Source organism: Micromonospora sp. LOL_023 (assembly GCF_048060115.1).
Classification (GTDB): Bacteria; Actinomycetota; Actinomycetes; order Mycobacteriales; family Micromonosporaceae; genus Micromonospora_E.
The window spans coordinates 1-57,326 of sequence record NZ_JBHMIM010000045.1 but is presented as its reverse complement, the minus strand read 5'-3'; the positions used below and the strand labels follow the sequence as shown (position 1 = coordinate 57,326).

General features: G+C 70.9%; 50 protein-coding genes. 29 read left to right on the top strand and 21 right to left on the bottom strand.

Annotated features, from left to right (window positions below):
* Window positions 1-228 precede the first annotated feature (228 nt).
* Window positions 229-1,179, bottom strand: coding sequence for a diacylglycerol/lipid kinase family protein (locus ACFHVL_RS22430; RefSeq protein WP_416630396.1), 951 nt, complete (start codon window positions 1,177-1,179; stop codon window positions 229-231).
* Between the two features lie 42 nt (window positions 1,180-1,221).
* On the opposite strand from ACFHVL_RS22430, the gene ACFHVL_RS22425 reads away from it, so the two are divergent.
* The gene (locus ACFHVL_RS22425) at window positions 1,222-1,620 is read left to right on the top strand and encodes a hypothetical protein (RefSeq protein ID WP_416630395.1); all 399 of its coding nucleotides are present in this window, start codon (window positions 1,222-1,224) and stop codon (window positions 1,618-1,620) included.
* 49 nt (window positions 1,621-1,669) lie between these two features.
* Here ACFHVL_RS22425 and ACFHVL_RS22420 read toward each other — a convergent pair whose 3' ends face one another.
* Both ACFHVL_RS22420 and sodN read right to left on the bottom strand, forming a co-directional pair.
* Complete coding sequence (locus tag ACFHVL_RS22420) at window positions 1,670-2,083, bottom strand: ATP-binding protein (RefSeq protein ID WP_416630394.1); 414 nt, start codon at window positions 2,081-2,083, stop codon at window positions 1,670-1,672.
* A 174-nt stretch (window positions 2,084-2,257) separates the two neighbouring features.
* Entirely contained in the window at window positions 2,258-2,665 is a 408-nt protein-coding gene (sodN, locus tag ACFHVL_RS22415) for a superoxide dismutase, Ni (protein ID WP_416630393.1), read from the bottom strand.
* Window positions 2,666-2,781: 116 nt separating this feature from the next.
* On the opposite strand from sodN, the gene ACFHVL_RS22410 reads away from it, so the two are divergent.
* Window positions 2,782-3,111 (top strand): S26 family signal peptidase, encoded by a 330-nt coding sequence (locus tag ACFHVL_RS22410; protein WP_416630392.1) that lies wholly within the window; start codon window positions 2,782-2,784, stop codon window positions 3,109-3,111.
* Between the two features lie 127 nt (window positions 3,112-3,238).
* The gene (locus ACFHVL_RS22405) at window positions 3,239-4,405 is read left to right on the top strand and encodes an NAD(P)-dependent malic enzyme (protein WP_416630391.1); all 1,167 of its coding nucleotides are present in this window, start codon (window positions 3,239-3,241) and stop codon (window positions 4,403-4,405) included.
* An 85-nt stretch (window positions 4,406-4,490) separates the two neighbouring features.
* Here the strand turns inward: ACFHVL_RS22405 and ACFHVL_RS22400 are convergent, their stop codons facing one another.
* On the bottom strand, window positions 4,491-5,411 hold the full coding sequence (locus ACFHVL_RS22400) for a hypothetical protein (protein WP_416630390.1): 921 nt from the start codon (window positions 5,409-5,411) through the stop codon (window positions 4,491-4,493).
* Window positions 5,412-5,493: 82 nt separating this feature from the next.
* On the opposite strand from ACFHVL_RS22400, the gene ACFHVL_RS22395 reads away from it, so the two are divergent.
* Together ACFHVL_RS22395 and ACFHVL_RS22390 are read left to right on the top strand one after the other, a co-directional pair.
* On the top strand, window positions 5,494-5,778 hold the full coding sequence (locus ACFHVL_RS22395; RefSeq protein ID WP_416630389.1) for a DUF1707 SHOCT-like domain-containing protein: 285 nt from the start codon (window positions 5,494-5,496) through the stop codon (window positions 5,776-5,778).
* A 97-nt stretch (window positions 5,779-5,875) separates the two neighbouring features.
* Entirely contained in the window at window positions 5,876-6,829 is a 954-nt protein-coding gene (locus ACFHVL_RS22390) for a zinc-binding dehydrogenase (RefSeq protein WP_416630388.1), read from the top strand.
* 26 nt (window positions 6,830-6,855) lie between these two features.
* Here the strand turns inward: ACFHVL_RS22390 and ACFHVL_RS22385 are convergent, their stop codons facing one another.
* A complete protein-coding gene (locus tag ACFHVL_RS22385) occupies window positions 6,856-7,773 on the bottom strand; it encodes an alpha/beta hydrolase family protein (protein ID WP_416630387.1) in 918 nt (305 codons plus the stop codon).
* A 93-nt stretch (window positions 7,774-7,866) separates the two neighbouring features.
* Here ACFHVL_RS22385 and ACFHVL_RS22380 point away from each other — a divergent pair, with 93 nt between their 5' ends.
* A complete protein-coding gene (locus ACFHVL_RS22380) occupies window positions 7,867-8,031 on the top strand; it encodes a hypothetical protein (RefSeq protein ID WP_416630386.1) in 165 nt (54 codons plus the stop codon).
* Window positions 8,032-8,079: 48 nt separating this feature from the next.
* Here ACFHVL_RS22380 and ACFHVL_RS22375 read toward each other — a convergent pair whose 3' ends face one another.
* The 7 genes from ACFHVL_RS22375 to ACFHVL_RS22345 form a co-directional block, all read right to left on the bottom strand.
* A complete protein-coding gene (locus tag ACFHVL_RS22375; RefSeq protein WP_416630385.1) occupies window positions 8,080-9,204 on the bottom strand; it encodes an acetate/propionate family kinase in 1,125 nt (374 codons plus the stop codon).
* On the bottom strand, window positions 9,201-11,264 hold the full coding sequence (gene pta / locus ACFHVL_RS22370) for a phosphate acetyltransferase (RefSeq protein ID WP_416630384.1): 2,064 nt from the start codon (window positions 11,262-11,264) through the stop codon (window positions 9,201-9,203). Before pta ends, ACFHVL_RS22375 begins: the two co-directional genes overlap by 4 nt.
* 111 nt (window positions 11,265-11,375) lie before the next feature.
* On the bottom strand, window positions 11,376-11,555 hold the full coding sequence (locus ACFHVL_RS22365; RefSeq protein WP_416630383.1) for a DUF6104 family protein: 180 nt from the start codon (window positions 11,553-11,555) through the stop codon (window positions 11,376-11,378).
* A gap of 12 nt (window positions 11,556-11,567) precedes the next feature.
* A complete protein-coding gene (locus tag ACFHVL_RS22360) occupies window positions 11,568-15,437 on the bottom strand; it encodes a multifunctional oxoglutarate decarboxylase/oxoglutarate dehydrogenase thiamine pyrophosphate-binding subunit/dihydrolipoyllysine-residue succinyltransferase subunit (protein WP_416630382.1) in 3,870 nt (1,289 codons plus the stop codon).
* Between the two features lie 263 nt (window positions 15,438-15,700).
* The gene (locus tag ACFHVL_RS22355) at window positions 15,701-16,528 is read right to left on the bottom strand and encodes an ABC transporter permease (RefSeq protein WP_416630381.1); all 828 of its coding nucleotides are present in this window, start codon (window positions 16,526-16,528) and stop codon (window positions 15,701-15,703) included.
* Window positions 16,525-17,436 (bottom strand): ABC transporter ATP-binding protein, encoded by a 912-nt coding sequence (locus ACFHVL_RS22350; RefSeq protein ID WP_416630380.1) that lies wholly within the window; start codon window positions 17,434-17,436, stop codon window positions 16,525-16,527. Before ACFHVL_RS22350 ends, ACFHVL_RS22355 begins: the two co-directional genes overlap by 4 nt.
* An 87-nt stretch (window positions 17,437-17,523) precedes the next feature.
* Complete coding sequence (locus ACFHVL_RS22345; RefSeq protein ID WP_416630379.1) at window positions 17,524-18,285, bottom strand: hypothetical protein; 762 nt, start codon at window positions 18,283-18,285, stop codon at window positions 17,524-17,526.
* A gap of 103 nt (window positions 18,286-18,388) precedes the next feature.
* On the opposite strand from ACFHVL_RS22345, the gene ACFHVL_RS22340 reads away from it, so the two are divergent.
* The 10 genes from ACFHVL_RS22340 to ACFHVL_RS22295 all read left to right on the top strand — a co-directional run bounded on the left by ACFHVL_RS22340 (window position 18,389) and on the right by ACFHVL_RS22295 (window position 31,066).
* Window positions 18,389-19,240 carry a GNAT family N-acetyltransferase gene (locus ACFHVL_RS22340; RefSeq protein ID WP_416630378.1) on the top strand — a complete coding sequence of 284 codons (852 nt, stop codon included), beginning with the start codon at window positions 18,389-18,391 and terminating at the stop codon, window positions 19,238-19,240.
* On the top strand, window positions 19,237-20,160 hold the full coding sequence (locus ACFHVL_RS22335) for a lysophospholipid acyltransferase family protein (protein WP_416630377.1): 924 nt from the start codon (window positions 19,237-19,239) through the stop codon (window positions 20,158-20,160). Before ACFHVL_RS22340 ends, ACFHVL_RS22335 begins: the two co-directional genes overlap by 4 nt.
* 116 nt (window positions 20,161-20,276) lie before the next feature.
* On the top strand, window positions 20,277-20,978 hold the full coding sequence (locus ACFHVL_RS22330) for a response regulator transcription factor (protein ID WP_416630376.1): 702 nt from the start codon (window positions 20,277-20,279) through the stop codon (window positions 20,976-20,978).
* A gap of 14 nt (window positions 20,979-20,992) precedes the next feature.
* Window positions 20,993-22,561 (top strand): sensor histidine kinase, encoded by a 1,569-nt coding sequence (locus ACFHVL_RS22325; RefSeq protein WP_416630404.1) that lies wholly within the window; start codon window positions 20,993-20,995, stop codon window positions 22,559-22,561.
* Window positions 22,562-22,626: 65 nt separating this feature from the next.
* Window positions 22,627-24,270 carry a trypsin-like peptidase domain-containing protein gene (locus tag ACFHVL_RS22320; RefSeq protein ID WP_416630375.1) on the top strand — a complete coding sequence of 548 codons (1,644 nt, stop codon included), beginning with the start codon at window positions 22,627-22,629 and terminating at the stop codon, window positions 24,268-24,270.
* Window positions 24,271-24,398: 128 nt separating this feature from the next.
* Window positions 24,399-24,875, top strand: a complete 477-nt coding sequence (locus ACFHVL_RS22315) for an SRPBCC family protein (RefSeq protein WP_416630374.1) — start codon at window positions 24,399-24,401, stop codon at window positions 24,873-24,875.
* A gap of 125 nt (window positions 24,876-25,000) precedes the next feature.
* On the top strand, window positions 25,001-28,474 hold the full coding sequence (locus ACFHVL_RS22310; protein ID WP_416630373.1) for a cyclic nucleotide-binding protein: 3,474 nt from the start codon (window positions 25,001-25,003) through the stop codon (window positions 28,472-28,474).
* A gap of 73 nt (window positions 28,475-28,547) precedes the next feature.
* Window positions 28,548-28,703, top strand: coding sequence for a hypothetical protein (locus ACFHVL_RS22305; protein WP_416630372.1), 156 nt, complete (start codon window positions 28,548-28,550; stop codon window positions 28,701-28,703).
* Window positions 28,704-28,791: 88 nt separating this feature from the next.
* Entirely contained in the window at window positions 28,792-29,616 is an 825-nt protein-coding gene (locus ACFHVL_RS22300; RefSeq protein WP_416630371.1) for an Os1348 family NHLP clan protein, read from the top strand.
* A 112-nt stretch (window positions 29,617-29,728) separates the two neighbouring features.
* Window positions 29,729-31,066: an ABC transporter ATP-binding protein gene (locus tag ACFHVL_RS22295; protein ID WP_416630370.1), complete on the top strand. Its 1,338-nt coding sequence runs from the start codon at window positions 29,729-29,731 to the stop codon at window positions 31,064-31,066.
* Between the two features lie 14 nt (window positions 31,067-31,080).
* On the opposite strand, the gene ACFHVL_RS22290 is transcribed toward ACFHVL_RS22295, so the two are convergent.
* Complete coding sequence (locus ACFHVL_RS22290; RefSeq protein WP_416630369.1) at window positions 31,081-32,550, bottom strand: serine/threonine-protein kinase; 1,470 nt, start codon at window positions 32,548-32,550, stop codon at window positions 31,081-31,083.
* Window positions 32,551-32,730: 180 nt separating this feature from the next.
* Here ACFHVL_RS22290 and ACFHVL_RS22285 point away from each other — a divergent pair, with 180 nt between their 5' ends.
* The 5 genes from ACFHVL_RS22285 (at window position 32,731) to ACFHVL_RS22265 (ending at window position 39,818) form a co-directional block, all read left to right on the top strand.
* Window positions 32,731-33,567, top strand: a complete 837-nt coding sequence (locus ACFHVL_RS22285; protein WP_416630368.1) for a patatin-like phospholipase family protein — start codon at window positions 32,731-32,733, stop codon at window positions 33,565-33,567.
* Entirely contained in the window at window positions 33,567-34,589 is a 1,023-nt protein-coding gene (locus ACFHVL_RS22280) for a 1-acyl-sn-glycerol-3-phosphate acyltransferase (RefSeq protein WP_416630367.1), read from the top strand. The genes ACFHVL_RS22285 and ACFHVL_RS22280 overlap by 1 nt, the downstream gene beginning before the upstream one ends.
* A gap of 9 nt (window positions 34,590-34,598) precedes the next feature.
* Window positions 34,599-34,919, top strand: coding sequence for a divalent-cation tolerance protein CutA (cutA, locus tag ACFHVL_RS22275; protein ID WP_416630366.1), 321 nt, complete (start codon window positions 34,599-34,601; stop codon window positions 34,917-34,919).
* Window positions 34,920-34,988: 69 nt separating this feature from the next.
* Window positions 34,989-38,564, top strand: a complete 3,576-nt coding sequence (locus tag ACFHVL_RS22270; RefSeq protein ID WP_416630365.1) for an SCO7613 C-terminal domain-containing membrane protein — start codon at window positions 34,989-34,991, stop codon at window positions 38,562-38,564.
* 228 nt (window positions 38,565-38,792) lie between these two features.
* Window positions 38,793-39,818, top strand: coding sequence for a fatty acid desaturase family protein (locus ACFHVL_RS22265; RefSeq protein WP_416630364.1), 1,026 nt, complete (start codon window positions 38,793-38,795; stop codon window positions 39,816-39,818).
* Window positions 39,819-39,885: 67 nt separating this feature from the next.
* Here the strand turns inward: ACFHVL_RS22265 and ACFHVL_RS22260 are convergent, their stop codons facing one another.
* Window positions 39,886-40,662, bottom strand: coding sequence for a hypothetical protein (locus ACFHVL_RS22260; protein ID WP_416630363.1), 777 nt, complete (start codon window positions 40,660-40,662; stop codon window positions 39,886-39,888).
* A gap of 210 nt (window positions 40,663-40,872) precedes the next feature.
* Entirely contained in the window at window positions 40,873-41,061 is a 189-nt protein-coding gene (locus ACFHVL_RS22255; protein WP_416630362.1) for a hypothetical protein, read from the bottom strand.
* A 177-nt stretch (window positions 41,062-41,238) separates the two neighbouring features.
* Here ACFHVL_RS22255 and ACFHVL_RS22250 point away from each other — a divergent pair, with 177 nt between their 5' ends.
* The 3 genes from ACFHVL_RS22250 to ACFHVL_RS22240 all read left to right on the top strand — a co-directional run bounded on the left by ACFHVL_RS22250 (window position 41,239) and on the right by ACFHVL_RS22240 (window position 43,748).
* Window positions 41,239-41,532, top strand: a complete 294-nt coding sequence (locus tag ACFHVL_RS22250) for a 4a-hydroxytetrahydrobiopterin dehydratase (RefSeq protein ID WP_416630361.1) — start codon at window positions 41,239-41,241, stop codon at window positions 41,530-41,532.
* A gap of 16 nt (window positions 41,533-41,548) precedes the next feature.
* Entirely contained in the window at window positions 41,549-42,664 is a 1,116-nt protein-coding gene (locus ACFHVL_RS22245) for an FHA domain-containing protein (protein ID WP_416630360.1), read from the top strand.
* Window positions 42,665-42,824: 160 nt separating this feature from the next.
* A complete protein-coding gene (locus ACFHVL_RS22240) occupies window positions 42,825-43,748 on the top strand; it encodes a nucleoside hydrolase (protein WP_416630359.1) in 924 nt (307 codons plus the stop codon).
* On the opposite strand, the gene ACFHVL_RS22235 is transcribed toward ACFHVL_RS22240, so the two are convergent.
* Window positions 43,733-46,402 (bottom strand): family 78 glycoside hydrolase catalytic domain, encoded by a 2,670-nt coding sequence (locus tag ACFHVL_RS22235; RefSeq protein ID WP_416630358.1) that lies wholly within the window; start codon window positions 46,400-46,402, stop codon window positions 43,733-43,735. The genes ACFHVL_RS22240 and ACFHVL_RS22235 overlap by 16 nt on opposite strands.
* A 247-nt stretch (window positions 46,403-46,649) precedes the next feature.
* Between ACFHVL_RS22235 and ACFHVL_RS22230 the strand changes: the two genes are divergently transcribed.
* The 4 genes from ACFHVL_RS22230 to ACFHVL_RS22215 are packed head-to-tail and all read left to right on the top strand — an operon-like array spanning window position 46,650 to window position 49,923.
* On the top strand, window positions 46,650-47,981 hold the full coding sequence (locus ACFHVL_RS22230) for an ABC transporter substrate-binding protein (RefSeq protein WP_416630357.1): 1,332 nt from the start codon (window positions 46,650-46,652) through the stop codon (window positions 47,979-47,981).
* Window positions 47,978-48,871 (top strand): carbohydrate ABC transporter permease, encoded by an 894-nt coding sequence (locus ACFHVL_RS22225; protein ID WP_416630356.1) that lies wholly within the window; start codon window positions 47,978-47,980, stop codon window positions 48,869-48,871. Before ACFHVL_RS22230 ends, ACFHVL_RS22225 begins: the two co-directional genes overlap by 4 nt.
* A 14-nt stretch (window positions 48,872-48,885) precedes the next feature.
* Window positions 48,886-49,785: a carbohydrate ABC transporter permease gene (locus ACFHVL_RS22220; RefSeq protein ID WP_416630355.1), complete on the top strand. Its 900-nt coding sequence runs from the start codon at window positions 48,886-48,888 to the stop codon at window positions 49,783-49,785.
* Between the two features lie 36 nt (window positions 49,786-49,821).
* On the top strand, window positions 49,822-49,923 hold the full coding sequence (locus ACFHVL_RS22215; RefSeq protein WP_416630354.1) for a DUF397 domain-containing protein: 102 nt from the start codon (window positions 49,822-49,824) through the stop codon (window positions 49,921-49,923).
* Between the two features lie 140 nt (window positions 49,924-50,063).
* On the opposite strand, the gene ACFHVL_RS22210 is transcribed toward ACFHVL_RS22215, so the two are convergent.
* The 4 genes from ACFHVL_RS22210 to ACFHVL_RS22195 all read right to left on the bottom strand — a co-directional run bounded on the left by ACFHVL_RS22210 (window position 50,064) and on the right by ACFHVL_RS22195 (window position 53,747).
* A complete protein-coding gene (locus ACFHVL_RS22210) occupies window positions 50,064-51,134 on the bottom strand; it encodes a hypothetical protein (protein WP_416630353.1) in 1,071 nt (356 codons plus the stop codon).
* Window positions 51,135-51,317: 183 nt separating this feature from the next.
* Window positions 51,318-51,779 (bottom strand): SRPBCC family protein, encoded by a 462-nt coding sequence (locus tag ACFHVL_RS22205; RefSeq protein ID WP_416630352.1) that lies wholly within the window; start codon window positions 51,777-51,779, stop codon window positions 51,318-51,320.
* Between the two features lie 142 nt (window positions 51,780-51,921).
* Entirely contained in the window at window positions 51,922-52,536 is a 615-nt protein-coding gene (locus ACFHVL_RS22200) for a lytic polysaccharide monooxygenase auxiliary activity family 9 protein (RefSeq protein WP_416630351.1), read from the bottom strand.
* 296 nt (window positions 52,537-52,832) lie between these two features.
* Complete coding sequence (locus tag ACFHVL_RS22195) at window positions 52,833-53,747, bottom strand: oxidoreductase (protein WP_416630350.1); 915 nt, start codon at window positions 53,745-53,747, stop codon at window positions 52,833-52,835.
* A 103-nt stretch (window positions 53,748-53,850) separates the two neighbouring features.
* Between ACFHVL_RS22195 and ACFHVL_RS22190 the strand changes: the two genes are divergently transcribed.
* Window positions 53,851-54,675, top strand: coding sequence for a helix-turn-helix domain-containing protein (locus ACFHVL_RS22190; protein WP_416630349.1), 825 nt, complete (start codon window positions 53,851-53,853; stop codon window positions 54,673-54,675).
* Between the two features lie 17 nt (window positions 54,676-54,692).
* Here ACFHVL_RS22190 and ACFHVL_RS22185 read toward each other — a convergent pair whose 3' ends face one another.
* Complete coding sequence (locus ACFHVL_RS22185) at window positions 54,693-57,167, bottom strand: ATP-binding protein (RefSeq protein ID WP_416630403.1); 2,475 nt, start codon at window positions 57,165-57,167, stop codon at window positions 54,693-54,695.
* Between the last annotated feature and the right edge of the window lie 159 nt (window positions 57,168-57,326).

Below are 57,326 nucleotides of genomic sequence, written 5' to 3'. Positions count from 1 at the left end.
TGAATACTTTCACGAACCCCTGCGATGTCAAGAGTAGCGCTCAGAAAAAGTCCAACTGGGTGAGGAACGTCACGACCCTTTTGTCCGTTTTCTGACGCTCACCGACACCCGGAGTGCGACAGTCAAGAGTCAATGTAGTACGGTCCGCCCTGCGCTGCAGGCATTTCAGCCACGTGTGTTCCGTGGCTACCGTCACGCTCCGCAGCCGTAACTCAGTTACGGAGAGTGTCAGAAGACGACCCTGAGGGCGCTTTGGATCGCTGTGAACCGGACTTTCAGTCGCTCGCCGAGATAGTCGCCGTCGAGTTGGAAGGCCAGCGGGCGAGTTGCGGATATCGTGAATTCGGACAAATCGTGGAGTCGGCGGATCTGGCGTCCACGGGGATCCGGCCGTCGTGCCGAAACCTGGGCCAACGTGCGGGTGGTGCTCGGCACGCGCAGCCGGCGGACCGCCATCACGTCTAGGCCCAGATCGAACGAGGCCTCGGGATTCGGGTTGATCGCCCGGTCACCGAGGTAGGTCCACGGCGCGGTGTTCTGAATCACCACCGTGGCCAGATTCTCCTCGGTCGGCTCACCGGGCCGATCCAGCCGCAGAGCGGGATGCCGCCGGTCCATCCCGATGAAGAACTCGCTCACCGTGGAACGCAGGTACAGGCCCACCGTCGACTTGCTGCCCCGCAACCTTGCCCGTTCGACCTGCCGGATCACCGCCGCGTCCAGCCCCAACCCGGCGCAGAAGGTGAAGTACCGATCGTCGGCCCGGCCCAGGCCGATCCGGCGGAACCGGCCCGTCCGCATGCCCTCCAACAGCACACTGGTCGCCTCCGGCCATTGCGGCGGCAACCCGACGGCCCGCGCGAAGACGTTGGTCGAACCGCCCGGCACCACGGCGAGCGCCGGTAGCCGGTCAGCGGCTGAGTCCGGCAGTTGGTCCAGTGCGGGTGCGGACGTCATCAGCCCGTTGACGGCCTCGTTGACCGTGCCGTCGCCGCCGAGGGTGACCACGACGTCGAACCCGTCCCGGGCGGCCTGCCGGGCCAGCGCGACGGCGTGCCCCCTTCGGCGGGTGTACTCCACCGACAGGTCGACCTGGCTGCGCAGTGCCCGGACGATCACGTCCCGGGTGCGTTCGCTGGTGGTGGTGGCCTTGGGATTGACCACCAGAAGGGCCCGCATGGGCGGCACTGTATCGCGCCGACGCGCGGGTATCGTGGCGCCGTGACCATCGACGCACCGTCCACCCCGGCGAGTTTGCGCTGGGCGGTCTGGGTGCTCGCCGGTGAAGCCGCAGCGCTGGGGGTGATCGCCGGCTACCTCGCATACCAGGACCTCACCGGCACGGTCACCGACCTGACCTCGGCATTGATCGTCACCGGCTTCGCCGCCGGGGCGGCAGTGCTGCTGGCGGTGCTGGCTCGGGCGGTGCACCGATGCCGGGCGGCGGCCCGCGCGCCGGCCATCGTCCTTGAGCTGATGCTGTTGCCGATCGGCTACTACATGACCATCGGCGGTCTGGCCTGGTTCGGCGTACCGCTGATCGGACTCGGACTGGCGACGGTGTCGCTACTGGTGATGCCGGCGTCGACCCGCGCGTTCGAGCTGGATCGGACCGGCTGAGTGGTGCGGGCGGGTGCGCGCCCGAGCGCCCGGCCGGGCCGCCGGTGGGTCAGCGACCGCCGGACCGGCGGGTCAGCAACCGGATGCTGGCCTGACCGCCGTCGGCGGTGGCCGCGGCGGACGTCGTGAGCGCGCGGAGCACCTTCCAGGCGAACGATGACTCCGGCGGCAGCTTGGCTCCGCGTACCGTCGCGACGGTGACCTCGACGGTGAGCGCGTCGTCGGTGACCGAGAACCGGCACTGCAGGTCCGCGTCGGTGGTGGCGACCGCGAGCAGCATCGCGCAGGCCTCGTCGACCGCGATCCGCAGGTCCTCGATCTCGTCCAGCGCGAAGTGCAACCGGGCGGCCAAGCCGGCCGTGGCGGTCCGAAGAACGCTCAGATAACCGCCATCGGCGGGCACAGTGAGCAGCACGACGTCGTCGTCGACCGTCGGCTCGGATTGTGTGACCAGCGAACTCATCCGGCATACCCCCGCGTGGACTCTACCGGTTGACATCGATTCCAGGTGCCATCAGTAGCGAATTGTTCCGGGTCCACGGTGACCTGTCCCGCGCCACCCGCCGACCGCAGGTGATCGGGGGTCAGCCAAGGCCGGCCCGGCCGGACCCGTGTCGGGCCGGCCGGACCGATCGCCTCAGGCCTGCTTGGTCTCCCAGAAGATCTTCGCGATCTCGTCGATCTTCTGCAGCAGCTCGTCGGCCTTGGCCGGATCGACCGACGCCTTCGTGCCGCCGCCGCCCCCGGCCAGCTTGGTGGCCTCGTTGAACAGCTGGTTGAGGTGCGGGTACTTCTCGAAGTGCGGTGCCTTGAAGTAGTCGGTCCAGAGCACCCAGAGATGGTGCTTGACCAGCTCGGAGCGCTGCTCCTTGATGATCAGTGCCCGGGTGCGGAACTCGGGATCGGTGTTCGCCTGGTACTTCTCCGCGATGGCCTTGATCGATTCGGCCTCGATCCGGGCCTGCGCCGGGTCGTAGACGCCACACGGCAGATCGCAGTGGGCGCTGACAACCGTGCGCGGAGTAAAAATGCGTGGAAGTCGCATCAGGACCCTCCGTAGGTTGGCCGACGGCACGATCGCCGGCACGCGTAAGGTGGAGGATGATCCCTCCCTGCCGACCCTATCGCGCATTCGCCTGGCTGACCGGGCGGGAGGTGTAAGTGCCATCGCCACTGTTCGCCGTGTTGGTGCGGGGTCCCTCGATGGTCCCGACGCTGCGCCCCGGCGACGCCCTGCTGGTCCGCCGGGGCGGCCGGGCGGTCCGCCCTGGCGACATGGTGGTCGCGACCTTCCGCACCCGACCCGATCTGCTGGTGGTCAAGCGGGTGGTTCGGGCGTGTGGCAGCGGATGGTGGTTGCAGGGTGACAACGAGTTCGTCGCCGACGACTCGCGCGCCTATGGGGTGGCCGACGTGCACGGACGGGTGCTGCTGCGGTACTGGCCACGGCCACGGCCGTTCGGTTACCAACGAGTTCGACCCGCCTCGTAGGAAGCCACCCTGTGTGACACTATGCTCGACACGAAATCTGGGTGACCCCCACAGCGCCTCGCCGGTCAACGCTGACCTCGCGCCGAGCCGGCGGCTTTTTCTTCGCACGACGGCTGAAGGAGTCACCATGTCTACTGTGGCAATTTCTGACCCGGTCTTCGACCTGCACCGTGGCGGCAAGATGGCGATCACGCCGACCGTCGCGCTGGCCGACCGGGACGACCTCTCCCTCGCGTACACCCCGGGCGTCGCCCGGGTCTGCGAGGCGATCGCCGCCGACCCGAGCCTGGTCGACGAGTACACCTGGGTGTCACACACCGTCGCCGTCGTCACCGACGGCACCGCGGTTCTCGGACTCGGCGACATCGGGCCGCGCGCCGCCATGCCCGTGATGGAGGGCAAGGCGGTGTTGTTCAAGCAGTTCGGCGACGTCGACGCGGTGCCGATCTGCCTCGACACCCGCGACGTCGACGCGATCGTCGCCACCGTGACCGCGCTGGCACCGTCGTTCGGCGGGATCAACCTGGAGGACATCAGCGCGCCGCGCTGCTTCGAGATCGAACGTCGGCTCGACGAGGCGTTGTCGATCCCGGTCTTCCACGACGACCAGCACGGCACCGCGATCGTGGTGCTCGCCGCCCTGCGCAACGCCGCCGCCCTGCTCGACCGCAGGCTCGGTGACCTGCGGGTGGTGGTCAGTGGCGCCGGTGCGGCCGGGGTCGCGGTGACGAAGATGCTCATCGCCGGTGGTGTCGACCCGGCGAAGACGGTGGTCTGCGACTCACGCGGGATCATCCACGGAGACCGGGCCGGGCTCACCCCGGCCAAGGCCGAACTGGCCGCGATGACGGCGGCCTGTGCCGGTGGGATCGCCGACGCGCTGGTCGGCGCCGACGTGCTGATCGGCCTGTCCGGCGGCCAGATCGAGGAGGCCGCGGTCGCCGGGATGGCGCCGGGCGGGATCATCTTCGCCCTGGCCAATCCGACACCTGAGGTGCATCCCGAGATCGCCCACCGGTACGCCGCGTTGGTAGCCACCGGCCGCAGCGACTTTCCCAATCAGATCAACAACGTGCTCGCCTTCCCGGGAGTGTTCCGGGGTGCGCTCGAGGTGGGGGCCACCCGGATCACCGAGGGGATGAAGGTGGCCGCCGCCGAGGCCATCGCCGCGGTCGTGGCCGATCTGCTGCAACCGGAGGCGTTCGTGCCGTCGGCACTCGACCCACGGGTGGCGCCGGCGGTCGCCGCCGCGGTCGCCGCCGCCGCCCGCCGCGACGGCGTCGCCCGTCGCTGACCCCGTACCACGATCGGCCCGTGCCGGCCGGCCCTGCACAGGGCCGGCCGGCCGGCGAGCGAGGTGCCGAAAGGGTGGACAGCGGTCAGCCGGCGATCAGTTGGCCGATGGAACGCAGCAGGTCGGCGTAGAAGGTGCCCTCGATCTCGCGGAAGACCCCGAACTGCGCGTCGGGGTCGCCGAAGAAGGGCCGCAGCGTCCAGGCGAGTTGGGTGCCGACGAACCCGAAGAGCAAGATCCAGATGTAGAGCAGACTCATGCTGGCCGGCCGCTGCGCCGGCGGGCCGAGCGGCTGACCGAACTGCGCCGGCGGGCGGGCGGGCAGTTGCGGCCGGTCTGCCATCGCATCCACCATCGCACCCGTCCCCACCGGTGCGGGCGCGGCCGCTGGTACGGGTGCGGGCGCGGGTGCGGCAGGTCCTGGAGCGGCAGGTCCTGGCGCGGGGGTGGGCGTGGCAGCTGGCGCGGGCACCCTGGTCGCTCGTTGCTGATGGTCGTTGAGCGCCTGCATACCGGCAACCAGGAACCGGAGGCCGACGATCGCCGAAAGCAGCAGGATCGCCACGTTGAGAAGCTTGTAGAACTGGTAGCTCTGCGCGGTGACCAGGAAGAAGAGGCTGACCGGCGCGAACGCCAGGGTCAGCGCGGCGGTCACGGTGATCGACACCAGGATCAGCGCGACCGCCTGGATCATCGACAGCCTCGCGCCGAAGACCAGGTTGAACAGGTACAGGGTGGGCAGACAGATGGCCAGCGTCGCCAGGAACAGCAACGGCAGCTTGATCAGCGAGGAGATGATCTGTTGCCAACCGTACGAGGCACCGAGCACCGCCCCGTAGATCGCCAGGCTCAGCGTGGAGCTGGTGACCAGCTGGCCGACCAGGGGGCGCAGGCCCCGCTCGTCGACGATCTGCTGCCAGATGCCGTCTCGGTCGCGCAGGATCCGTTCGATGATGAGCTGTTTCGTCGTGGGGGCGGCAGTACCACCGGCAGGAAGGGTCGACACGGCTGCACCGTACCGGCTCGCGCGGCACCGCACTGTCCCGTGCGGGTCACCACATCGATGCGGCCCCGCCTAGGCTGACAATGTGAACAGCCCCGACCTGCGTGCCTCGGACGCCGACCGAGAGCAGGTAGTGCACTGCCTGGAGCGGCACACGTCGGCAGGGCGGTTGAGCCTCGACGAGTACGCCGACCGGGTGGAGCAGGCCCTGCGCGCCCGGACCCAGGGCGAACTGGCCATGGTCCTGGCGGACCTGCCGGCCGAGCCGCGCTCGGCCGGCTCGGCCGCGCCGCACCAACTGGCGGCAGCGTTCCTGATCGCCGGGGTCGCGCTCACCGTGCTCGCCGTGCTCATAATGCTGCTGCGCTGAGGTTCACCGTGCTGCTGCGCTGAGCAGCCCGCCGGTCGCACACACCCAGCCCGCCGGTTGGACCAGCGGGGACGTCGAAGCTGCTAGCGTGCGGACCATGCGAGCAGCCTTCGCCTCGACCGCCGACGCCGCCGATCCCCTCGCCGCGCTCACCGTGGGCGAGCGACCCGAACCGGCACCACCGGCTGCCGACTGGGCGGTGGTGGAGGTCCGGGCAAGCTCGCTGAACCACCACGACATCTGGTCGCTGCGCGGGGTCGGACTGCCGGCCGACCGACTGCCGATGATCCTCGGCTGCGACGCGGCCGGCGTCGACGACGCCGGCAACGACGTCGTCGTCTACCCGGTGGTCGCCGACCCGGCGGACCCGCGCGGCATGTCGATCCTGTCCGAGCGCCACCAGGGCACCTTCGCCGACCGGGTCACCGTGCCCCGGTCGAACCTGATCCGCAAGCCCGCCGGCCTGACCTTCGCCGACGCGGCCTGCCTGCCGACCGCGTGGCTGACCGCGTACCGGATGTTGACTACCCGGGGCCGGTTGGACCAAGGCGAATCGGTACTGGTCCAGGGTGCCGGCGGGGGAGTGGCGACGGCGGCCGTCGCGATCGCCGTCGCGTTGGGCAAGCGGGTCTACGCCACCAGTCGCGACGAGGCCAAGCGGGACCGGATCGCCGCGCAGGGCGCCACCGCGCTGCCCCCGGGGTCCCGGCTACCGGAGCGTGTCGACGTGGTGATCGAGACCGTCGGCGCGGCCACCTTCGACCACTCGCTGAAGTCCGCCGCCGCTGGCGCCAGGATCGTGGTTTCCGGAGCCACCAGTGGGCATCTGCCCACCGTCGACCTGCGCCGGGTGTTCGCGATGCAGCTGGAGATCCTCGGCACCTCGATGGGCACCCTCGACGAACTGCGGGACCTGCTCGACCTGTGCCAACGGCAGGGCATCCGGCCGGTCGTCGACACCGAGTACGCCTTCGATGAGGTCCGGGACGCCTTCGCCCGGCTGCACGCCGGCCAGGCCTTCGGCAAACTCGTCCTGAACCACCAGCGTTAGCGGCCGTCCGGCCGTCCGGCCGCCGGTCAGAGCTGGTCGTCGAAGACCGCCACCCCGGCCGGCACGTCGGCGGCCAGCCGGTCCCGCGCGCCCGGGTCGCCGTACAGCGTCCAGCGCAGGAACTCGGTGCTGGTGTCGAGCACGATGTCGTACGCGGCGTTGCCGGGCCGCAGCAGCGACTGCCCGTGGTCGCCGTCGGGCAGGCTGAGCATCGCCTTCGGCCAGGGCACCCGGTCGTACGCCGCCTTGCCCGACGCGTACGACACCACTTCGTCCAGCTCGCCGTGGATGAACAGTTGCGGGGCGGCGGCGCCGCTGAACGCCGTACCCACACCGATCGCGCTGCCGGCCAGCACGACGCCGGCGTCCAGCCGTTCGTCACGGGCCACGGTGAACATTCCCACGGTGGTGATGCCGCCGGCCGAGTGCCCGGCGGCGGCTACCCGTTCGACGTCGAGGCGTCCCGCGAACTCGTCGCCGTCGAGTTCGTCGAGGGCGAGCAGTTCGTCCAGCACGTACGAGGCGTCCGCTGGTTGGTTCAGCACATCCAGCGCGTTGCCGCCGGACCCCTCGCTGGTGAACGGGTAGGTGGGGGCGGCGACGACGAAACCGGCCGCGGCCCACTCGGTCAGCACCGCCCGGTAGTCCGCCGGCTCGCCGCCGAGTCCGTGGCTGAACAGCACCACCGGGAACGGCCCGTCGCTGTCGACCGGATACCAGACGCTGACCGGTAGCGGTCGGTCGCCGCGCGCGAGGTCGAGGGTGCGCGTGTCGACGTCGAGGCGCTCGGTCGGTGCCGGTCGCCCCGGCGTCGGCGTGGGTTCGACCGAAGCGGGCGCGTCGAACACCGGTGCCCGGTCCGGGGCGGTGCCGCAACCGGTCACGAGCCCGGTGAACAGACCGACGCTGAGCAGGCCGGCTACCGCCGGACGGGAGACACGCATTGGACGATTGTTACCAGGTGACCAGCCGGTCGACCAACGGCACGGGGCGACTGGTCGTGGCAGGGCGTGACCGACTTCGCTAGGGTCGTCGTCATGTCTGACGAGTACGCCGATCCGAGCGGCAACACCGAGGCGTTCCGCGCCTTCCAAGCTACCCCGGCGCCGGTCGCCGAGCAGCCGTCCCGACTGCCGTTGATCATCGGTGTCGCGGTCGCGGTCGCGGTCGTCATCGCGATCGCCGTCTGGCTGCTGGTCTAGCGCCGTCGACACCACTCCCCGGCGTCGGCTGATCCGCTACCCACCGCATCAGCAGCCCAGCACCGCCCGGGTCTGGTCGGCGATTTCGTACTCTTCGGCGGTGGGGACCACCCACACCTGGACGGGCGAGTCGCCCGGGGAGATTCGCCGTTCGCCGTGGCCGCTGTCGTTGCGGCCCGGGTCGACGGCGATGCCGAGACCGTCGAGCCCGGCCAGGGCGGCGGCCCGCACCTGGGCGGCGTTCTCGCCGACCCCGGCGGTGAACGTGATCGCGTCGACCCGACCCAGCAGCGCGTAGTAGCCGCCGACGTAGAACCTGATCCGGGCGCAGTACACGTCGAAGGCAAGCCGGGCCGCCGGGTCGCCGGCGTCCCGGCGGCGCAGCACCTCGCGCATGTCGCCGGCACCGGCCAGCCCGACCAGGCCGCTGCGCTGGTTGAGCAGCCGGTCGACGTCGGCGCTCGACCAGCCGGCGACCCGCTCCAGGTGGAAGACGACCGCCGGGTCCAGGTCGCCGCTGCGGGTCCCCATCACCAGGCCCTCCAGCGGGGACAGGCCCATCGAGGTGGCGACACTGCGCCCACCGGCCACCGCGCAGGCGCTCGCGCCGTTGCCCAGGTGCAGGGTGATCACGTCGACGTCGGCCGGGGACCGGCCGAGCACGGCGGCGGTCCGCCGGGACACGTACGCGTGTGAGGTGCCGTGGAAGCCGTAGCGGCGGACGCCGTACCGCTGCGCGGTGTCGGCGTCGATGGCGTAGCTGGCCTGCTCCGGCGGCAGCGTCCGGTGGAAGGCGGTGTCGAAGACCGCCACCTGTGGCACGTCCGGCAGCAGCCGGCGGGCCTGGGCGATGCCGGTCAGGTTGGCCGGATTGTGCAGCGGGGCGAGCGGCACCAGCCGTTCGATCTCGTCGACCACCTGATCGGTGACCAGGGTCGGCTCGGCGAAGCGGACGCCGCCGTGCACCACCCGGTGCCCGACCCCGGCGAGCCCGGTCAGGTCGACCCGCTCGGCCATCGACCGCAGCGCCGCAGCGTGGTCTCCCGGCCCGCCGTCAGGCTCACCGATCCGCTCGACGACGCCCTTGTCGACCACCTGTTCGCCGTCGAAGAGCTGGTACTTCAGCGACGACGAGCCGCAGTTGAGAACCAGGATCCGCGCCGTGCCGGTCACTGCGCCGCCGCCTGGATCGCGGTGATCGCCACGGTGTTGACGATATCGGGCACGGTCGCGCCCCGGGACAGATCGTTGACCGGGCTGCGCAGGCCCTGCATGACCGGGCCGACCGCGACCGCGCCCGCGGAACGCTGCACCGCCTTGTAGGTGTTGTTGCCGGTGTTCAGGTCGGGGAAGACGAAGACGGTGGCCCGCCCGGCCACCGCGCTGCCGGGCAGTTTGGCGGCGGCCACCGTCGGGTCGATCGCGGCGTCGTACTGGATCGGCCCCTCGACCAGCAGATCGGGCCGGCGTCGGCGGACCAGGTCGGTGGCGGCCGCCACCTTGCGGACGTCGTCGCCGCTGCCGGAGGTGCCGGTGGAGTAGGACAGCATCGCCACCCGGGGCTCGATGCCGAACTGGGCGGCGGTCTGCGCCGAACTGACCGCGATGTCGGCCAACTGTTCGGCGTCCGGGTCGGGGTTGACGGCGCAGTCGCCGTAGACGAGCACCCGGTCGGCGAGCAGCATGAAGAACACGCTGGAGGCGACGGAGACGCCCGGCACCGTCTTGACGATCTCGAAGGCCGGGCGGATCGTCGCGGCGGTGGTGTGGGTGGCACCGGAGACCATGCCGTCGACGTGCCCGGCGTGCACCATCATCGTGCCGAAGTAGTTGACGTCGCCGATCACGTCGAGCGCCAGGTCCAGGGTGACTCCCTTGTGCTGGCGCAGCTTCGCGTACGTGGCGGCGAAGTCGTCGCGCCATGGGCTGGTGGCCGGGTCGACGAGCCGGGCGCCGTCGATCTGCACACCGAGTTCCCGGGCCCGCCGGGCGATGTCGTCGGCGTCGCCGAGCAGGGTCAGCTCGGCGACGCCGCGCCGGAGCAGGATCTCGGTGGCCCGCAGGATCCGTTCGTCGGTACCCTCCGGCAGCACCAGCCGCCGCCGGTCGGCGCGGGCCCGGTCGATCAGCGCGTACTCGAACATCATCGGGGTGACCCGCGCGGATCTGGTGACGTCGAGCCGGCGGGCCAGCTCGACGGTGTCGACGCTGGACTCGAAGGCGCCGAGCGCCGCCTCCACCTTGCGCGGATTGTCCGGGCTGGGCCGGCCAGCGATGCGCCCGGCGGCGGAGACCGCGTGGAAGCTGTCCGCCGGCACCGACAGCACCGCCAGGTTGCTGCCGAGCAGCTGCACCAGGCGCATCGCCCGCGGGTCCGGCTGCTCGCCGAGGGTCAGCGCGATCCCGGCGAGGGAGACCAGCCCGGCGGTGTGCGCGGCGCTGACCGCGACCAGCAGGTCCGCCCGGTCGCCGGGGGTGATCACCAGGGCGCCGTCGACGAGGTGGTCCAGCAGCACCGGCACGTGCGCCGCTCCGACCACGAAGTCGAGTACGTCCCGGTTGAGCGCGGTGTCGTCTCCGGCGAGCACGCCGGCGTCGAGGGCGTCGGCGACCTCGGCGACGGTTGGCGCCGACACCGCGGGGATCTCCGGGATCAGGTAGACCGGCACCGGCAGCTCCGGCGCGACGACCTCGGTGGTCACCCGGTTCGCCAGCACCGCCAGCACCGTCGTGCCCAGCTCCGTCAACGAGTGGTACGCGCTGCGGACCGCACCGGCGACCTCGGTGGCGTCGCGGTGGACGCCGTCGACGACGGCGACCACGACGCTGCCGAACTCGTTGGCGAGCCGGGCGTTGAACGCCAGCTCACGGGGGAGGCCGCCGTTGTCGGCGGCGTCGTCGAAGTCGCTGCCGATGACCAGCACCGCCGGGCAGCTTCGCTCCAGCTCCCGGTAGCGGCCGACGATCCGGGAGATCAGCTCCTCCCGGCGGCCGTCGGCGACCAGCTCGGCGGCCTGTGCGTAGCTGGCACCGTAGAGCTGGTCGTCCGGCAGGTCGATGCGGTAGCGCCCGCGCAGCAGGGTCAGCGTCGCGTCCGGGCCGTCCCCGGCGACCAGCGGCCGGAACACCCCGATCCGTTCGACCCGACGGGACAGCAGCTCGGCCAGGCCGAGCGCGACGGTGGACTTGCCGCCACCGGGGCCGAGACCGGCCACATAGACACTTCGCGCCACCGCCTCAACGTACAAGGCGGAGCCGGCGAAGGTCAGGTGACCTTGGTCCCGGTCCCGGCGGGTCGGGCGTCAGATGCTGACCTGTCGGCCTCGGTCAGTCGTCGACCGCTGCTACTCGTCGTCCTCGTCGTCGAGTCGGGCCAGCCAGGTGGCGAACCGCTCGATCGGCGTCTCGAACTCCGGGTTCAGATCGACGAAGTCCCGCAGCCGCTCGGCGAGCCAGGAGATCGCGACCTCCTCCTCGCCGCGCCGTGCCGCCAGCTCTTCGACACCCCGGTCGGTGAAGTACATCTCAGGCTCCCGTCAGCGCCGGGGCAGCGCGGCGTCGATCAGCGCGGCCTGCTCGGCGTCGTGCAGCTTGGTCGACCCGACCGACGGCGCCGCCGCCGCCGGGCGGGAGATCCGCCGCAGCCGTACGCCGTCGAGGTGCTCCAGCAGGTTGAGCGCCACGAACGACCAGGCGCCCTGGTTGGCCGGCTCCTCCTGGACCCAGGCGAAGTCCTCCGCGTTCGGGTACGCCGCCAGCGCGGCCCGCAGCTGCTCCACCGGCAGCGGGTAGAGCTGTTCCATCCGGATGATCGCGGTGTCGGTGTCCAGCTGCCCGTTGCCGCCGGTGACCGCGTGCCGTTCGGCCCGGGCCTGTACCAGGTCGTAGTAGACCTTGCCGGAGCAGAGCAGCACCCGCTTGACCGCCTCGGGTCGGCCGGTGACGGCCGGGTCGGACAGCACCGGCTGGAACGTGCCGGAGGTGAAGTCGGCGACGGCGGAGACGCAGAGCTTGTGCCGCAGCAGCGACTTCGGAGTGAAGACCACCAGCGGCTTGCGCTTGGGTGACAGGGCCTGGCGACGCAGCAGGTGGAAGTAGTTCGCCGGGGTGGACGGGATGGCGATGCGCATGTTGTCCTCGGCGCACATCTGCAGGTAGCGCTCCGGCCGCCCGGAGGTGTGGTCCGGGCCCTGGCCCTCGTGGCCGTGTGGCAGCAGCAGGGTCAGCGCCGACCGCTGCCCCCACTTGACCTCACCGGAGGAGACGAACTCGTCGACGATCGACTGGGCGCCGTTGACGAAGTCGCCGAACTGGGCCTCCCACAGCACCAGCGCCTGCGGGTTCTCCACCGAGTAGCCGTACTCGAAGCCCATCGCCGCGTACTCGCTGAGCAGGGAGTCGTGGACGAAGAACCGGGATTCGTCGTTGACCAGGCTGGCCAGCGGCAGATAGTCCCCGCCGGTCTGGGCGTCGACCACGGAGGCGTGCCGTTGCACGAAGGTGCCCCGGCGCGAGTCCTGCCCGGCGAGGCGTACGGTGACGCCGTCGGCGAGCAGGGTGCCGACGGCGAGGATCTCGCTGAAGCCCCAGTCGATGTCGCCGGAGACCGACATCTTGGCCCGTCGCTCCAGCAGTTGCTGGATGCGCTTGTGCGGGGTGAAGCCGTCCGGCAGGTCGACGTGCGCCTCGCCGACCGCCGCGATGGCGGCGGCGTCGACCGCGGTCGCCACGGCGGGCTCCGGCTCCGGCTGGCGGCTGGGCAGCCGGCTGGTGGCCGACGAGGCGGCGTCGCGGGTGGCCTTGAAGACGTGCTCCAGCTGGGACTGGTAGTCGCGGAGCAGCTCCTCGGCGTCGGTGACGGTGATGTCACCGCGACCGATGAGCTCCTCGGTGTAGAGCTTGCGGACGCTGCGCTTGGTGTCGATGATCGCGTACATCAGCGGGTTGGTCATCGACGGGTCGTCGCCCTCGTTGTGCCCGCGTCGCCGGTAGCAGACCAGGTCGATCACGACGTCCTTGTTGAAGGCCTGCCGGTACTCGAAGGCGAGCCGGGCGACCCGGACCACCGCCTCCGGGTCGTCGCCGTTGACGTGGAAGATCGGTGCCTGGATCATCCGGGCTACATCGGTGCAGTACAGCGACGAGCGGCTGTACTCCGGTGCGGTGGTGAAGCCGACCTGGTTGTTGACCACGACGTGCACCGACCCGCCGGTGCGGTAGCCGCGCAGCTGGGACAGGTTGAGCGTTTCGGCGACCACGCCCTGGCCGGCGAACGCGGCGTCGCCGTGCACCAGCAGCGGTAGGACGGTGTAGCCCTCCAGTTTGAGGTCGATACGGTCCTGCTTGGCCCGCACGATTCCCTCCAGCACCGGGTCGACCGCCTCCAGGTGCGACGGGTTGGCGGTCACCGAGACGGTGATGCCGTGCTCGCCGTCGGGGGTGGTGAACTTGCCGACCTGGCCGAGGTGGTACTTGACGTCCCCGGAGCCCTGGGTGGACTTCGGGTCGAGGTGCCCCTCGAACTCGGAGAAGATCTTCTCGTACGGCTTGCCGACGATGTTGGCCAGCACGTTGAGCCGACCCCGGTGGGCCATGCCGATGACGACCTCGTCCAGGTCGGCCCGGGCCGACGACTGCAGGATCTCGTCCAGCAGCGGGATCAGCGACTCGCCGCCTTCCAACGAGAACCGCTTCTGGCCGACGTACTTGGTCTGCAGGAAGGTCTCGAAGGCCTCGGCGGCGTTGAGCCGGTTGAGGACGTGCTTCTGCTCACCGGCGTCGGGCTTTTCGTAGCCGCGTTCGATGCGTTCCTGGATCCAGCGGCGCTCCTCGGGATCCTGGATGTGCATGTACTCGATGCCGATCCGGCGGCAGTACGAGTCGCGCAGCACCCCGAGGATCTGCCGCAGCTTCATCCGTTGCTGCCCGGCGAAGCCGTCCACCGGGAAGGTGCGGTCCAGGTCCCACAGGGTCAGGCCGTGTTGCAGCACGTCCAGGTCCGGGTGCTTGCGGATCTTGAACTCGAGTGGGTCGGTGTCGGCCATCAGATGCCCGCGCACCCGGTAGGCGTGGATCAGCTCGGTGACCCGGGCTGTCTTGTTGATCTGTCCTTCGGAGCTGACCGCCACGTCGCGCATCCAGCGCACCGGCTCGTACGGGATCCGCAGCGAGGTGAAGATCTGGTCGTAGAAGCCGTGCTCGCCGAGGATCAGCTCGTGCATCGCCTTGAGGAACTCGCCGGACTGCGCACCCTGGATGATCCGGTGGTCGTAGGTGCTGGTCAGCGTGATGATCTTGCTGACGGCCAGGTCGGCGAGGGTCTCGGAGGACATTCCGGCGTACGGCGCCGGGTACTCCATGGCACCGACGCCGATGATCGTGCCCTGGCCGGTCATCAGCCGGGGCTGCGAGTGCACGGTGCCGATCCCGCCGGGGTTGGTCAGCGAGATCGTCGTGCCGCCGTAGTCCTCCATGGTCAGCTCGTTGCGTCGGGCGCGGCGGACCACGTCCTCGTACGCCTGCCAGAACTGCCGGAAGTCCATCTGCTCGCAGGCCTTGATCGAAGGCACGACGAGGGTCCGCGAACCGTCCGGCTTGGCCAGGTCGATGGCGATGCCGAGGTTGACGTGCTCCGGCGCGACCATGTGCGGCTTGCCGTCGATCTCAGCGAACGAGTTGTTCATCTCGGGCCGCTCGGCCAGCGCCCGGACCAGCGCGTACCCGATCAGGTGGGTGAAGCTGACCTTGCCGCCACGGCCCCGGGCCAGGTGGTTGTTGATCACGATGCGGTTGTCGACCAGCAGCTTGGCTGGAACGGCACGCACGCTGGTCGCGGTCGGCACCGCGAGTGAGGCGTCCATGTTCTGCACGATCCGTGCGGCGACCCCGCGCAGCGGAGTCTGCCGAGCGCCGCCGCCGCCGGTGGCGGTGCCGGTGCCGGAACTGCCGCCGGCCGACTTGGCCGCGGCGGGCTTCGCCGCCGCCTTCGGTGGCGCCTTGCTCGCTGCGGATCCGGCTCGGGCGGGGCTGCTCCTGACCGCGCCCGCGGTGCTGCGTCCAGCCGCCTGACCGGTGGTGGCCGGCTCGGCCGGGGCCGCGGTGGACCGGGTGGCGGCCGGACCGCGGCGCGTCGTGCTGCCGGCGGCCGCGGCCGCCGGCAGCACGACCGAGCGGTCGGCGGCGGGGGCGTCGGTGCCGGCCCGGGCCGCCGACTCGGTGGCGGTCGTGGCGGTCGCCTCCGCCGGCGACGCCCGCTGCTCGCGGCTGTAGTCGGCGAAGAAGTCGTGCCAAGCCGGATCTACGCTGCCGGGATCGGTGAGATACTTCTGATACATCTCATCGACGATCCACTCGTTCGGGCCGAAACCCGCCAGCGGGTTGTCCTGCGAGGTCTGCTGGGTCGACACGGCCGGAGATCGCCTCTTTCACGCGGGTCGGTTTGTCACGCGGTCGCTGGTGTCACGCGGATCGCTCCGTCATCCAGGGACGCCACCAGGGTGGTAGCGCCGGTCGACGACGGCTTCCAGGCTACGCCGTGCGTCGCCGGCCGGCATTGTCGCATGCGGCCCGTGTCACTTTTCACAACGACCGGCCCAGCTGCCCCGGCCGGTACGCCACGCGTGGCGTACCGGCCGGGGCAGCTGCCCGCCGGAGGGGTCCGGCGGACCCGTCAGGAGATGTCCCGGCGCCGGGTGATCACCGTGCCGATGACGCCGGTCACCAGTGCGTAGCCGATCAGGATCAGCGCCCCGGCCCACCGGGGCGGGCTGCCCGGCAGGTCCACCCCGGTCACCATCAGCTGCGACGCCAGTGACGGCACCAGCAGTTGCAGGTCGTTGATCCAGTCGCCGAACTGGCCCGCCAGGATGCCCAGGATGAGCGCCGCCCCGATGTATCCGCCCAGGTACAGCAGGATCGCCGAGACGGTGGCACCGAGCTGGCTGCGGATCAGCACCCCGAATCCGACGCCGAAGATCGCCCAGAGCAGGTACGCCAGCCCGTTGAGTCCGATCGCCTCCCAGACGCCCCAGGCGCCGAATCCGGTCCCGACGTCGAACCAGGCAAGGATCAGTGCGCCGCTGATCAGGTTCAGCACGGTGGTGACCAGCCAGAAGATCGCGCCGAGCAGCACCGCGGCGGCCAACTTCGCGACGATCACCTCGGTACGCCGTGGGGTGGTCAGGAAGGTGGTCGTCGCGGTCTGGTGGAAGTACTCGTTGGTGACCACGATCACGCCGAGCAGCATCACGATCAGCAGTCCGAAGAACTGACCGTTGGTGTACAGGTTGGCGGCCAGTGCCGTGTCGCCACTGAGAGCCGCCAGCGTGTCGGCGCTGTCCGCCGGCACCCCGTCGCGGTTGGCGGGATCGGCCAGGAAGCTGGTCTGAACCGAGTTGACCAGCAGGGTGAGGCCCCACAACGGCAGGTAGATCAGTGCGAACAGCCACCACGTGCTGGTCGTGCCGATCTTGAGGAGTTCGCTGCGTACCAGGTTCATCGGATCGTCGCCTTCCCGCTGGTCAGTTCCAGGAAGACCCGTTCCAGGTCGGGTCGCTCGGTCGACAGCTCGTGCAACTCCACCGCCTCGGCCAGCGCGGTCTGTCCGACCACCGGCGCCTCGACGCCGGTGACCAGCAGCGCCCCGTCCGGGGCAGGCGTCACGGTGGCGCCCACCTTGGCCAACGCGGGCGTCAACCGGTCGCCGTGCGGCGTACGCACCCGGACCGCCCCGGCGCCGGCCATCGACGCCATCACCTCGGCGACCGGGCCGTGCCGGACCAGCCGCCCGGCGGCGATGATCACCACGTCGTCGGCGAGCAACTGCATCTCACCGAGCAGGTGGCTGGAGACCAGCACGGTGCGGCCCTGCGCGGCGAACGACTTGAGCAGATCCCGCATCCAGCGGATCCCCTCCGGATCCAGGCCGTTGGCCGGCTCGTCGAGGATCAGCACCTTTGGATCGCCGAGCATCGCCGCGGCGATGCCCAACCGCTGGCGCATACCCAGCGAGTAGCCCTTGAACTTGCGCTTCGCCGCCGGTGCCAGCCCGACCAGGTCCAGCGCCTGCTGCGCGCGTTCGGCGGGAAAGCCGGCCGCCGCGCAGATCACCCGCAGATGGTTGATGCCGGACCGACCCTTGTGCGCGCTGGACGCCTCGAGGACCGCGCCGACGTGCCGCAACGGTTCGGTCAGATCGGCGTACCGCTGACCGTCGACGGTCGCGTGCCCGCCGGACGGCGCGACCAGGTTCAGCACCATCCGCAGTGTCGTGGTCTTGCCCGCGCCGTTGGGCCCGAGGAAACCGGTCACCCGACCGGGCTCGACGGCGAACGACAGGTTGTCGACCGCGGTGACATTGCGGTATCGCTTCGTCAGTCCGGAGACGACGATGCGTCCGTCCGACATGTGGCTCCCTTCATCGTGACGCCGCCCGGCACCGTGACCCGGCGTCGGCGTCGGCGTCGCCCCGCGTCACGGGTCCGCGGGGCAAGGTCAAACCGGCTTGTCCCGCGTCGGGTTCGCGATCGCGATCCAGGTCGCCCGCGCCGCCGCCATCAACCGGCCGTACGGGTCGTACAGTGCCGTGCGTACCTCGGCCTTTCGGCCGCTCGTCGTGACCAGTTCCCCGACCACCACGCCGTGCTGGTCCGGCGTCGGCAGCGCGAGCACCGCGGCGGTCATCCGGCCGAGCAGGTACGGACGCCCCGGTGCCAGCACCGCCCAGCCGCCGGGACAGTCCAGCGCCGCCCAGACCGTCGCCACGGTGCTGTCGGCCGGGGGCACGAACGGCGCGGCGGTGCGGCCGGCACCACCTTGGGTCGGCCCGCTGGAGACCGGCCCGGGGAAGATCCGCAGCCCGTCGGGGTGCGCCGGCCCGCAGACGTAGCAGCCCGGGAACGGATGCTCGACCAGACCGGGGTACGCGGCCGCGGCCGCTTCGGCCTCGGCCGGGCGCACCGGCGCCGGGACCGGCCAGTCGGCCAGGTCCGGCCCGGCCACCGCGACGGCCTCGGCGACCGGGCCGCCCGCCGCGTCCGCCGGGCCGTCGATCTCGACTCGTACCTCGCCGGGGGCGGACCGCACCACCCGCAGCGGGGTCTCCAGCGGCGGCGGCCGGCGCAGCGTCACCGTGACCGCCCGGTTCGCGACCACCGTACGCGGATCGGCGTCGAGCAGTGCCTGGGCGAACAGACCGGCGGCGTAGCCGCCGTTGGCGGAGCCGGCCGGCCCGTTGAACCGGGCGGGGATGATCACCGGCCCATCCTCGCAGCCCGTGGCAACCGGCGTTCACCGGATCGACACCGCTGCCATCCGCAGCCGACACACCGGCGGTTCCGGCAACCCTTACACACATCTCATGGCCGTGTTGCTGACCGCCGCCGCACCCGTTCGCACCAGCGAGTACACCGTCTCCGTCGCCGAGAACGCCGACCAGGTCGCCGCCGCGCAACGGCTGCGGCACCAGGTGTTCACCGCCGAGTTCGGCACCTGCCCAGCTGGTGCCCGCCCGCCCGGCTCCGCCCACCCACCCCGTTCCGACCCGCCCGGTGCCCGCCCGCTTGGCGGGCCAGCCCAGCGCGACGTCGACGAGTTCGACGACCACTGCGACCACCTCGTGGTCGAACACACCCGTACCGGTGCCGTGGTCGGTACCTACCGCCTGCTGTCGCCGGCCCGAGCCGCCCGGCTCGGCCGTCGCTACGCCGACACCGAGTTCGACACCCGGTCACTGCACCTGCTCGCCGACCACCTGGTCGAAGCCGGCCGGTCCTGCGTACACCCGGACCACCGGGGTGGCGCGGTGATCAACCTGATCTGGGCCGGCATCGCCCGCTACCTGCAGGCGCGCAACCTGCGTTGGCTGGGCGGCTGCGCCTCGGTGCCGCTGCACGACGGCGGCGTGGCCGCGCACGAGGTGTGGCGCGAGGTCCGCGACACCCACCTGTCGCCGCCGCTGCTGCGGGTCCGGCCCCGCCGACCCTGGCTGGCCGAGCCGTCCGCGACGAGGACCAGCGACCACCAGTGGGCGTCAACGGGCCGGCGGCGCGCCGCCATGCCCCCACTGCTGCGCGGCTACCTGCGGCTCGGCGCCTGGGTGTGCGGCGAACCCGCGTACGACCCGGACTTCGCCGTCGCCGACCTGTACGTCCTGCTGTCGTTGGACCGGATCGACCCCCGCTACCTGCGGCACTTCCTGGAGTTGCGATGACGACGTACCCGGGCGGCCACGGCACGTTCTGGCGCCCCCGTTCCGGCTGCGGGACCGGCTGCCTGCCGCTGCCGGAGACCGTGCCTGACGCCGGCCGGCTGCGGCGGGTGGTCCGGCTCGCCGGTCTGCTCGGCATGCTGCTGAGCGGCGTACTCCTGCTGGTGATGCTGCCGGCGCTGCCCCGGCGGCTGCGGCCGTACGCCGGCCGTGGCTGGGCGCGCGGGCTGCTGCGGGCGCTCGGCGTACGGCTGCGACTGGTCGGTGTGCTGCCCCGGCGGGCGGCACTGCTGGCCGCCAACCATGTCTCCTGGCTGGACACGCTGGCCATTCTCGCCGTGACGCCGGCCCGGATGCTCGCCAAACGGGAGGTGGGTGGCTGGCCGGTGATCGGGGCACTGGCCCGGGTCGGCGGCACCCTGTTCATCGATCGTGACCGGCCACGTACCCTGCCCGCGACAGTCGCCGATGTCGCCGCCGCGCTGCGCGCCGGTGACCAGGTCGCGGTCTTCCCGCAGGCGACCACGAGCTGCGGCACCACCGGCCGGAGCTCGGTCGCCGGTCGGTGCAGTTCCGGAGCCGCCCGGCCGGTGCCGTTTCGTCCGGCGCTGTTCCAGGCCGCGATCGACGCCGGGGTGCCGGTCGTGCCGGTCGCGCTGACGTACCAGTTCGTGCGCCCGGCACCGGCGGTCGAGCCGCCACCGGCCGCTGTCGATCCTGTCCTGACCAGCATCGCGGCGTTCATCGGCGACGAGTCGTTGTGGCCATCGGTACGGCGGGTGCTCGGGCTGCGTGACCTGGTCGTGACGGTCGATGCCGGCCGACCGCTGCGGCCGGCCGAGGTTCCGTACCGGCGTGGTCTCGCCCGGCTCGCCGACCGCGACCCCGGGCCGGTCCGTTCGGCGCTCGACCTGGCCGGCTGAACACGTCGGTCCGGACTCCGTCGGTGGCTGCGCGGACCCGGTAGTCAAAGGCGACTCCCAGGTGATTGTCAGCGGCTCCCCAGGCGGACCCCAGCCCGATCGGGGATAGTACGGCTATGACCGCATCGCAGACCGAGGCGAAGTTGCTGGTAGTCGAGGACGACCCGAACATCCTCGAGCTGCTCTCCGCCAGTCTGCGCTTCGCCGGGTTCGACGTCGCCACCGCGACCAGCGGCAGCGCCGCGCTGAACGCCGCCCGCGAGCGCCGCCCCGACCTGGTGGTGCTCGACGTGATGCTGCCCGACCTGGACGGCTTCGAGGTGATCCGGATGATGCGGGAGGCCGGCACCCGGACGCCGGTGGTCTTCCTCACCGCCCGGGACGCGACCGACGACAAGATCCGTGGCCTGACCCTCGGCGGCGACGACTACGTCACCAAGCCCTTCTCGTTGGAGGAGCTGACCGCCCGGATCCGGGCGGTGCTGCGGCGCACCAGCAACGGCAACCAGGTCACCGCCCGGCTGACCTTCGCCGACCTGGAACTCGACGAGGAGACGCACGAGGTCTACCGGGCCGGCAAGCGGGTGCAGCTGTCGCCGACCGAGTTCAAGCTGCTGCGCTACCTGATGCTCAACGCCAACCGGGTGCTGTCCAAGGCGCAGATTCTCGACCACGTCTGGAACTACGACTTCCGGGGCGACGACAACATTGTCGAGTCCTACATCTCCTACCTGCGGCGCAAGGTCGACAACACCCAGCCCCGGCTGATCCACACGCTGCGCGGCGTCGGCTACGTCCTGCGCAAACCGGCGGCGTGAACCCGCCGCCGCCGATGCTGGGCTGGCTGCGTGGCGTACCGCTGCGGGTGAAGCTGGTCGCGTCGGTGCTCGGCCTGGTGATCACCGCGTTGCTGGTGATCGGCGTCAGCACCGCGGTCTTCCTGCGCAGCTACCTGGTCGACCAGATCGACACTGATCTGCGCGGCTATGTCGGATACCTGCGCGAGAAGGTCAACCGGGCGCAGAGCCTGCCGGAGTGGCAGCAGCCCAGATCGGTGCAGGCTGACCTGCCCACCGAGTTTCTGGTGGTCCTCTGCGACGAGGACGGGCTGGTCAGTGGGCCCTACTACGACGAGGAGCGGATTCCCGCCAGTGACCTGCCGCGCTGGCCGACCGACCGGGCCGGGTTCGACGAACTGAGCGGCGAGCCGTTCGACGTGTACGCCCGTGACGGCAGGACCCGCTGGCGGATGCTCTACGCGTCGCTGCCGACCGGGCACATCATCGCGGTCGGGCAGAGCCTGGCGGACGTGGACCTGGCCGTCAGCCGGCTGGTCTGGATCGACATCCTGGTCGGGTTCGGGGTGGTCGCCCTGCTCGCCCTGGCCGGGGCGGCGATCGTGCGGACCAACCTGAAGCCGCTGGTCGAGATCGAGCAGACCGCCTCGGCGATCGCCGCCGGTGACCTGAGCCGCCGGGTGCCCGACCCGGAGCCCGGTACGCGTGTCCCGCAGACCGAACTGGGCCGGCTGTCCCGGACCCTCAACGCGATGCTGACCCAGATCGAGGCGGCCTTCACCGCCCGGGCGAGTTCGGAGTGGGCGGCCCGGATGGCCGAGGGTGCCGCGCGGGAAGCGGCGGTCGCCGCCCAGTACTCCGAAGCTCGGGCCCGCCGCTCGGAGGAACGGATGCGCCAGTTCGTCGCAGACGCGTCGCACGAACTGCGTACCCCGTTGACCACGATCCGGGGCTTCGCCGAGCTGTACCGGCAGGGCGCGGCGGCCGCGTCCGCGCAGGACGCCGCCCGGCTGGTCCGCCGGATCGAGGACGAGGCGGCCCGGATGGGCCTGCTCGTCGAAGACCTGCTGCTGCTGGCGCGGCTGGACCGGGAACGTCCGCTCGACCTGGCCCCGGTCGAGTTGCCGGTGCTGGCCAGCGACGCGGTGCACGCCGCACGGGCGGTGGACCCGCAACGGCGCGTCGAACTGGACATCGGCCCGGGTGCCGGCACGCTGATGGTGCTCGGCGACGACGCCCGGCTGCGCCAGGTGATCGGCAACCTGATGACCAACGCGATCAACCACACCTCCGTCGACGCCACGGTCACAGTGCGGCTGCGCGCCGACGAGCCCGGGTACGCGACCGTCGAGGTGGCCGACGACGGCCCCGGACTCACTCCGGAGCAGTCCGAGCGGGTCTTCGAGCGGTTCTACCGGGCCGATGCCGCCCGGACCCGCAGCATCGAGCGACCGGCGGGCACCGGGCTGGGGTTGGCGATCGTGGCCGCTCTGGTCGCCGCACACCAGGGCACCGTCGAGGTGGAGAGCACTCCGGGCGAGGGCGCCACGTTCCGGGTCCGGCTGCCGGTGACGGAGGGCAAAGCGATCGATGATGACGAATAATTATTTTCAGCTAATCCTCAGCAGGAAAGCAGGTCAATCGAAGTGCGGGCGGGCAAGCTGAGAACATGAGCGAGCACGAGACCACGCCGCCAGCGGAGCCGTCGGACAAGGCTCAATCGTCGGCCAGCCCCTGGCAGGCGCCGGCCGCGCCGGGAAACGCCGGTGCCGCCGCCGAGCGTCCGTCCAGCGACTGGACGCCGACGAACCAGCCGTACGCCGGCCAACAGCCGGGTCAGTCGCCAACCACTCCGGCCACTCCGGCCACTCCGGCCACTCCGGCCACTCCGGCCACTCCGGCCACTCCGGCCACGCCGGCCACGCCGGCCACTCCGCGCGAGCCGGCCGAGCCGGCGGGGACCGGGTCCGCGACCTTGCCGACAGACGAGTCACCGGCCTCCGTGGCGCCGGCCTCCGTAGCGCCGGTCACCGCACCGCCGGCTGCCGGACCGCCGTCGACCGCCGCGGCACCGACCAGCGCCGTGCTGCAGGCCGGCCCGTACGCCCCCGGCCACGCCCAGGTCCCGTACGGGCAGCAGTGGAGCTACGGCCACTCGTACAGCGGCCACGGGTACCCGCAGGCCGGCACCAACTGGTCCCCGCCGCCCGGCGCGGCGGCCGAGGCGGCAGCCCAGCGCAAACCCAACCGGGTCGGGCGCATCGTCGCCGGCTCGGCTGTCGTCCTCGCGCTGATGCTCGGCTCCGGTGCGGTCGGCGGCGCGGTGGTGGCCGCCTTCGACGGCACGGCATCGCCGACGGTGCAGACCGGCAGCAGCGGCGGGGCCGCCGCCCCGATCGTCGACCGATCCTCGCTGGCCGAGATCGCCGACGCCGTCCAGGACAGCGTCGTGTCGATCTCCACCGGCTCCGGTGAGGGCTCGGGTGTGGTGCTCAACGCCGAAGGTTTCATCCTGACCAACAACCACGTCGTGGAGTCCGCCCGAGGCGGCGCGGTCGGCGTCGTCTTCGCCGACGGCAGCAGTGCACAGGGCAACGTGATCGGCACCGACGCGCGCACCGACCTGGCCGTGGTCAAGGTCGACGAGGCGGTCGAGCTGTCCCCGGCGACGTTCGGTGACAGCGCCGCGATGCGGGTCGGTGACACGGTGCTCGCCCTCGGTAGCCCGCTCGGCCTGCAGGGCTCGGTCACCGCCGGCATCATCAGCGCCCAGGACCGCACCATCCAGGTCGGTGGCAGCCAGCAGCCGAATCCGTTCGGCGGCGGCCAGGCCGGCGTCAGTTCGATGTCCGGGCTGCTGCAGACCGACGCCCCGATCAACCCGGGCAACTCCGGCGGTGCCCTGGTGAACACCAACGGCGAGGTGATCGGCATCAACACCGCGATCGCCACGTCAGGGCAGGGCGAGGGAAACATCGGCGTGGGCTTCGCGATCCCCAGCGACAAGGCCAAGGACGTCGCCGAGGCGCTGATGGCCGGCGAGGAGGTCAGCCACCCGTACCTCGGGGTCAACGTGACCGCGGCCGACGACGGCGGTGCGATGATCGCGGCGGTCCAGGAGGACAGCCCGGCGGACCGGGCCGGACTCGCCCAGGGTGACGTCGTCACCGAGATCGGCGGGACGCCGGTTAACGACTCGGACGACCTCGTCGCGGCGGTCCAGGCCGGCAAGGTCGGCGACCAGGTCGAGATCACCTACCGGCGGGACGGCGAGCAGCGCACCGCCACCGCGACCCTTGCCGAAGCCCCCTGACGCGGGCGGCGCGACACCACCGGCCGGGGCGTGACGAACAGAACAGCTTCCTTCCCTGAAAAGGAGCGGCGGGTGGTGTGACCAAGGGGGTTGGTCACACCACCCGCCGCTCGCTAGGTTCGGCGACCATGCGTACCGAAACGTTCATCGACCGGTTCACGGTCGCCGCACCACCGCGGCGGGTCTATGACCACCTGGCCGAGCCGGCGAACCACATCGGTCTTTCGCCGCTGATCGTCGCGGTCCGCGACATCGAACGCGAGACCGACGCCGCCGGCCGCGAGGTGCTGCGCTACGTCGCCGTGGAACGTTTCCGCTTCGGAGGCCTACTGCGCTACGACAACGTCCTGCACGTTCGGCAGACCAACACCGAGCCGAGCCGTCAGCTGGTGATGGAGGTCCGTAGCCCGGCCCGGGTCTCGGTCCGGTTCGTGATGGAGATCGAGTCAACCGCGCTGGCAATGGAGCCAGCGGTCACCGGGTCGACCGTCACCGTCACTGTCAGTCTCACCATGCCTACGATCCTGCGTTCCTTTGTGGTGCGCACGGCCAAGCGGGTGCAACTGGTTCGAGCCCGTACCCTGGCCGAAAGGATGAGCGGCTGACCCCGGCGTAGTCGATCGACGGGACTTCTTCGGCAGGAAATGCTGTTCGGGAGCGGTCCAGCAGTCGCGTGCGGTCGACCAGGCGGTCTAACCTGCAGCCGCGAACAAACGCGGAGGAGCAGGCAGTGACGGTCGTCGAGACCAGGATGAGCGTGTGGGAGGCCCTGGCTGGGCGGGCGCCCGGCCAGCCGGTCGGCCCGGCCGACGCCGGACTGTGGGGCGCCGTCGTCGAGCGGCTCAACCCGGCCCGCGCCCGACCGGTACTGCGCGCCGGCATCGAGTACGTCGAACTCGTCTCGGTCCGTGGCCAGCCGTACGTGATGCTGCGTTCCCCGGACGACCGTGGCGGTGCCTGCTACCTGCGGCTGACCCCGCAGGAGTGGCAGCTCGCCCAACTGATGGACGGCAGCCGTACGGTGGCCCGCCTGGTCGCCGAGTTCGCCCGGATCGCCGGCCGGCTCGCCCCCGACCAGGTCACCCGGGTGGTCGCCGACCTGGCCGGCAACCGGATGCTCGCCGAGCTGCCGGTGGACGTGTTTCGTCCGCTGGACCGGGTGCACCGCCGGCCGTGGCCGGTTCGCCTCGGCCGTACCCTGCTGGCCGTCGCGCAGGGTCGGCGTACCGTGCTGGCCAACGTCGATCCGCTGATCGGAGCCCTCTACCGGGGCGGCGGCCGGTTCCTGTTCACGCGCGTCGCCGCGGCCCTGCTGGCGGTCCTCGGGCTCGCCGGCTTCGCCGCCTTCTGCTGGACGTGGTGGCGCGGCGAGCAGTCGGTCTTCCTCACCAACGGGTCGTACGTCGCCGGCGCGGCGGTGCTGCTCGGTCTCAATGTCGTCGCCCTCGCCTGCCACGAACTCGGCCACGCGCTGGCCACCAGGCACGCCGGCCGCCGGGTGCCGGCCGCCGGCTTCCTGGTCTACTTCGGCATCCCGTCGGTGTTCGTCGACACCACCGACGTGTGGATGGCCGGTCGTCGATCCCGGCTGATCACCACCGCCGCCGGCCCCGCCGCCGGACTCGTGCTCGCCGGCATCGCCGGCATCGTCGGACTGCTCTTTCCGGCCGCCGCGCCCTGGACGTTCAAACTCGCCTTCGCCTGGTATCTCAACGCGCTGTTCAACCTGAACCCGTTTCTCGCCCTCGACGGCTACTACCTGCTGATGGACTGGCTGGAGATCCCCAACCTGCGGGCCCGCGGGCTGGCGTACGTCACCGGTCGGCTGCGGCGACGCGGGCCGCGCTGGGCGGCGCTGGACCGGGAAGGTCGGCTGGTTGCCCTCTACGGCATGCTCGCCGTGCTCTGGGTGGTCATCGCGGTGAACCTGTTCTGGCGGATCTGGACCGACCGGGTGGCCGGGCTCGTCACGGGCCTGTGGCGATCCGGCTGGCCGGCCCGGCTGCTGCTGGCGGCGGTGGTCGCCGCGCTGGCGGCGCCACTGGTGTACCTGGCCCTGGGCTGGCTGGCCCGGCGCTGGCGGCGGCTGCGGGCCCGGCTTGCGCAGCGCCGACACGCCTCGGACACGCCCCGCCGGTTGGACGCGTTGCGCGGCAGTGCGCTGCGGACCCTGCCGGTCAGCGCACTCAACCGGCTCGCCGCGCAGGCCAGTTGGGTGCACCCACGAACCGGTGAGCAACTCGTGACTGCCGGCGGTGCCCAACCGGCCGTCTTCGTGGTCGTCGACGGGGCGGTGGAGGGCCGGGCGCCCGGTGACCCGGCCGGCACCGTACGGCAGCGACTCGGCCCTGGCGGGCTCGTCGGCCTGGCCAGCGCGCTGACCGGTACGCCAGCCGCACTCACCTGGCACACCGCCGGCACCACCCTGCTCGCGTTGCCGCCGGCCGCGGTCGCCACCGTCGTCGGCCCGCTACCCGGCCCGCCGCCGGCCGACCGCATCGCGGCCGAGTCGCTGCTCGCCGAGACACCGGCGCTGTCCGGGCTCACCCCGGAGGACCGCCTCGGCCTGCTGTCCCGGGCCAGGCAGGTGTCGCTGCCGCCGGGTTCGCCGGTCCGGTTGTCCGGCCCGTACGACGCGGTGGTGCTCGAATCGGGGGTCATCTCCCTGATGGACGGCACCGAGCTGCGTCGCGGCACGATGATCGGGCCGGTCGGTGCCGAGCCACCGGACGTCGTCGCCACCACCCGTACGCCGGTCCGACTGTGGCAGTTGCCGGCGGTCGCCGGGCTGCCGATGCTGCTCGGCGCGGCACCTTCGCAGGTGGCCGCCGACGATGCGGCCGCTGTCCGGGGCGGCCCCCCGGCGAGCGGGGCACACCCGCCGGCCGACTACCCGCCGCTGGCTGCCCCGCCCGGCCCGCCGCCGCTGGGCGTCGACGATCAGGTCGATCGCCGGTTCGAACGTCGACTCTGGTGGCTGGTACTGCTTCTGCTGCTGTTCGCGCTGCTGATCACCGGTGGCAATCTGATGCCCGGGCCGGCCTGGGCGGAGATGCCCGCCGACCGGGCGTTGCTGCGCGCCGAGCGCGGCACCGTCGAGGTGCGCACGGCCGAGGGCAGGACTGTCCTGTTGCGCGACGGCGGGGCCGCGTACGTCGCCGACGGGGATCGGATCGAGGTACGCGACCGCTCCACCGGCGAGCTGGTGTTCCGGGGCGGGGCGGCGAGCGTGCTGTGTGCCGGCTCGCAGACCCAGATCGGAACGTTGTGGAGCAGCGGTGCCCGGCCCGTGACGCCCAGCGGTGAACTGCTGCTGGACCGGGGCCGGATCCTCGCCGACACGGCCAGCACCTCCGGCGCGTTCCGACCACTGGCGTTGACGGTCGGCAGCGACAGCGCGGTGCTGGCCAACCGGGGCGAGGCCTGGTTCGCGGTCAACTCCGGGTCGGTCCGGGTGTCGACCGGCGAGGTACGCCGCAACGGGACGACCCAGCGGGCCACCGGGGAACAGCTCGGCTGCGGCGACGGGTACGCGGTGACGCCGCCCGGCGGCACGCCGAGCGCTCCGGTGCCGGAGGAGACCCTGCCGGAGTCGCCGACGGTACAGAGCCCGTCGCCGGACCTGTCGGCCACCCAGCAGCCGGTGCCGACTCCGCTGCCCGACCCGAGCGTCAGCCAGCTGCCGGTGCCCGGCCTGATCCCCACCCCGCCGGCGCCGAGCCCCACGCCCCGCCCGACGGCACCACCGGTGAGCCCCGACCCGCCGACCACCCCGCCAACGCCAACCACCCCGCCACCGACGAGCGAGCCGCCGCCTACCACCACACCGCCGCTCCTGGAGATCTTCTGGGCGGAGCAGCCCGGCGGCGAGATCGGCCAGGACCGCGGTGAGGGGGAACCCTGCGGCGGCGCGAACTCGACCGTCGCGTCGGCCGCCGTGACCGTTAAGGGCGACATTAAGGGAGTCTCGATTCGGCTGTTCTGGAGCGGGTTTGCCGAGGGCAGCGTCCCGATGAGCCCGGACGGGGATACCTTCTACGGCGCGGTCGGGCCGGTGCAGTACAACTCCAAACCGAACGAGGGTGGGTCCCTCACGGTCCGGGCGGTGGCCACCGACAGCAACGGGCGCACGAGCGCCGCGCTGCAATCAACCGTCCGGGTAGTCGGCTGTGAGGCCACTGGCCCCGCGACGAACATCAGCTGAGTGGAGATTTAGGGTGCTTTGTTGGTTCTGCCCGAAGTCGGCGCGGGGTGCCTGCCGCTTCTGCGGCCGAGGCTTGTGCGAGGACCATGCCCGGTTCGGCCCGTACCTGTTGGAGGTACACCGGTCCGAGCAGCGCGGGCGGGCCGAGGGCCTGGTGGTCGAGGATGCCCTGCAGTGCGGCACCTGCCGGCCCCGGCCGCAGCCCGTACCCATGCCGGAGCTGGACTGACGGCGGCGGCCGTGCGTCCGGTACGGCACCGCCCAGGCCGGTTGGCCGGCCGGACTACCCTGGGCCGACATCGACGAGGGGAGCGGCGATGAGTGACTTCGACACGGTTCTCGAACGCCTGCTGACCGATCCGGCGTTCGCGTCCGCGCTCGCCTCCGACCCCGGGGCGGCGCTCGCCGGCTATCAGCTCACCGCCGACGAGGTGGCGCTGCTGGGCACTCAGCTGGGCGGCGGCGAGGACGCCACTGGTACAGCCGCAGTGGAGACGCGCGCCAACCAGTCCAGCGCGTTCGGGCTGTTCAGCCCGCTCGGCGGCATGCTGGACGGGATCGGTGACCTGGGTGCGGTCAGCGGGTTCGGCCCGGCTGGTGCTGATTCCAGTGGGTTCGGCGCAGCTGATGCTGACTCGAGTGGGTTCGGCGCAGCTGATACTGGTTCGAGTGGGTTCGGCCCGGCCGGCGCGATGCCGGTCGATCCGGGCTCGGGCGGGAGCGTCCTCGGCGGATACGGTGCGCAGATCGGCGACCTGCTGCAGCCGGGTGACGCGGCGGCACCACCGTCGGAACCCGCAGCCGGCTTCGGCCCGGCGGGGCCGCCCGCCGAGCCGGCAGTGCCGGAGGGCTACCAGACCCGGGTCGACGTCGACGGCGACGGCGAGTGGGATCAGCACATCGTGCGCGGGCGGGCGGACGGCGGCGTGGACATCCTGGTGGACCACGACGGCGACGGCCGGGTCGACTTCGTGGGCCGCGACGACGACGCCGACGGACTGGTGGAGTCGGCGGCGTACGACACCGACGGTGACGGCTTCTCCGAGCAGGTCCACTACGACGACGACGGCGACGGGTGGCTCGACCGCAGCGTCACCCACGAACCGCCGGCCGGCGGCGGAGCGATCGGCGGCAACCTGTGACATCCCGAGGAGTGGCGCTTTCCGACCGCTCACCGGCGGTGAGCTGCCGTCCGTAGATAGGGACTGGCGCCGATGCCGGTCTGCCCGGACGATAGGGGCAGGAGGTGATCGCGTGGTCGCCATCTCCACCGATCGGTTGACGAAGGTCTTCGATGACGGCACCGTGGCCGTGAACGATGTCAGCTTCGCGGTCGAACCCGGCCAGTTTCTGGTGCTGCTCGGCCCGACCGGGTGCGGCAAGTCGACCATCCTGCGGCTGGTGGCGGGGTTGGAGACACCGACCTCCGGCCATGTGCTCATCGACGGGGAGATCGTCGACAGTCTGTCGGCGCAGCGTCGCCAGGTCGCCATGGTCTTCCAGGATTACGCGTTGTACCCGCACCTGACGGTCGCGCAGAACATCGCCTTCCCGATGCGGCTGGGGCAGGGCGCGGCGGTCGAGGCGCGGATTCGTCAGGTGGCCGCCGAGCTGGGCGTCGTCGAGCACCTGCACCGGCTGCCCACAGCGCTGTCCGGCGGGCAACGGCAGCGGGTCGCGATGGCCCGGGCGATCGTCCGGGAGCCGAAGGCGTTCCTGCTCGACGAGCCGCTGGCCAATCTGGATGCCCGACTGCGGGCGGAGCTGCGGGCCGACGTCACCGGGCTGGCCCGCCGGCACGGCGTCACCACCGTCTACGTGACCCACGATCAGGCCGAGGCGTTGACCATGGCGGATCGGCTCGCGGTACTGCGTCGGGGCCGCCTGCAGCAGATCGGTCCGCCCGCCGAGGTGTACGGCGACCCGGTGAACCTCTTCGTCGCCGCCTTCCTCGGCAACCCACGGACCAGCCTGCTACAGGGGGCGGTCTACGCTGAGCCGGACCGGATCGTGATCGACCTGGGTGGACAGACGTTGGATTTGTCGGTCGACGATCCACGGCTGGCCGGGCTCGCCGGCCACCACACCGAGCGGGTGATCGTTGCGTTGCGCGCGGACGCCGTGCGGCCGGTGGCGGCGGACGGCCCGGCAGCGGGTCCGGCGGCGGGCACCCTGCGCGGTACGGTGCGCACCGTCGAAAACCTCGGCCACGAAGCGCTGGTACGCCTGGACACCGGTGCGATGCCCGCAGCACCGGCCGAGTCCCAGCTGGACCTGCCCGACCCGGACAGGCATCTGGCCGAGCTGCTCGCCGAGAATCTGCCGACCCGGCGCCACCTGCGGGACACGATCGCCCGGATCGTCCCGCAGCAGCGTCGCCCCGATCCGCCGGCGACGGCGCGGACCCGGTACGGCTTCTACCCGGTCTACGAGCCTGATCCGCAGGAGCCGGACCCCGGAACCGAGGCCGACCTGGTGGTGCGGGTGCCGGCCCAGGCGTTGCCGTTGCCGGGGGAGTCGATGACGATCGCGGTCGACCTGGACCGGCTGCTGCTGTTCGACCGGGCCGGGGCGCGGATTCGATTGGGCTGACCCCGGCTGCTCCGTCAGGTGGCCGCTCCGGCCAGCTGGTCGAGTGCGGCGTCGATCTCGTCGGCGTACGCGAAGGTGATCGCACCCTCGGTGGCGCGGATCGCCACCTTCGAGCGCAGCTGTTCGACCTCCCGATCGATGTCGGCCGTACCGTTGGCCAGTGACACCCGCAGGTTGCGGATCAGGTTCTGCAGGTCGAGCCCGGCGTCGCGGCGGATGGAGCCTTCGGCCAGCCCGACGTCGATGACCTGACCGAGCTGGGTGATCGCCTCGTTGATGGTCGGTACGACGGGAAGTGCGGTGCTCGGGGCCGGATCGGCGTCGCCGGGCGGTGGCGCCGGGTTGGTCGAGTCGCTGGACGGCTCGACCGACGCTGGCGGTGCGCTTTCGTGCGCCGGGCCGGGCGGGACCGGTGACCCGGTTGGTGGGTGGGGTTGCGCGGCCGCGAGCGTGCTGTCGGCGTCGGGGCGGCGCAGCAGCTCACCGGCGTGCACCAGGGCGAGTGTGACGACGCCGACGACGCCGGTGACGACCAGCGCGACGAGCAAGGTGGAGAGCCGGCCGGTGCTGCGACGCCGGTCGGCGGGTGAGTCGGCAGCCGCCGGTTCGGGCGCGGTGGCCGACTGCGACGCGGTGGTCGGACCGGCCTGCGGGTCGGCGGGCAGCAACTGGTCGCGCAGCGCCGCCGCCACCTGATGGGCCGTGGGCCGGCTCTGCGGTTCGCGGGACAGGCAGCGCAGGCAGATCTGCGCGACTGGCGCGGGCAACCCGGGGACCTCCAGCGGCGGGATCTCCTCGCTGAGTGCCCGGTGGAGGTCCTCCCAGGTGTCGGCGGGGTAGGGCACCCGGCCGGTGAGCGTCTCGTAGAGCAGCACCCCGAGGGAGTAGACGTCGGTGGCGGGCTGTGTGGGCCGCCCGTCGAGACGCTCCGGCGCCACGTACGCGGGGGTGCCGAAGGTCTCGCCTTCCTCGTCCTCGTCCGGCGCGCCGACCTGCGTGGCGATACCGAAGTCGAGCACCTTCGCGCCGGTCGGGGTCATCATGATGTTCGCCGTGGTGACGTCGCGGTGCACGATGCCCAGCCGGTGCGCGGCGGCGAGCGCCTCGGCGATCTGGGCGCAGATCTCCACCGCCGCCGGCCAGGGCAGCGGCCCGGCGGTCAGCCTGGCGTCGAGCTCCTCGCCGGAGAGCAGCTCCATCACGACGAACGCGGTGACGGTGCCGTCCGGGGCGACCGCCTCGCCATAATCGTGTACGGCGGTCACGTGCGGGTGGATCAGCTGGGCGGCGGAGCGGGCTTCCTCCCGTACCATGCTGCGGAACCGGGCGTCGGCGGCCAGCGACGCGGCGAGCACCTTGACCGCGACGACCCGGTCGAGGACCTCGTCACGGGCACGCCAGATGACGGACATACCGCCCGCACCGATCCGGTCGATGAGGCGGTACCTGCGGGCGAGCAGTTCGCCCGCGTGCAGTGATGACATCGTTGTCGCACCTACCTGAGGGTGGAGGTCGTATCAGGCTCCGTGAATCGGCACGTCCTGTCAACGGCACATTAACCAGGTAAACATTTGTCATTTAATCTGACATATCTTGCTTATGGTCAGACAGTCGGCTATCTCTGCTCATCGCGGTACCTCCGGAGCTCGTGCCAGGATGAAGCCATGGTCAACGGCCCGGTGGCGTTCGTGCTCGGCGGTGGCGGCGTGCTCGGCGCGGTCGAAGTCGGCATGCTCCGCGCCCTGTTCCGCTCCGGGATCGAGCCCGACGTCGTCGTCGGCACCTCGATCGGCGCCGTCAACGGGGTGCTGGTCGCCGCGGACCCTACCGAGGCGGTCACCCTGCGGCTGGTCCGGCTCTGGGCCTCCCCCGAAGCCAGCGAGGTGTACGGCGACTCGATGGCCCGCCAACTGCGCCGGTTCGCCGCCCGTACCCATCTGCACTCGCCCCGGCCGCTGCGTCGGCTGCTGGAACGCGAACTCGGTGAGGTCACCACGTTCGCCGATCTGACGGTGCCGTTCCACTGTTGCGCCGCCAGCATCGAGCGCGCCGCCGAGCACTGGTTCGACTCCGGACCGCTGGTGCCGGCGGTGCTCGCGTCGGCGGCGGTTCCCGGCCTGCTGCCACCGAGTGAGATCGACGGAGAGCACTTCATCGACGGCGGCATCGTCAACTCGATCCCGATCGGCAAGGCTGTCGAAGCGGGCGCCACCCGCATCTTCGTGCTCCAGGTCGGCCGGATCGAGCGGCCACTGAGCCCACCACGCCGCCCCTGGGAGGTGGCTCAGGTCGCGTTCGAGATCGCCCGCCGGCACCGGTTCGCCAGGGAGCTGGCGTCGCTCGGTCAGGATGTGGAGGTGCACGTGCTGCCGACCGGTGGGGGAGAGCCACGCGATGACACGCCCTGGGCGTACCGGGACATGGCCGCCATCGGCCGCCGGATCAGCCGGGCCTACACGGCGTCGCGGCGCTACCTGAAGACGAACGTGGCCGGCTGCTGATGCCGTTGCCACCCCGATGGGTACGCCGAACCCTGCTCGGCCCGGCGGTACTGCTGCTCGCCCTGGTGACGGTGACCACGTTGCCGGTGTGGATCCTCGTGGCCGCCGGCGCGTCACTGCTGGTGCCGGGCCGGCTGCGGGTGTTGCGGCTACTCTGGATCGCCGCCGTCTACCTGGCCTGGGACGCGGTGGCGTTGACCGCCCTGTTCGGACTGTGGCTCGCCTCGGGCTGCGGCTGGAAGATCCGCAGCCCGGCGTTCCAGCGTGCCCACTACGTACTGACCGGCTGGTTCCTGAGGTTCTTCTTCTGGCACGCCCGCTGGGCGCTGCGGCTGAGTATCGACGTCGTCGGCACCGACCCGGACACCGCGTTGCCGGGCCGCCCGGAGCTGGTGGTCTGTCGGCACGCCGGCCCGGGTGACTCGTTCATCCTGATCCACGGCCTGGTCAACTGGTTCTACCGGGAGCCGCGCATCGTGCTCAAGGAGACCCTGCAATGGGATCCGGCGATCGACGTGCTGCTCAACCGGCTGCCCAACCGGTTCATCGCGCCGGGTGACAAGCGCGCCGAGCCGGTCGAGACGCAGATCGCGCACCTGGCGACCGGGCTGGACGCCAACGACGCGTTCGTCATCTTCCCGGAGGGCGGCAACTTCACCCCCGGCCGGCGCAGCCGCGCCATCGACCGGCTGCACGCGCTGGGGCTGCACAGCATGGCGGCCCGCGCCGAGTCGATGCGGCACGTGCTGGCGCCCCGCCCCGGCGGGCTGCTCGCGGCACTGGACGCCGCACCGGACGCCGGGGTCATCTTCGTCGCGCACACCGGCCTGGACCGGATGCTGACCGTCGCCGACGTGTGGCGGGAGCTGCCGATGGACAAGCAGATCGTGATGCGATTCTGGTCGGTGCCTCCCGAGGAGATCCCGGCTGGCCGGGAGGAACGCATCGAATGGCTCTACGACTGGTGGGCCCGGATCGATTCGTGGATCGAGAAGAACCATTCCGGGGCCACCAAGGCGTAGGGTCGCCCCGTGGATCAAATCTCCGTTGTGACGACGGTGGTGGACGCCCGCTCGGTCGCCGAAGTGCTCGCGGCTTCCGCCGTGGCTGGGCGATTCGCCGCCTGTGCCCAGATCGGCGGGCCGTTGGCCAGCACCTACTGGTGGGACGGCCGAGTAGAGACCACCAAGGAATGGTCGGTGGAGTTCAAGACCGCCACCGACCGTAGCGATCCGTTGGTCGCCTACCTCCGCACCGCACATCCCTACGATATTCCCGAGGTCCTGGTCACCGTCATCGAAGCCGGCAACCCCGATTACGCCCGGTGGGTTTACGAACACACTCGGCCCTGATTCGTCCACCAGTTGAACTGAGTATCCGCACTCTGTCGCGCCTGCTGCTCGACCAGCGACGATGCCGGTATGAGCAGCACCGCAGCAGCCCAGTACCCCTGTCCGGCCTGTCGTGCGCCGGCCAGTCTCGCCACCGGCTGCCCCGGCTGTGCTCGGGCGCCGGACCCGCTCGCCGCCGAGGTGATCCGGCTCGACGGCGAGATCGCCGGGCTGGCCGCCCGCGCCGAGCAGGCCCGGATGGCCTGGGTGACGTTCGATGGGCAGTTGCGCGCCGCGCAGACCCGCCGGCACCAACTCGTGGTCCAACTGCAGGCGGCGGTACGGGCGAACACCGCAGCCGCCCCACGACCGGTCGTGCCGGCGTTCTCGCCAACGCCGGGGCCCCGGCCAACGCCCGGGCCAGCCGCGCAGCCGGTACGGGCCGAAGCCTCCACCCGTACCGTGCAGAACCTGTTGTTTGTCCTTGGTGGACTTCTGCTCGGCACCGCCGCGGTCGTCTTCACCGCGGTCGCCTGGGCGAGCGTCGGCGCCGCCGGCCGGGCCGCGATCCTGGCCGGGGTCACCGCCGTGCTGCTCGCCCTGCCGCCGCTGGCCAACTGGCGCGGTCTGCGCGGCACCGCCGAGACGTTCGCCGCGCTCGGACTGCTGCTGGTCCTGCTCGACGGCTACGCCGCCCGCTACGTCGACCTGTTCGACGTCGGCGACCTGCCGGCCGCCCGATACGCCGCCGCGACCTTCGCCGTCACCGGCCTGGTCGCCGCCGGCTACCACCTGCTCACCGGGCTGACCGCCGCCCGGTTCGTGGCCCTGCTCGCCGCCCAACCGGTGCTGCCGCTGCTCGCCGTCGACGTCCGCGCCGACACCGCCGGCTGGACCCTGCTGCTGCTCGGCACCGCCGCCACCACCCTGGCGATGATCGCCCTCACTCCGCGCGAGCGGCCGGCGGTGCGGATCACCGGCTGGGTACTCGTCGGGTTCACCCTGACCACCGCCGCGATCACCGCGCTCGCCGCGCTCGTCCTCCAGCAGCCACCGAACGCTGCGGCGCTGTCCGGCGTACCGCTGCTCACCGTCGCCCTGGTCGCGGTCGCCGCCGCCCGGCTCAGCGGCCGGCGGGCCCTGCTGGCGATCAGCCTGGCCGGGCTGGCGCCGACCCTCGCCCTGGCGGTGATCCGGGCCGCCGCCGAACCGGTCCCGTCGCTGACCATGTTCTTCGCGGCGCTCACCACCGTGGCGCTGGCCGCGCTCGGTGTGCTGGCCCGCCGCCAACTGCCGGACGTCGTCCGGACCGGGCCGTGGGCGGGCGCGCTGCTGGTCGCCACCGTGCTGGGCAGCGCACTGCTGACCGCCGCCCTGGCGGTCGGTGCCGCCGGAGTACGGGCCGCCCGCCCGCTGTGGCACGCCGGCCCCGGGCCGGTCGACGCCCCCGGCGACTGGCAACTGCCGTTCGCGGTGGTCGCGGTCACCGCCGCGCTGACCCTGCTGCTGCCCCGGGCCGGCCGCCCGGCCCTGCTCACCGTCGGAGCGGCGACGCTGCTGCTGACCGTGCCCGCCGCCGCACCGGTGCCGTGGTGGGCGGTCACCGCCGCCGGTCTGGTCGCCGGAGCCGCGTCGACGGTCCGGGCCGCAGGCAGCCGTGACCTCGCCGTCGCGGCGCCCAGCGGGGCCGTCGCCGTCGTGCTGACCGGCCACGCGCTGCTGGTCAGCGCCGGCCGGCCGGTGACCGCCACGATCGCCTGCGCGTTCGTGATCGCCTGCGGTCTGGCGGCCGCCGCAGTCGCCCGTCGGGTCGGCGGCCGACCCGACGCCGGCTGGTGGCACCCGGTCGTCGGCGGGACCGCGCTGGCGGTCGCGGTCGCCGGCTGGGCGGTCACCGCCGCGCTCGCCGCGTACAGCCTGGGGTTGCCGACCGGCTGGCCGGCCCGCGCCGCGCTGGCGGCCGTGACGCTGCTGCCGGTCGCGTTGCTCGCGGTCCGCCGCTGGTGGCCCGGCTATCTCTGGTACGTCGGCCCGGCGTTGGCCGCCGCCACCGTTGGCGCCATCCTCGCCCCGGCGTCCGGTGCCATCCCGTACGCGCCCGGTGAATCCGCCGGCGGGTATGCGGCCTGGGGCGCGCTGCTGCTGGCCGGCACGGCGGCCCTCGTCCCGGCCGGTGTGCTGCGGATCAGGGTCCCGGACCGGGCACTGCGCCTGGACCGGGTGTCGCTGCGCGGGCTGCGGATTCTGCTGGCCGGTGTCGCCGGGTTGCTGATCGTGCCGGCGACGGTCACGGTGTTGCCGGCGTTGTGGACGATCCTGCTGACCCCGTACCTGTGGGTCGACGCGGCCTGGACCGGCGTGCCCGCCGGCGCCGGCCTCACCCCGGCGCTGCCGCCGTCGCTGCCCGCCGCCGCCGTGGTCACCCTTGCCGTGCTGTCCGCCGCTTCGGCCGTTCTCGGCCGGCTGATCCGGCGGGTGGTGCTGGCTGCCGCGCCGGTCGCGCTACTGGGCCTGCTGGTGGCGTTGGCCGCCGGCGGCACCCCGTGGCCGGTCGTGCCGGCGCTCACCCTCGCCGCTGGGCTCGGCGGGCTCGCGGTTGCCGCCCGGACCGGGTCGGCGGCCGTCGTCGCGGTGACGCTGGCGCTGGGCGTACCGCTGACCGGTGCCGGCCTGGCCGGCCTGCTGCCGACCCGGGCCAGCACGTTGGCCGCGCTGACCGTCCTGGTGGCGGTCGCCGCCTGGATCGGTGTGACCGGCCACCGCCAACCGGTTCGGGTCGCCGGCTGGGTCGCGGCGGTGGCCGCCGGTACGGTGCTCGCGCTGACCGGGTCACGGGTCGCCGAGGCACCGGTGCGGGTCGGTGCGTTCGCCGTACTCGCCGTCGCCGCGCTGGCCCTGGCGACCGGCGTACTACTGACCACCCGGACCGCCAGTGGCGCGCGGTGGCGCGCTGAATCGATCGGGGTGGAGGTCGCCGGGCACGTCGCCGCGGTCGCCGCCGTGCTGATGACGGTCGGCTCGGCCCGCTACGCGGCGGGTATCTGCACCCTGTGGGGCGCCGTTCTCGGCACCCGGGCGCTGCTGACCACCCGGTGGACGGCACCGGTCGGCACCGGGTCGGCACCTGGCCGGCCGCTGGTGCACCGGCCGCTGGTGCACCGGCCGTGGCCGCTGGCGATCGCCGCCCTGGTCAGCGAGATCGTCGCCTGGTGGCTGCTGCTGGCCGCCACCGAGGTGTCGCTGACCGAGGCGTACACGCTGCCGGTGGCGCTGGCCGCGCTGGGTGTCGGCTGGCTGGCCCTGCGGGCCCGACCACAGCGGTCCAGCTGGATCGGGTACGGTCCCGGGCTGGCTGCCGCGCTGCTGCCGAGCCTCGGCTCGGTGCTGGTCGCCGACGGGCAACCGCTGCGGCGGCTGCTGCTCGGCACCGGGGCGGTGCTGGTGGTGCTGGCGGGTTCGGCGTACCGCCGGCAGGCGCCGGTGGTGGTCGGCGGCGTGGTCCTGGCGGTGCTGGCGCTGCGGGAGCTGGTCGCCGTGTGGGATCTCTTCCCCCGGTGGGGTTATCTCGCCGTCGGTGGGCTTGCGCTGATCACCCTCGCGGTAACCTATGAACGTCGCCGCCGCGATCTGGGCAGGCTACGTAGCGCAGTCAGCCGGATGAGTTGACCCTTCCAACCCGTCCCGCCCCTTCTCCGACGATCTTGCAGTTATCGAGAGCTTTTGACCGGAATGTCCATCGATAAGTGCAAGATCATCGAGGGTGGACGAGGTCGGCCGGACGTGGGAGGGTTATCCCCACCTCGGACCGGGGGGTAAGCACCATCACTCACAGCGACGGACGCGCGCATACTCGAAGACGTCGTAGCCAGCCAGCCCGAGGAAACGGAAACACGTATGACCGCTGCCGCTCCCACCCGCCCCGCCGCCGAGCGCCGAGGTAGTGACTTCTCCGAACTGTCCCGCCGCATCGGCCAAGCCGGGCTGCTGCAGCGGCGCCACGGCTGGTACGCCGTCCGGCTCGCCCTGACCGTCGGGGCGTACCTCGCCGGGTGGGCGGTGCTACTGGTCGGCGGCGACAGCTGGTGGCAACTGCTCACCGCGGCCGGGCTGGCGATCGCCACCACCCACATGGGGTTCCTCGGCCACGACGCTGGCCACCGGCAGATGTTCCGCACCCGCCGGGTCAGCGAGGTCACCGGGCTGATGCTGGGCAACCTGGCGATCGGGCTCAGCTACGGCTGGTGGATGGACAAACACACCCGCCATCACGCCAACCCCAACCAAGTCGACGACGACCCGGACGTCGGAGTGGGCACGTTGTCCTGGACCCCGGAGCAGACCGCCGACAAGCGTGGCCCCGCGCTCTGGCTGGTCCGCCGACAGGCGTACCTGTTCTTCCCGCTGTTGCTGCTCGAAGGGCTGGCCCTGCGGGTGGCCAGCATCCAGGCGGTGATCAGCGGCCCGGTGCGGTACCGGGCGGCGGAAGCGTCGCTGCTGGTGGTGCACACCGCCGCGTACCTCGGGCTGGTGTTCGCGACGCTGTCCCCGCTGCGGGCACTGGCCTTCATCGCCATCCACCAGGCGATCTGGGGTTTCTACATGGGCTGCGCCTTCGCACCCAACCACAAGGGGATGCCGATGTTCGGCGCCGACGCCAACCTCGACTTCCTCCGCAAGCAGGTGCTGACCTCACGAAACATCCGTGGCGGCTGGTTCGTCGACAACCTGCTCGGCGGGCTCAACTACCAGATCGAGCACCACTTGTTCCCGAGCATGCCCCGGCCGCACCTGCGCCACGCCCAGCCGATCGTGCGCGACTACTGCCGGGAACTCGGCCTGCCCTACGCCGAGACCGGGCTGGTCGACTCGTACGCCGAGGCGCTGCGCCACCTGCACGCCGTCGGCCGTCCACAGAGCTGAGCGGGTACGGCCGGTGTGGCGGCGACCGGGATGGTCACCGCCACGCCGTCCGTTTACCACCTGCGGATCAGGTGTTGAACATGTCCAGCATGTCGTCCGACATGTCGATGACCTCGCCGGTCGGCACCTCGACGGTCACCGGCTCACCGAGGTTGGAGTAGCCGATGGTGATCACGCCGGCCTCCGACGACACGCTCTCCACGTCGATGACCATCTCGACGAGCCGGCCCTGCGCGTCGAGGGTTGCCGTGAACGGCACCGCTTTGGCCGCCTCGCCCATCTCCGCCAGCATTTCGGCGTCGGCGTCCGGCGACTTGGTCATGTCGATCGTGCCGGTGATTTCGGTGTCGCTGCTCCACTGCGCCTCGGCGGTGCTGCCCATCATTTCGGCGGGGTCGCCGGTCGGCATCAGGCTGAAGGCCGCGTTCTCCGGCAGCTTCGACGAGTCACCCTTCATCCATACGTCGGCGAGCTCAGCCATGTCGGAGCCGCCGAGCTGCATGTAGACGTCGGTGCCGAGTTGGCGCAGCACGATCTTGACCGTCTCGCCGTCGGCGCCCATGGTGATCTCGACATTGAACGTTTCGCTGGCCGGGTCGAGATCGCCGACGACCTCCATCAGCACGCCGTCGGCCTCGGTGCCCAGGGTCATGTTGACCCGGGCGCTTGTCTCGACGCTCTTCGCCGTGGCGGCGGCGAGCGCCGCCGCGGCGTCGCCCCGGTCGTCGGCGCCCCCGGCCTCGGCACTGTTGTCGGGCGACGCTGAGCCTGTTTCCGCAGCGCCAGCGCAGCCGGAGACTGCGAGCAGGAGCGCGGCGACGACGCCGGTTCCAGCAGTCGCCATCCGTCGAATGTGCATGAAGATGTTCTGCCCCTCGTGAGTGTTGGTCGGCGGGGAGAGACACCACAAAGGTGCCGCCTGCTACATCGCCATACCGATGCGATAAGCCCCCCGCCGGCTTGCGCCGCGCCAGCCTACCGGCCAATGCGGAGCGAACGTGTATCCGGGGTGGACAGCAATCGAGGCGAGAGCCGTGGCGGCGGCGCCGGGCCGTCAGTCGTCGAGCGACGCGACCATCGCGTCCGGCATCGATACGATCTCGCCATAGCTGGGTGCCTCGATGACGTCCGCGCGGCCGAAGTTGCCGAAGCGCAGCGACATCGCCGGCACCTCGTCCTTCTCGACGTAGGAATCGAACCTGACCCGCTGGTTCGCCGGGTCGATCTCGTCGCGGACCTCCATGTCGCCGACGGCCAGACTCCGGCCGCGACGAAGGTAGCGTGCCTGATTTGCAGCAATTCGGCCGCCCCTGAGGGAAAGAAATGGAAACCTGCGTGAATGGCTCGGATGTCGGATAAACCTACTCCGGCAGCACCGCAAACTGATCGGCCGGGCGGGACAGAAGGTAATGTCGGCGCCATGGCAGAGCTGCTCGACACCACGCAGGTGCAGGCCGCGCTCACCGGGCTGACCGACTGGACCGGCGACTCCGACGCGATCGCCCGTACCGTCACGTTCGCGACCTTTCCCGACGCGATCGCCGTGGTGACCCGCGTCGCGATGACCGCCGAGGAGATGGACCACCATCCGGACATCGACATCCGCTGGCGGACCCTGACGCTACGCTGCAGCACCCACTCCGCTGGAGGGACGACCGGGCTCGACATAGAGTTGGCCAGCCGCATCGACGCGATCATCGCGGCACAGGGCTGACTCTGGGGGGCGTACGGTGAGATTCGAGGTCAGCAAGGTACTCGACGCGATCGAGCGCCGGTTGAGCACCGACCCGGCGACCGCGCGCGCCGTAGTCGACCTGGTCGAGGTCGTCCGGTACGTCGACTTCGACAACGGCCGCCCGGCCAACATGCTCCGGCTCGGGCAGCTCGTCGACGCCCTCGGCCGCAGCGTCGCCGAGGAGAACGTTCCGGTGTACGTCGTCGTGCACCGTGGCCTGCTCTCCGACGCCGACCTCACCTCCAACGAGCGGATGGTCGCCCGTAGGTGGGCCGACGACGGCCTCGTCGAGGTGCTCGCCGAGCCCGCGGACCGGATGCTGGAAGTCGCCGAGCTGCTCGGCCTGCCGGTACTCAGCCGCAACCGCTTCGAGGGCCTCCACGGGCGTTACCCGTGGCTCGGCCAGCCCGGTCGGCTGCTCGCCCCGCTGCCCGGCCACGGCGGGCCCGCCCTGGTCGCCCGCGCCGGCGGCGGCAGCACCCCGGCGACCGCCGAACCGTCGCCGAACGGAGCCCAGCTGCTGGTCCGGCTGTGGAGCTGCCCCGACCCCGAATGCGCACTGTTCGGACGGATGCGGGTCGGCCGACCCGGCGGTCAGCCGCCGCCGACGCTGCGCACCGGTCACCCGACCTGCCCGCGCCACGGGGAACGGCTCACCGAGGCGGGTGCCCGCCCGCCGGCCGAGGTGCTGTCGATCCGGATCGACGGTGTGGTCCGCCAACGGTTCGTGGTCTCCGCCAACCACGCCGTGGTGGTCGGCCGGGCACCCGAGGGCGGCGACGGCATCATGCTCGGCCAGTGGCTCACCGAGGAGGCGCGGCGCTGGATCAGCCGCAGCCACGTACGGTTCGAGCTGCACGGCAGGGAGCTGGTGATCCAGGACGTCAGCACCAACGGCACCGGGGTACGACCGGGCGGCTCACCCGACGACGACGAGCGCCGCACCATCAAACGTCAGGCCCGGCCGTTGCAGGCCGCCGACATCGTCGAGCTCTACCCCGGGGTGCACATCGCCAGGTCGAAGGTCTGGGCCACCGGCGGGGTGTCGAATCCGACATCGGTGATGGCCGACGCGCCGACCATGGCGCTGCGGATGAAGGACCGCTCCTGACATTCGTAGTGGGGTCGAATCTTGACACTCGATACTGTCCGGGGCTACGGTCGCGACAACAACAGCATCATGAACGTCGATCTGTTGGGTCGGGTGCGGTCCGACTGGTCGCTGTGGGATTCCGGGCCGCTCAACGCTGAGCAACGCCGACTCTCGGAAGGTGACCCTCGGGATGAGCGCAACACGGCCCCGCCGGCGAGTAATCGTCGATACCGACGCCAAGAACGAAGCCGACGACCAGTATGCGATCGTGCACGCCCTACTCTCGCCCAGTCTCGACATTCGGGGCGTCATCGCAGCCCATTTCGGGCAGCGCCCCGGGCGCAGCCAACAAAGCATGGCGGACAGCCGCGCCGAGATCGACCTCCTGTTGGAGTATCTCGGCATGCAGGACTCGGTACGGGTGGCCAACGGCGCGGCGCACGCCCTGCCGACGTACCAGATCCCGGTGCCGTCCGCCGGTGCTGAGCTGATCATCGAGGAGGCGATGCGGACCGATGCCGATGGGCCGCTCTACGTGGCCTTCTTCGGGCCGTTGACGAACATGGCTGCGGCGCTGTTGATGGAGCCGCGAATCGCCGAACGCGACGTCGTCGTGGTGTGGATCGGGGGAGCCGACTACGACGGCCGCGACCCGGTGCCGGACAAGCCCGAGTTCAACCTCTCCAACGACATGATTGCCGCCAACATCGTCTTTCGTTCCTCACTCACCGTTTGGCAGGTGCCCCGGTCGACGTACGCAATGACCGCCGTCAGCTACGCGGAGCTGGAGGAGAAGGTCGCACCGTGCGGGCCGCTCGGCAAGTATCTGTACGACCAACTGGTGGAATGGAGCAAAAAGAGTTCGGGCGTCGAGAGCGAGTACCACCGACTCGGTGACTCGCCAGCCGTCGGGATCATCCTCAACCCGGCCGCAGGGCAGTTCAGCTATCGTCCCGGGCTTGGCTTCCGATACGACGGTAGCTACGATTTCACCACGGAGTACCGCCCGATCCGCGTGTACCACAATATCGATTCGCGCTTCCTGTTCGAAGACTTCTTCGCCAAGCTGCGTCGCTTCGCCCGGGATCAGGGCGCGCGTTGAGCAGTCGGTTCGGCACTGCCGACACCCGCGCTGTCGTCGTCGGTGCCGTCGTGGTTGTCGCCTGGGCCCGCCTGGAACCGGTGGGCCCCGGGTCCCACCGAACGGCGTGGCCGCCCAGGTAGCTCGACCAATGCCGTGGTGCCCGGCGGTACCTCGACGTCGACGACCAGTGAGTCGCCGTCACTTCGCCAGGCCACCGCGGCGCGCCCGAACGGGGTGTGGCAGGCCGTGGCGGCGTGGGTGAGCCCGCCGCCCGGCCGTGGCCGCACCAGGATCCGCCGGTATCCGGGCTCGGCCGGGGCGAGGCCGGCGACCGTGCGGTGCAGCCAGTCGGCCACGGCACCGAGGGCGTAGTGGTTGAACGACAGCATCCGGCCAGGGTGGATGGTGCCGTCAGGCAGGATGCTGTCCCATCGTTCCCAGACGGTGGTGGCGCCCTGGGCGACCGGGTACAACCAGGACGGGCATGTGCGCTGGGTCAGCAGCGCGTACGCGGTGTCCAGCTGCCCGTTCTCGGCCAGCGCGTCGCAGATGTTCGGCGTGCCGGCGAAACCGGTCCCGATTCGGTGGCCGGCGGCGCGGACCAGCTCGACGAGCCGGCGCGCGGCCCGCTCCCGGGGCCTACCTTCGGGTACGAGGCCGAAGCGCAACGCGAGCGCGTACCCGGTCTGGCAGTCGTTGCTCAGCAGCCCGGACGGCTGCACCCAGCGCCGGGCGAAGCCGGCGGCGATCCGCTCGGCCAGCACGGCGTAGTGCTCTGCGTCGTCGGGGCGGTCGACGAGCCGGGCCATCTGCGCGAGGACCCCCGTCGACCTCGCGTAGTAGGCGGTAGCGACCAGGTGCGGGTCGGCCTTGGCGGCGGCGGGATCGTCGGCCGGTGCGGCCGGATCGAGCCAGTCGCCCAGCTGGTCCCCGGTGTCCCAGACGTGGTCGTCGCCGGCCCGTCCGGTGACGGCGTCGACCCATGCCTTCGCGCTCGCGTACTGGTCGCGCAGGATCTGGACGTCGCCGTACTGCCAGTACAACGCCCACGGTACGAGCACCGCCGCGTCGCCCCACACTGCCACCGCGCGTAGCGAGTCCCACTTGCCGGTGGGAATCACCGGTACTATCAGTGGCACCGTGCCGTCGGCAAGCTGCTCGGCGGCGAGGTCCCGCAGCCAGGAACGCAGCATGCCGGCGCAGTCGTAGAGGTAGGCGGCGGTGGTTGCGAAGACCTGCAGGTCGCCGGTCCAACCGAGCCGTTCGTCGCGTTGCGGGCAATCGGTCGGTACGTCGAGGAAGTTGCCCCGCATGCTCCACACCACGTTTCGGTGCAGCTGTTCGAGCTGCGGATCGGAGCAGTGGAACTCGCCGGTCCGGCGCATGTCGGTGTGGTAGACAAGGGCGGTCGCAGAGATCAGCCGAGCTTCGCCGGTCACCTCGGCGTAGCGGAACCCGTGGAACGTGAACCGGGGCTCCCAGCTCTGTTCGCCGCCCTCGCGTAGCACGTACTCATCGGTTGCGCTGGCGGTCCGCAGCGGACGCAGGCAGAGCTCTCCGTCCTGCAACACTTCGGCGTGCCGCAGCCGGACGGTCGAGCCTTGCGGGCCGGTGACCACGATACGTAGCCGGCCGACCAGGTTCTGGCCGAAGTCGACGATCGTCGACCCCGACGGGGCGGGTCGGATCGAGACCGGCGTCATCGCCCCGGTGCGGCGAACGGCGGGCCCGGTCGGGGCCACCAGCGTAGCCAGGTCACGGGGGACGACGCGTACCGGACGCCATCCCGAGTCGTCGAAGCCGGCGCGGGACCAGCCGGGCAGCTCCAACCGGGCGTCGTGGTGCTCGCCGTCGTAGATGTCCGACGACCGGATCGGGCCGCGGGCGCAACGCCACCACGGGCCGGTGCCCACCCGACTGGTGGTGCCGTCGGCATGCGTGATCTCCAGCTGGGCCAGCAGCGCCACCGTGTCGCCGTAGATGTTGCGGACACCCCCGCCGAACCCCAGACGGCCGCGGTACCAGCCGTCGGCCAGCCAGCCGCCGATCGCATTGCGGCCGGGTCGTAGCGCGGTGGTGACGTCGAAGGTCTGGTAGCGCAGTCGGCTGTGGTAGCTGGTCCAGCCTGGGGTGAAAGCCTGGTCGCCCACACGGTCGCCGTTGAGTTCCAGCTCGTACAGGCCGAGTGCGCTCGCGTAGAGACGGGCCGACGCCACGGGGGCGGACACGACGAACTCGTGGCGCAACAAGGGGGTGCCCTCGTCGAACGACTCGTCCGCCGCGATGAACGACGCCGACCAGTCGTCGGGCCGCAGCAGGCCGGTCTCCAGCGCTAGCGGTGGGCTCCACGCCGACGGGGTGGCGGGTGCGGCACCGGTACCCCAGACTCGGACCCGGACCGTCCGTCGGGCGCGTGAGTGCAGTGGAGCCGCTGGCCACGGCACGAGCAGGCTGTCGGCGCTGACGATCTGCCCGGTCCGGATGGTCGTACCGGTATCCGGTGCGACGATCTCGATCTCGTACGCTTCCTGCCGCCAGCCGGGCGGGTGGTCATCGAGTTGCCAGGACAGGCGCGGCTCGCGCTCGCCGATGCCGACTGATTGATCATGATGCTCGGCACGCGGAGTCCCTACTGAGACAGTGTCTGGGCTGCGCGAGGATCGGGTCGTCACGGTGCCGTCCCTTGTCGTTGTCGCTCTGTGGTCGCCGGCTCTGTGCTCGCCGGTAGGGCTTCACATTTGGGGCAAATGCATTGACAGTAGTAACTCTGTCTACGCGTGTCAAGGTCGGTTTCTTGGGGTCCGGTGGCCAAACTCGATCATTGCATGAAGTGACACCTTGACAGTAATCAATCTAGCGGCGAACAATCATGCCGGGGGTATTCACTCTCGAATCCCTAATCACCGGAAGGATCGTGCGATGCGACGACTTGGGCACCCCGGCGTCGACGTGTCCCGACGTGAAGCGCTTCGCCTGGCCGGTCTGGCTGGACTTGCCCTGGGGTTGTCGGCATGTGGTCGCTTCGGCGGCGGCGACGATCCCGGCGACGACGGGCAGATACCGCTGAACTTCGTGTGGTGGGGCGACATCACCCGGGCCGAGAAGACGGCGGCGGCGTTGGACGTCTTTCGGCAGCACAACCCGGGCATCGTGCTCACCACCGAGTATCAGGATGCCTTCCCCTACCGGGACAAGCTGAACACCCGCTTCGCCGCTGGTGACCCGCCCGACGTGATGGCCATGCGCAACGACAGCATCGGCGAGTACGCCAGCCGTGGCGCCCTGTTGGACCTCACCCAGCACGACATCGTCGACCTGAGTGGCATGGCCGACAGCGTACGGAAACTTGGCACGGTGGACGGCAAGGTGGTGGGCGTACCGGCAGGACTGAACGCCCAAGGATTTGTGATCAACAAGACGATCGCCGACCGGCTCGGCGTAGCCATTCCCGACGGCAGTACCTGGAGCTGGGACGACCTGGCCAGCTTTGCGAAGCAGATCACCGAGGCGTCCGGGGGTGAGATCTACGGCGTCTCCTTCGAAACATTCAACATGGGCAACGTCATCCCGTGGGCCACCCAACGCGGCGAAAACTTCTTCACCGCAGACGGTGACCTGGGCGCCAGCCAGGAATCAATCGCCTCCTGGCTCGCGTTCATCGAGAGAATGCGCGCCGAGGGTGGATTCCCTCCCGCCGGCTTCTACGACCAGACTGCCGGATCGGCACCCGACAAGAGTGATCTCGCGCTCGGCAAGGTCGCCGCCCAGGTCGTACCCTCGAACCAGTTCCTGGTCTTCAACGAAGCCGTACCCGACGGCGAGCTCGTCCTGCTGGAGTACCCCGGCGAGACCACCGAGCAGCGACGTGGCGTCACGCCCGGCTGCCCGCACCTGTGGTCGATCTCGGCGGACACGGAGCACCCCGAGGAATCCCTGAAGCTGATCGACTTTCTGATCAACGACGTCGCCGGAGCCAGACTGACCGGCACCATCCGGGGAGTGCCGGCCAGCAGCGCCGTCACCGAGGCGATCAGGTCCACGCTCGAGCCCGAAGACCAGACGGCCACCGACTTCATGCTCAACATGCAGCGCCATGAGGACCTGCCGGCTCCTCCGGTCTTCCCGCCCGGCGGTGCCAAACTCAACACGATCATGCAGACCCTCGCCGCCGAGGTGGAGTTCCAGAAGAAGACGCCGAACGAGGCCGCGGCTGCGTTCATCGACCAGGCCCGCGACGCGCTCGCGGGATGACGGCGCCCGCGTCGCGCGTCAAGCCGCGCAAGGACCGGGTCGGCTACCTGTTCCTGCTTCCCTGGTTCGTCGGGATGCTGTTCACCATCGTCCCGTTCTTCGCCTCGCTGTACCTCGCCTTCACCGACTACCGCCTGATCACCCCGCCAGAATGGATCGGCCTGCAGAACTTCCGGGAGATGATCGAGGACCAGCGGCTGCACCAGTCGTTGAAGGTCACCTTCATCTACACGTTCGTGGCTGTGCCGCTGTCCCTCGCCGTTGCGCTCGGCGTCGCCATGATGCTCAACCGTGGCATCCGTGGCCTGCCCATCTACCGGGCCGTGTTCTATCTGCCCTCGCTGCTGGGCAGCAGTGTGGCGGTGGTCCTGGTCTGGGTCTACCTTTTCGGCAACGAAGGGGTTGTCCAGGGGTTCCTCGGTTGGTTCGGCATCCGCAGCCCGAGCTGGGTGACCGATCCGGACTACACCCTCGTCACGCTGATCCTGCTGCACCTGTGGACGTTCGGCGCACCGATGGTCATCTTTCTGGCAGGGCTCCGGCAGATTCCAGTCGTGTACTACGAGGCAGCCGCTGTCGACGGTGCGAGCCGGTTCCGGCGGTTCTGGCACATCACCCGGCCGCTGCTTAGCCCGATCATCTTCTTCAACCTGGTCCTCGCCCTGATCGGCTCGTTCCAGACCTTCACCCAGGCGTTCGTCATGAGCAATGGAACTGGGGCGCCCGCCGACTCCCTGCTGTTCTACAACCTCTACCTCTATCAGCGTGGATTCAACTACTTCGAGATGGGGTACGCCGCCGCGATGGCCTGGGTGCTGCTGGTCGTCATCGCCGCCTTCACCGCGATGAACTTCCTCGCCGCCAAGTACTGGGTCTTCTACGAAAGTTGAGCGATCGGTCGAGCATGGCTATCTTCGGCAGTCGGGCACCGGCCCGCACGAGTGTCAACGCGGACAGCTACATCGAACGCATCGGCAGCTCACCCCGGTCAAGATTCACCCGGCACGTTCTGCTGTGCGCCGTCGGAATCCTCATGGCGTACCCGCTGCTGTGGATGATCTCCAGCTCACTCAAACCCAGCGGACTCGTCTTCGCCGACCCCTCGCTGTGGCCGTCCGCCTGGGACTTCGGCAACTACTCCGAGGGTTGGCACGCGCTCGGCCATCCCTTCGGGCTCTACCTGGTCAACTCGTTTATCGTGGTGGTGCTGTCCATCATCGGAAATCTGGTTTCCTGTTCCCTTGCTGCCTATGGATTCGCCCGGCTTCATTTCACTGGCCGGAAACTGTTCTTCGCCTTGATGCTCGGCACCCTCATGTTGCCTGGTCATGTCCTGCTGGTGCCGCAGTACATAGTTTTCGCAAAATTGGACTGGATCAACACCTACTATCCGCTCGTCGTCCCGCATTTCCTGGCTACCGACGCTTTCTACATCTTCCTCATGGTCCAGTTCGTGCGGGCGTTGCCGACCGAACTGGACGAGGCGGCCCGCATCGACGGCTGTGGGCCGTTCGGTATCTTCTGGCGGATAATCATGCCGCTGTCCATGCCGGCGTTCGCCACCACTGCCATCTTCACCTTCATTGCTGTTTGGAACGAGTTCTTCGGTCCACTGCTGTACCTCACAGACTCGGAGTTGTACACCGTACCTCTCGCGCTGCGCCAGTTCGTGGACTCCGAGGGGCAAAGCCGGTGGGCCCAGATGTTCGCCATGTCCTTCGTGTCCATCGCGCCCGTCATCGGCTTCTTCATCGCCGGTCAGAAGTACCTGGTGAAGGGGATTGCCACTACGGGTCTGAAGTAGCCCCGGTGTCCCGAACGAAGCTATCGGCCGTGCCGGGTGCTGGTCCGCGTTTCCAAGGACCGGGCTGGCGGCACCCTGGCCTGCGCGCCGGCCGCCTGGCCCGCCTTGGTCACCCACACCCCGTCAGCCGTACGCTGACCCACCCAACGCGGCCCCCCAACCCGGGCTCGGGCTCGGGTTCGGGTTCGGTCGAGCGCAGGCCAGCAGAGGCGAGCCGGCCGGACACCCGTTCGATGAGAGCCCTCCAAACAGGGACCTCCGGGAATCGGCGGGTTGGGTCAGTCGTCAGATGCGATGAGTTGGACGCAGTACTGGGCTCGCAAGAGTGTGGTCGGGTCCCCGGTGTCGACGTTCACGTCCATGGCGGTGTCCGCGAACTTGATCGCGTGTGGGTCGGTGGTGCGGGCAGCGACCTCGAACAGTTCGGCTGCCTGATCTTCGCCGGGTGCCGAGCCCGCAGAACGACCAGCTTCGCGAAACGGGTCGGGCACCGGCTTGGGCTCGGTGGGGGAGTAGGCAGCGGTGACCGCAGCCGTCGCGGCCCAGGCAGCGGCGAGGCTCGGTTCCCAGAGCCGATCGGGCAGCGCAGGCAGTACCCGGAGCACGGCGTTCGGCGCGGTGGCGGCGTGTACCAGCATCACGGGCCTGGCGTACCCGTGTGTGGCGTGCCGGGCGACGGCGGCTGCGACGATCGCTGCCAACCGCTTGGGCACGGACTCGGCCCCGCAGCCGGGCACCGCGCCCGCTGCCGCCGGCCAGTCGGGCAGGTCGGCGAGCTGGGCCAGCCGTGCGCGGATCCCGTACCTCTGGTCCGGCACCCTCGGAACGGCGTCGAGCGCCGATCGGGGATCCGTGCTCGGATACGTGCCCCTGCCGGGCTCGGCGAGCGGTTGCCAGCGGGCGGCCCAGTAGGCGAGTCCGTGGCCCAGCTCGGCGACCCGGGGTGCGGTTTCGGCGTAGGTCAGCGCCCGAACGGCGTGGCCGACGCGGATCACTCCGTGCGTGGCACCGGCGGCGATGCCCGGCAGCAGGCGGGGCCACCACCGGGTCAGCACCTCCCGCCATGGGGCGAAAGCCAGCTCTCGATCGAAGTAGTCGAGCCAGTCGCCGGTGCGGACCGGGTCGCCGAGCGGGTCGCGCCACTGCTCCACCGGAATCGGGCTGACACCGCGTGGTCGAGGTTCGAGCCGGTTGGCGTAGCCGTCCAACCATCGATGAACGGCGTCGGCCCGCCCGTGATACGCGAGCGCCTCAGCGGCCATTGACGCATGGTTCGACAGCCATCCGTCCCGCTCCGGCCCGGTCGCCAGGATTCGTTCGTACGCCTCGTCAAGCACCCCGTCCGTCACGCTCGAAGTCTGCAACCTCAACTGGACTTGATGTCAACGTCGCACGGTCGCGAGCCGTCCGGACCGGGCCGGGTATGGGTACGGGCTCCGCTTCGGGTCTAGCCGAGCGCGAAGTACTCTGCCTCGGTCCACGGCCCAGGGGGACGAAGCGCGGCAATGCTCATCGGCGGACTCACCGCTTGGCTACTGCTCGAGGTACGTAGCGAGATTTGCCAATGACGAGGCGAGCCCGGCGGCGTGGTCCTCGGCGCGGATGCCGGCGGGTACGCCGTCGGCGCGGATCGCCACCCGGGTTCCGTTGCCGGCTGGCGAGACTTCCCAGGTCATGGTCATGGTGCCGGCGTACGCCGGGTCGTCGGAGACGAAGTCGACGGCCTGCACGACCCGTACGCCGGGGACGATGTCGACGAAGCGCGCTTCGACGACGTCGGAGTCGGCGGTGGCCTTGCCAGGCGCGGTCGAGGCGTCCGCGTAGGTCAGGACCAGCCGGTAGGAGCCGCCGGGCCGGGCGTCGAACCGCTCGAACCGGCCGGCCATTCCCTGCGGGGGCAGCCACACTGTGAGCGCAGCCGGGTCGACCAGGGCGGCGTAGGCGCGCTCGACCGGGGCGGACATCACCCGGGCTGCCGTATCCGTACGGGTCACGTCGGCCATCGTATCGAGATCGGCACCCGCACGACGGCGTCCGGCGGTGGGACGGCCGGCAGCCTTGTCGGACAGCCGGCGACACACCTCCGGCCCAGGGCGACGCCCTGGGCCGGAGGTGCCGAGAGTTCGGTCTTGTAGATCAGGTGAAGTTGACGTCACTGCACCACATGTAGGCCTGGTCGAGGTGCGACGCCTGCCAGATGACGAAGACGATGTGGCGTCCGGTGTATCCCGAGGTCGAGACGTTGAACGAGATGTTCTGCGACGGTGCGTACCGCCCGGTCTGCGTGATGAAGTCGAGGTTTCCCCACCCGAGACGCTGGGTGGCCGGGTTGAACCCGTTCTTGCTGACGTACACCCGGAAGTAGTCCGCGCCGTGGCTGGCCTGGTCGTACAGGTGGACCGTGAAGTTGCGGCCGACGTTGGTCGCCCGCCACGCTCCGGGCTGGTTCAGGCTGTTGTTGCGGGAGAGGCCGTTGCTGCACAGTTGGCCGTCGGGAGTGCGGGCCTGGAACTGGCCGCCGAGGCCGTCGCGGAGCGCGCTCATCCAGTTCCACATGGTGTCCGGGTTGGCCTGGAAGGCCTGGTAACACATGGGGTCCTGTTGCTGCATCGCCGGGTTCATGTGCTGGTTGCCCCAGGCCTGCCAGCATTGGTAGGCGCGGCTCGCCGGGTTGATGATGGTGCCGTGGGCCTGTGCCGCCCCGGCGAAGGGCAGGATGCTGGCCACCATGGCGAGCGCCAGGACAAGCACTCGAAGGGGCCTGCGGGAGGCCGGCCGGGGTTGCCGGCCGGGTTGGTCGTGCCTGAGTGAACGCACAGTGCATCCTCCGTTCTTGGGCGCTCGAGATTGGTGCGGGAGCGCTTCCACGCCAGCATCGCACCCAACCGTCAGTACATCAACAGAAGTCAATGCATATTGCGCCTTTTGAAGACGTGATCACCGAATCGGTGCTGGTTGTGGGGTGTGTGACGAAATCACCTACCGTCGTGCCCATAATGCGGATCCGGACATTCGCGTTCACTTCGAGCGCGGACGGCAACGGTGGGTCACAGGTATCTGACGCGGGTGAGCCGGGCTGCCGCCGCCCACATCCGTCGGCCGTTTCCCGGGTCGCGGGCCTGCACGCTCGCCTGCACCTCGGTCACCGGCCCCCGGACCTGCTGGAACCCACCCGGCCCGAAGAACTGCCCACCCCGTACGCCGGGCGCGGTCGCCGCATACAGCTGCGGCCGGGCACCGGCCTCGACCGCGCTGACGACCAGCGACATGAGCCGGCTGCTGGCGCGCAGCAACCGTCCACGGTTGGCCATCGCGCGCGGGGTCAGGTTGGTGCGGGTCATCCCGGGGTGGGCGAGCACGCTGAGCACCGGCGACCCAGTGGCGCGCAGCCGCCGGTCCAGCTCCAGGCCGAGAATCGTGCCGACCAGCTTGGAGATCGCGTACGCCCGGTTGCCGCTGTAGGACCGCTCGGACATCAGATCGGCCAGGTCGAGATTGCGCCATCTGTGCACGATGGACGACACCGTGACCACCCGGGGTTCCTTGCCTGCGGCCAGCCGGTCGAGGAGCAGACCAGTCAGCGCGTACGGGCCGAGCGCGTTCGTCCCCATCTGCAGGTCGAAGCCGTCCACGGTCAGCGGTGGTCGCGGGCCGGTCAGCACCAGCCCGGCGTTGTTCACCAGCAGATCGAGGCCCCCGGAGAAGTCTGCGGCGAAGGCGTGGATCGACGCGAGTGAGGCCAGATCGAGTCTGCATACCTCGATCTCGGCTCCCGGCACCTCGCGCCGGATCCCGGCGGCCGCCTCCTCGCCGGCCGCTACGTTGCGTACCGCGAGCACGACGGCGGCGCCGTGCCGGGCCAGCTCCAGCGCGGTGACCCGCCCCACGCCCGAGTTCGCCCCGGTCACCACCGCGCGCCGACCGTGCTGGTCAGGCATCTGTGCTTCAGTCCAGTTCTGCATGACCGTCGACGTTAGGAACCCGCGGGGACACCCGGAGAGACCTCACCGACCTGGGACCACGGGACCTACCTTGCGGCCCCGTCGGGCGGGCACACTTGGCGGTGTGACGACCACGGCGTACACCCGTGAACTGGCCGACTTCCTGCGCAACCGCCGCTCCCGGCTGCGGCCGGAGGAGATCGGCCTCGAACCCGGCCCCCGCCGCCGGGTCGCCGGCCTACGCCGCGAGGAGCTGGCCCTGCTCGCCGGCGTGAGTACCGACTACTACCAGCGGATGGAGCAGGGCCGCGAGGTACGGCCGTCCGACGATGTGCTGACCGGCATCGCCCGCGCACTCGCCCTCAACGCAGAGGAGACCCGGCACCTGCGCGCCCTGGCCCGCCGCGCCCAGCAGCCACCGAAACCCCGGCGGCGCACCCGGGAAACCGTCCCGGAGAGCACCCACCGGCTGCTGCACAGCCTGCACACCCCGGCCGTGGTGATCAGCCGGCATCTGGACCTGCTCGCCTGGAACCCGATGGCTGTCGCGCTCTACCCGGGCATCGGCCCGAGCAACGCCCTGATCGACATGTTCAGCTACGCCGAGGCGCGCGGCCGGTGCATCGGCTGGCGGGAGACGGTGCTGGACTACCTCGGCTTCCTGCGGGCGTCGGTCGCCGCCGACCCAGAACATCCGCGAGCCCAGGAGATCGTCGGCACGCTCAGCATCCGCAGCGAGGAGTTCCGCAAACTTTGGGCCCGCCACGACGTCCGCGAGTCGGTCAACGGCAGCAAGACGTTCCGGCATCCGCAGGTCGGCGAACTGCAACTCGACTGGGACGCGTACACGCCACCGGGCCGCACCGGGCCGATCCTGATCGCGTACACCGCCGCACCGGGCGGCGCCGCCGCCGAACGGCTGCAACTGCTCGCCGCGTACGCGAGCTGACCTTCGCGACGCGACCATCAGCACTCGATACGGCGACGGACCTGTTCGGCGTCGGGGTGGCCGAGGTCCTCGTAGATGCCGAGCGCCTCGCTCCAGGCCGCCAACGCGGCGGCGCGGTCACCTGCGGCCTGTTGCGTCTCGCCCAGGTTGACCAGCACGTCGGCTTCGTCGTACCGGTCGCCGAGCCGGCGGTGCAGCGCCAGCGCCCGCTGGTAACAGCCGGCCGCCGTGCGGTGCTCGCCGAGTCGGTGCCGGATGTAGCCGAGATTGTCCCAGGACAGGGCGGCCCCGTGCCGGTCGCCGTGCCGCTCGTGCAGGTCCAGGGCCTGCGCGCAGCAGGCCAGCGCCTCGTCGAACTCGCCGCGTCGGGCCTGCAGCCAGCCACTGTTGTTCAGCGCCTTCGCCTGCCCGGCCGGTGAGCCGACCGCACGGTAGAGCGCCAGCGCCGACTGGGCCCGGCCCAACGCGCCGTCCAGATCGCCCGCCCGGGCCAGCACCCAGCAGAGTCCGAGGTACGCGTCGGCCTGGCCTTCCCGGTCGCCCAACTCGCGGTTGAGGTCCAAGCCGCAGCGGTACTCGGCCGCGGCGTCGTCGGTGCGGCCCAACCAGGTGTACGCGATCGCCAGCCCACGACGCGCCTGCACCTGCCCGACCAGTGACCCGTCCCGCTGGGCGGCGGCCAGGGCGGTCGCCTGCGACGCGGCCAGGTCGTGCCAGTGACCCTGCCGGTCCAGGAAGGTGACCAGGGTAGCGGCGAGCTGCCAGGCGTACCAGTCGTGCCCGCCGTCGGCGGCCAGCCGCAGCACGGCGAGCAGCACCGGCCGCTCGGTGCGCAGCCAGGCCAGCGCCGTGGCGTGTCCGGACTGATCGGGGACCGTCACCGCCGGATCAGGTTTGGGCAGCGGCGTCGGTGTCGCCAGCCGGTACGGGTCGATGCCGAGGTCGGCCGCGCGTGCCGTGTGCAGGTAGTGGTCCAACAGCCGCCGACCCGCGGCGTCCCGTTCGTCGACCGCGTCCACGGTGCCACCCAGTTCCGCCCCGTACGCCCGCAGCAGATCGTGCTGGTCGTAGCGACCCGGTCCGCGTTCGGTGAGCAGGTTCGCCTCGACGAGCGTGGCCAGCAGCGGCCGGACCGCCGGCACCGGCAGACCGGCGAGGCTCGCCGCCGCCGCGACGGACGCTTCCGGGCCGGGATGCAGGCCGAGTAGCCGGAACAGCCGGGCAGCCGCCGCGTCGAGCGTGCGGTACGACCAGGAGAAGACCACCCGTACGTCGGTGCGCGGATCAACCGCCGCGAATGGCACCAACTGGCCCGGTGTCCCGCCCAAATCGGCGGCGTGCCCGGCGAGCGGGAGATCGGGGGTGGTCGCGATCCGGGCGGCGAGCAGCTGCCGGGACTCCTCGACGGTGAGCAGGTCCAGCGGCAACGCCTGGGCGCCTTCTGCGACGATCAGGCCGGTGAGCCGGTCCCGGCTGGTGACCAGGACCAGGCAGCCGGGTGCGCCGGGCAGCAGCGGGCGCACCTGCTCGGCGTCGCGGGCGTTGTCCAGCAGCACCGCGATCCGACGCCGGTACATCAGGCTGCGGTACAGGCCGGCCTGCTGCGTCGGGTCGGCCGGGATCTGCTGTGGGTGTACGCCGAGCGCGGCGAGGAAGCCGCGCAGCACCTCGCCGGCGGTGGCGCTGCGCCCGTCGAGGTCGAAACCGCGCAGGTTGGCGTAGAGCTGCCCGTCGGGGAAGCGGGCCGCGACCCGGTGCATCCAGTGGACGGCGAGCGCGGTCTTGCCCACCCCGGCGGTTCCGCCGATCGCCGAGATCACCACCGTGGTCGGGGCGGGAGCCGGCTCGGCGGGCAGCAGCGCGTCCAGCTCGGCGAGCGCGGCGGCGCGACCGGTGAAGCGTGGGATACCCGGCGGCAGCTGGGCGGGCGGGTGCACCGACCAGTGGACAAGCGCCGGGTCGGGCCGGTCGGGTGGTACCGCTGCCGGCGGCGGGCCTGTTGTCGTGGCCGGTGGCGGGCCGGGCAGCTCGTGGCGCAGCACCCGCAGGTGTGCCTGGCTCAGGTCCGCCCCGGGTGTCACGCCGAGCTCGTCACGCAGCCGGGCGCGGGTCCGCCCGTACAGCGAAAGGGCCTGTGCCTGTTCGCCGTGACCGGCCAGGGCGACCATCAGCGTCGCGACGAGCCGTTCCCGCAGCGGGTGCGCGGCGGCGAGCGGGCCGAGCAGCTCGATCGCCGCCGGGTACCGTCCCTGCATGATCTCGGCCTCGGCCAGCAGTTCCTGGGCGGTGAGGCGTTCCGTCTCCAGTGCGGTGACCGCCGCGTCGACGAAAATCCCAGCCGCACCGGTCAGCGGGTCGCCCTGCCACAGTGCGAGAGCCCGACGGAGCGATTCGGCCGCCGCCGGGTGTGCGCCGACGGCGGCAGCGGTGCGGGCCTGCCCGACGAGCGCGGCGAACTCGGCATAGTCACAGCCGCCGTCGGTGACGGTCAGCCGGTAGCCACCGGCCCGGGTGGACAGTGCGTCGCCGATGCCGACGGCCCGCAGCGCGGCGCGCAGCCGTGAAACGCAGACCTGGACCCAATGCTGCGTAGCTTAAGTTGATCTTGGGGTGTGGCCTGCGGTTGTGTGGCTGCTGTCGGGTGGTTCGGC

Bases quoted from the DNA above. Each gene is read 5' to 3' on its own strand.
- ACFHVL_RS22430 (WP_416630396.1), bottom strand. From the start codon at position 1,179: ATGCGGGCCCTTCTGGTGGTCAATCCCAAGGCCACCACCACCAGCGAA.
- ACFHVL_RS22420 (WP_416630394.1), bottom strand. From the start codon at position 2,083: ATGAGTTCGCTGGTCACACAATCCGAGCCGACGGTCGACGACGACGTC.
- sodN (WP_416630393.1), bottom strand. From the start codon at position 2,665: ATGCGACTTCCACGCATTTTTACTCCGCGCACGGTTGTCAGCGCCCAC.
- ACFHVL_RS22405 (WP_416630391.1), top strand. From the start codon at position 3,239: ATGTCTACTGTGGCAATTTCTGACCCGGTCTTCGACCTGCACCGTGGC.
- ACFHVL_RS22390 (WP_416630388.1), top strand. From the start codon at position 5,876: ATGCGAGCAGCCTTCGCCTCGACCGCCGACGCCGCCGATCCCCTCGCC.
- ACFHVL_RS22385 (WP_416630387.1), bottom strand. From the start codon at position 7,773: ATGCGTGTCTCCCGTCCGGCGGTAGCCGGCCTGCTCAGCGTCGGTCTG.
- ACFHVL_RS22380 (WP_416630386.1), top strand. From the start codon at position 7,867: ATGTCTGACGAGTACGCCGATCCGAGCGGCAACACCGAGGCGTTCCGC.
- ACFHVL_RS22365 (WP_416630383.1), bottom strand. From the start codon at position 11,555: ATGTACTTCACCGACCGGGGTGTCGAAGAGCTGGCGGCACGGCGCGGC.
- ACFHVL_RS22355 (WP_416630381.1), bottom strand. From the start codon at position 16,528: ATGAACCTGGTACGCAGCGAACTCCTCAAGATCGGCACGACCAGCACG.
- ACFHVL_RS22350 (WP_416630380.1), bottom strand. From the start codon at position 17,436: ATGTCGGACGGACGCATCGTCGTCTCCGGACTGACGAAGCGATACCGC.
- ACFHVL_RS22340 (WP_416630378.1), top strand. From the start codon at position 18,389: ATGGCCGTGTTGCTGACCGCCGCCGCACCCGTTCGCACCAGCGAGTAC.
- ACFHVL_RS22335 (WP_416630377.1), top strand. From the start codon at position 19,237: ATGACGACGTACCCGGGCGGCCACGGCACGTTCTGGCGCCCCCGTTCC.
- ACFHVL_RS22330 (WP_416630376.1), top strand. From the start codon at position 20,277: ATGACCGCATCGCAGACCGAGGCGAAGTTGCTGGTAGTCGAGGACGAC.
- ACFHVL_RS22325 (WP_416630404.1), top strand. From the start codon at position 20,993: ATGCTGGGCTGGCTGCGTGGCGTACCGCTGCGGGTGAAGCTGGTCGCG.
- ACFHVL_RS22320 (WP_416630375.1), top strand. From the start codon at position 22,627: ATGAGCGAGCACGAGACCACGCCGCCAGCGGAGCCGTCGGACAAGGCT.
- ACFHVL_RS22315 (WP_416630374.1), top strand. From the start codon at position 24,399: ATGCGTACCGAAACGTTCATCGACCGGTTCACGGTCGCCGCACCACCG.
- ACFHVL_RS22300 (WP_416630371.1), top strand. From the start codon at position 28,792: ATGAGTGACTTCGACACGGTTCTCGAACGCCTGCTGACCGATCCGGCG.
- ACFHVL_RS22290 (WP_416630369.1), bottom strand. From the start codon at position 32,550: ATGTCATCACTGCACGCGGGCGAACTGCTCGCCCGCAGGTACCGCCTC.
- ACFHVL_RS22285 (WP_416630368.1), top strand. From the start codon at position 32,731: ATGGTCAACGGCCCGGTGGCGTTCGTGCTCGGCGGTGGCGGCGTGCTC.
- ACFHVL_RS22280 (WP_416630367.1), top strand. From the start codon at position 33,567: ATGCCGTTGCCACCCCGATGGGTACGCCGAACCCTGCTCGGCCCGGCG.
- ACFHVL_RS22270 (WP_416630365.1), top strand. From the start codon at position 34,989: ATGAGCAGCACCGCAGCAGCCCAGTACCCCTGTCCGGCCTGTCGTGCG.
- ACFHVL_RS22265 (WP_416630364.1), top strand. From the start codon at position 38,793: ATGACCGCTGCCGCTCCCACCCGCCCCGCCGCCGAGCGCCGAGGTAGT.
- ACFHVL_RS22260 (WP_416630363.1), bottom strand. From the start codon at position 40,662: ATGGCGACTGCTGGAACCGGCGTCGTCGCCGCGCTCCTGCTCGCAGTC.
- ACFHVL_RS22255 (WP_416630362.1), bottom strand. From the start codon at position 41,061: ATGGAGGTCCGCGACGAGATCGACCCGGCGAACCAGCGGGTCAGGTTC.
- ACFHVL_RS22250 (WP_416630361.1), top strand. From the start codon at position 41,239: ATGGCAGAGCTGCTCGACACCACGCAGGTGCAGGCCGCGCTCACCGGG.
- ACFHVL_RS22230 (WP_416630357.1), top strand. From the start codon at position 46,650: ATGCGACGACTTGGGCACCCCGGCGTCGACGTGTCCCGACGTGAAGCG.
- ACFHVL_RS22225 (WP_416630356.1), top strand. From the start codon at position 47,978: ATGACGGCGCCCGCGTCGCGCGTCAAGCCGCGCAAGGACCGGGTCGGC.
- ACFHVL_RS22220 (WP_416630355.1), top strand. From the start codon at position 48,886: ATGGCTATCTTCGGCAGTCGGGCACCGGCCCGCACGAGTGTCAACGCG.
- ACFHVL_RS22195 (WP_416630350.1), bottom strand. From the start codon at position 53,747: ATGCAGAACTGGACTGAAGCACAGATGCCTGACCAGCACGGTCGGCGC.